The organism is Sphingomonas molluscorum (assembly GCF_039522995.1).
Lineage (GTDB): Bacteria > Pseudomonadota > Alphaproteobacteria > Sphingomonadales > Sphingomonadaceae > Sphingomonas > Sphingomonas molluscorum.
In genome coordinates this window covers 167,877-224,921 of the sequence record NZ_BAAAEL010000010.1, presented here as the reverse complement: position 1 = coordinate 224,921, position 57,045 = coordinate 167,877, and the positions used below count along the sequence as shown (strand labels likewise).

Genomic DNA, 57,045 nt, shown 5'->3' with positions numbered 1-57,045 from the left:
GAAGCGCTGGTTTCTCGCGCGTATTTCCACGGGCTCGCAGGATGACCGGCGAAGACCTTCGCCTGATCGGCGCGGCGCTGGGCGGCATTCTGCTCGCGGTGCTGATGATCGTGCGCGGCCGCCTCCACCCCTTCATTGGTCTGCTCTGCGGCGCGTTCACCGTCGGTCTGCTCGCAGGCCTTCCCCTGCCGGAAACCGCCAAGGCGGTGCAGAAGGGCGTCGGCGACATCATCGGCGGCACCGGCCTGGTCGTGGCGCTCGGCCTGTCGCTCGGCGCGATGCTGCATTTGTCGGGCGCCGCCGCCACGCTGGCGAAGGGGGCGCTACAACTCACGGGCGCCCGAGCCGCGCCCTGGGCTACTCTGGGCATCGCGATCGTCATCGGCCTGCCGCTGTTCTTCGAGACGGGCCTGGTGCTGTTGCTGCCGATCGTGGTCGCGGCAGCCGAAACGATGGCGGGCGACGATCCTGCCGAACGGGATGCGGCCAAGCTGCGCCTCATCATGCCGGCGCTCGCAGGCCTGGGCGTCGTCCACGCGCTGGTGCCCCCGCATCCCGGTCCGCTGCTGGCCGTCGAAGCGCTGGGCGCCGACCTCGGCCGCACGATGCTCTACGGCATCGTGATCGCGATCCCGACGGCCATCGTGGCAGGGCCGATGCTGGCAAAGGTCACCGCACGCGGCGTGCGGCTGGAGGCGCCGGTTCTTACCGATCACCGGCTGGACATCGCGACACCCGGGCGCGGGAGCGCACTGCTCATCGTGCTTCTTCCCGTCGTTCTGATCGCCGCGGGCGAGATCGGGCAGATGCTGCCCGGGCTGCGCGGCAACACGGCGCTTGCCGCCGCGAGCAACCCGGTCGTGGCGTTGCTGGTCGCCAACCTGCTCGCGCTGCCGCTGCTGTTCGGAAGGCGCCTCCGCGAGGCGGCGATCCAGGACGCGGTCTGGTTCGAAACCATGGGTGCTGCCGGTGCGATCCTGCTCGCGATCGGTGCGGGCGGCGCGCTCAAGCAGGTGCTGGTGACGGCCGGTCTGTCGGACCTGCTCGCGCGGGTCGTGCTGATGTATGCCATTTCGCCGCTGCTGCTCGGCTGGCTGATCGCGGTCGGCATCCGCCTGGCCGCCGGCTCGGCGACCGTGGCGACGATCACTGCGGTGGGCATCATGCCGGGTGTGGTCGCCGGTTCCGGCGTCTCGCCCGAGCTGGTGGTGCTGGCGGTGGGCGCCGGATCGGTGTTCTTCAGCCATGTGAACGATCCGGGCTTCTGGCTGGTCAAGAGCTATGTCGGCACCAGCACCGCCGACACGTTCCGCACCTGGTCGCTGCTCGAAACGGCCATTTCGGTGGTCGGCCTCGTGCTGGTCCTGGCGCTCAGCTATGTCGTCTGACCGCGGACGAAGCCGGGCCGTGGAGCCGGTGGGGGACCTCCCGTGAGCGAGGGGCGTCTCGCGGATCGCGCCTATACGGAGATCGTCCGGATCATCAACGATCAGGGAATGGTGAGCGGGGACCGCCTACCCTCCGAGGCCCGGCTGGCCGATCTGTTCGGCATGTCGCGCACCATCGTGCGCGAGGCGCTCGCCCGCCTCGCCTCCGACGGCATCACCGAGGCACGCCGAGGCGCGGGCTCCTATGTGAAGCGGCGGCCGTCCGACCGGCTCGGCTCGCACATGCCGATGGACGCGCTGGCGGCAACGCTGGGCACCTACGAGGTACGCTTCGTGCTGGAGGCGGAGGCGGCACGGCTGGCGGCGCAGCGGCGTTCGCACCATCAACTCGAGGCGATCGAGCGGGCGCTGAGCGCGTTGCGCGCCGCGCTCCTCTCGAACGCGCCCGCGCATGACGAGGACTGGAACCTTCACCGCAGCATCGCCGAGGCCACCGGCAACGCGGCGTTCCCGCCGGTCTTCGATCACCTGCGGGAAGCGGTGATGCAGATCCTGCGTGCGGGCGTCGAGATCTCGCGCGCGCGCCCGCCCGAGGTGATCGGCGCGATGATGGACGAGCATGACGCGATCGTGGACGCGATCCGCGCCCGCGATGCCGATGGTGCGGCGCTGGCGATGCGCTGGCACCTGTCGCAGGGACGCAAGCGGCTGATGCCGTGATTGCCGCTCCCCTCAGCGGGACGCGGGCACGAGATCGAGCCAGGCACGGACCTCCGCGCACAGCCTCTCCGGCGTCCACGCCGCATCCAACGTCAGTGCGCGCTCGTCCGGCATGGGACGCTCCAGCGTCGCCAACTGGCTGTCGAGGAGGCTGGGCGGCATGTAATGGCCGTTCCGGCTCGCCATGCGCCGCGCGATCTCCTCGCGGGCCGTGTCGAGCAGGACGAAATACATCGGCACCGCCGACGCGGCGGCCAGCCGCTCGCGATAGGCGCGCTTGAGCGCCGAACAGGCGGCAACGGCGATCCCCTCAGCCGAGCTTGCCTCGCCGATCGCGCGCCCCAGCCGGTCGAGCCAAGGCCAGCGATCCGCATCGGTCAGGGGGTGGCCGGCCTGCATCTTGGCGACGCTCGCGGCCGAGTGAAAGGCGTCGCCCTCCAGGACGGGGCAGCCGAGCTCTGCACCGAGCCTTACCGACAGCGTGGTCTTGCCCGTGCCGCTCACCCCCATCACCACGATCGCGCGCGGTCGGTCGATCCCTTGCCGTTGTGCCTGCACGCCTGTGCCCTCAGCTTTGGCCGGCCGGCCGTGTTGCCCGGGCGGTATTGGGTCTGGCGAGTTGCTTGGCCATTGCGACCTTGGTCGAGGTCGCCACTCCTGGGAGGCCGAACTATCCAGGCGGGCACACTCGCGCAGCGATCAAGGGACGCATCGCCATGACAGCCAGCACCGCCCTCCGTCTGCTCCCGACGCTGCTGCTCGCCGGCACCGCCCTGCCGGCACTGGCGGCGCCCGGCTCGACCTCGGTCTACGCCAGCGCGCCGAACGATCCCCGCGCGGTGACCGTGTCGGCGCAGGGCGACGGCACCACCGACGATAGCGCCGCGATCCAGCAGGCGATCGATGCGGCCGCGGGCCAGGGCGGCGGTGGTCTCGTCTTCCTCCCCTCCGGTCGGTACCGGATCACCCGCACGCTGTATGTCTGGCCGGGCGTGCGCCTGTTCGGGGTCGGCAAGAAGCGCCCGGTCTTCGTGCTGGCACCCAACACGCCCGGCTTCCAGAGCGGCGTCGGCAACATGATCTTCTTCACCGGCAACCGCCCTCAACCGGACGGGTCAGGCCCGCGCGTGCCCGTGCCGCCGCCCACCAGCGTTCCGTTCAACCCCGGCATCGCCGACGCCAATTCCGGCACCTTCTACTCGGCCATGGCGAACGTCGACTTCGAGATCGGCAGCGGCAATCCGGCGGCGACCGCAGTCCGGTTCCACACCGCCCAGCACACCTATCTCAGCCACATCGACTTTCATCTCGGCTCCGCCCTCGCCGGCATCTACCAGGTCGGGAACCTGGGCCAGAACCTGCGCTTCTTCGGGGGCCGCTATGGCATCCTCACCGAGAAACCCTCGCCGGCCTGGCAATACACGCTGCTGGACTCGAGCTTCGAAGGACAGCGTGACGCCGCAATCCGCGAGCACGAGGCAGGCCTCACGCTGGTCAACACCAGCTTCCGCAACGTGCCAGTCGGGATCGAAATCGACCGCGGCTATGGCGACTGGCTGTGGGGCAAGGACGTCCGCTTCGAGAATGTCTCGCAAGCCGGCGTCATCATCAGCAACGAAGGCAATGCGTGCACGCAGGTCGGCTTTGACAATGCCGTGGCGACCGGCACGCCCGTCTTCGCGCGCTTCCGCGAGAGCGGCCAGACGGTGGCCGGCAAAGGCAGCCGCTACCGCGTGCGCGAGTTCACCCATGGGCTGACCGTGCCGGCGCTGGGCGCGACCGGCAGCTACGCGACGCGCATGGATGCCGCGCCGCTCTCGGGCACCCCGCGTCGCCGCGATCACGCGATCCGCCTGCTGCCACCGGTCGCCGACTGGGTGAACGTGCGGGACCTGGGGGTGCGCGGGGACAATGCGACCGACGACACCGCCGCGATCCAGCGCGCGATCGACAGCCACCGGGTGCTCTACTTTCCGGCGGGCTTCTATCGCGTCTCCGACACGCTGAAGCTGCGCCCCGACAGCGTCCTGATCGGGCTGCATCCCAGCATGACGCAGATCGTCCTGACCGAGGACAGTGCGCCCTTCCGAGGCGTCGGCAGCCCGCGCGCACTGATCGAGAGCGCGAAAGGCGGGGACGCGATCGTCTCCGGCCTCGGCCTGTTCACGGGCGGCACAAACCCGCGTGCGACCGCGCTGTTATGGCGCGCCGGCGAACGGTCTCTGGTGGACGACGTCAAGTTCCAGGGCGGTCACGGCACCTTCCTCGCCGACGGCAGCCGCTTCGATCCCTATAACGCCAACCACACGGCCGACCTCGACCCCAAGAAGCGCTGGGACGGCCAATATGCCAGCCTATGGGTCACCGACGGGGGCGGCGGCACCTTCAACGGGCTGTGGACGCCCAACACCTATGCCCAGGCGGGGCTCTACGTGTCGGACACCAGCACGCCGGGCTACGTCTATCAGATGTCGGCCGAGCATCACCGCCGCGCCGAGATCGTGCTCGACCGCGTCCGCAACTGGCAATTCCTGGCGCCGCAGACGGAGGAGGAGGCGGGCGAGAGCCGGGACGCGGTGGCGCTGGAGGTCCGCAACTCGCGCGACATCCTCTTTGCCAATCTGCACGCCTATCGCGTCACCCGCTCGCTCCAGCCCGCGCCCGCAGCCGTGACGCTGGAGGGTTCGAGCGGCATCCGCTTCCGCAACGTCCATGTGAACGCCGAGAGCGGCTTTGCCACCTGCGACGGCAACGGATGCGGGACCTACCTGCGCGCCAGCAAATATCCGTACGAGAACGCGATTGTCGACGTGACTCGCCGCGCCGCGGTGCGCGAACGCGAGTTTGCGGTGCTCGACGTGACCGAGGCGCCGGCGCCGGCAGCCAGCCCCTCGCTCGCGCCGGTACGCATGCTGGCGGACGGCTTCTACTCGCTAGGCGGTGGCGCCGTGGACCCGGCGGGCAAGCTCTATTTCGTCGACCGTCAGTTCCAGCGCATCCATGGCTGGTCGGAGAAGGAGGGACTGTCGATCGTCGCCGATGCGCCGCTCGATCCGGTCAATCTCGCGGTCGACCGCTCCGGCAAGCTGATGGTGCTGTCGTCCGCCGGCGCGGCCGCGACGGTGTACAGCATCGATCCCGCGGCTCCCCAGGCGCCGCGGATCATCGCGCCGACTCCTGCCTCCGCCGCCGCGGGCGCGCGTATCGCCCTGCCCGCGAGCTTCTGGAACAACGGCGAGTTCCGCGACCAATATGATCCTGCGACCGACCGCTTCACCACGCTGGCAGAGATGTTCGCGCGCGACATGGCACTGCCCAAGCCGCTGGAATATCGTTCCCCCGACGGAAGTATCGCGCTTCCTGCCTACCGCGTCTGGCAGCAGGGGCCGGCCGATCACCTGGGCTGGCGGTTCTCCGACACGCTCGACACCTATGGCTTCGTCCAGGGCACCGTGGGTTCCCGCGTCTATGTTGCGAACGGCTCCGAGGATCGTACCTACAGTGGCCTCCTGGGCGCGGGCGGCGCGGTGACCGACCTCAAGCCCTTTGCGCCGCGCGGCGGCGAAAGCGTGGCCGTGGGTCCGGACGGGCGCGTCTACGTCGCGAACGGCGAGATCTACGTCTACGGCCCCGACGGGCGCGAGCAAGGGCGCATCGACGTGCCGCAGCGCCCGCTCCAACTGCTGTTCGGCGGCCCGGACGGCGCCACGCTGTTCATCCTCGCCCATCATACGCTGTTCGCGGCGCGGCCCTGATCGGCCCCCTTCGACTTTGGTCGTAGATGCTGCGCCTGCCGGCATCGGATAGAATGCACACACACGGACACGACGCCACGCCGGACCACCGGCACGCGCCGGCACCAAGGAGGGGATGGATGATGGGCAAGATCCTTCGCGATCGTCGTCGCAAGACACGTGCGTATGATAACGTTACCAGCTTTGCGGTGCTTGCGGCCCTGCTCGCCGCCGCGCCTGCGCTGGCGCAGCAGCAGACGCCCCCCAACGAGCCTCAGGACCAGACCGACACCACCGCGACGCCTGCCGACCCGGGCATCACCGGCTCGACCGCGGCCCAGCCGGAGGCGTCGCCCACCGAGGTCGTCGTGACCGGCACCCGCATTACCACCGGCTTCAACGCGCCGACCCCCACGACGGTGATCGGGGAGGACCAGCTCCAGAAGAACGCCCAGCCCAACATCTTCAACGCGATCGCGCAGTTGCCGTCGCTGCAGGGCTCGACCGGCGCTTCCACGGGCACGTTCAGCACGTCGAGCGGCACCCAGGGCCTCAGCTCCTTCTCGCTGCGCGGCCTCGGCCCCATCCGCACGCTGACCCTACTCGACGGCCAGCGCGTCGTCGGCGCGAACGTGACGGGCGTTCCCGACATCAGCATGTTCCCGCAGCTGCTGGTCAAGCGCGTGGACGTCGTGACCGGCGGTGCCTCCGCCTCCTACGGCTCGGACGCGGTCGGCGGCGTGGTCAACTTCATCACCGACACCCGGTTCGAGGGCTTCAAGGCCAACGTCCAGGGCGGCATCACCAACTATGGCGATGACGAACAGGTGCTCGTGCAGGGAGCCTATGGCACCGCCCTGCTCGACGACCGCCTGCACCTGATCGTCAGCGGCGAGTTCGACCATGAGGGCGGCGTCGGCGCGGGCAACTTCGGCACGGACCTTGCGGGCGGCCGCAACTGGTACCGGGCGACGACGCTGCTCAACACGGGCGTCACCGACAACGGGCTCCCGCAGTTCAACTATCGCGACTATGCGCAACCCTATCAGTACGCTCTCTACGGCCTCATCAACAACGGGCCGCTGCAGGGGATCGCGTTCGACCAGAACGGTACGCCCTACAACTTCAACTATGGATCGGGCGGCACGCCGACGGGCACCGGCCGCGTCACCAACTGCTATCCGGGCAACAGCTTCTGCGTCGGCGGCGACCTCTCCGGTGCACCAGGATCAGGCGCGTCGCTGAAATCCGAACTCGAACGCCTGAACGGCTTCGGCCGCATCGGCTTCGACTTCGCCGAGGACAACGAGGTCTATCTCACCGTGAACGTGGCGCAGGTGAAGACCTCCAACCAGCCCAGCCCCGGCTACAATCGGCCCAACCTGACCGTGCAGTGCGCCAACGCATTCCTGCCGCAGCTGGTACGCGATCGTTGCGCGGCCGCGGGGATCACCCAGTTCAACTTCGGCACCAGCAACGGCAGCTTCCCCGACCCCCAAGTCCGCACCGATCGCCGGCAATACCGCTTCGTCGGCGGGCTGAAGGGCAAGTTCGACATCGGCGGCAGCGACTGGACCTATGATGCCTATTACGAACACGGCATCACCATGTCGGACATCGATGTCGACGACATCGTGCTGCAGAACCGCTATGTCGCCGCGACCAACGCGATCACGCTGAACGGGGCGGTCGTCTGCGCCGATCCTGCGGCACGGGCCGCAGGATGCCAGCCGATCAACATCTTCGGCGGCTTCGCCCCGTCCGCCGCAGCGCTTGCCTATATCACGCCCGAAAACGGTCCGTTCCAGCACACCAAGCTGACCCAGGATGTCGCGAGCCTCAACTTCTCCGGCGCGCCCGTCGAGCTGTGGGCCGGTCCATTGTCGGTCGCCCTCGGTGCCGAGTACCGGCGCGAATATTATCGCGTACGCGCCGACCCCTATGGCGCCGGCGTCATGGACGTGAGCCCGAACAGCCCGGAATATCCCGCGGATCCGCTGCTCAACGCGGACCAGGGAAGCAACTGGGCCGCCGGCAACTACAAGAACGGCAGCGGCAAGTACGACGTCTACGAAGGGTTCCTGGAGGTCAACCTGCCCCTGTTCGACAGCCCCTCGATCGGGCGTGCGAACCTGAATGCCGCCGGCCGCGGCACCCATTACAGCACGTCCGGCACCGTCTGGGCATGGAAGGTCGGCGGCACCTGGGACACGCCATTGGAAGGCCTGCGGCTCCGCGCCGTCACCTCGCGCGACGTTCGCGCTCCCAACCTGTCGGAGCTGTTCGCCGCGCCGACGGTCACCACGGTGCCGAACTTCACCGACCCGTTCCGCAACCGCGCGGTCCAGATCTTCCAGAACACCATCGGCAATCCCGACCTGAAACCGGAGATCGCCCGCAACACCGAAGTCGGCATCGTGCTCTCGCGCCCGTCGTGGCTGCCCGGCTTCAGCCTCTCGCTCGACTATTACAACATCAAGCTCGACGGGGTCGTCTCGACCCTCAGCCCGGACCAGATCGTCCGCTTCTGCTTCGAGGGGAACCAGGCCTTTTGCGGCGGCTTCGAGCTCAACAGCCCCGTTCAAGGCGGCAACTTCGTCAACGTCCAGCCCTTCAACCTCGCCTCCTGGAAGACGAGCGGCTTCGACATCGAGGCGAGCTACCAATGGACCCAGCCGCTCGGCCTGCCCGGCAGCTTCACCGTCCGGGCGCTCGGCACCCACGTGCGGGAATTCCTGGTCAGCGCGGGCATCGCTGGCGTCGCGACGGTCGATCAGGCCGGCGCCAACACCGGCGCCACGCCGGACTGGAAGTGGCTCGCCGTTCAGACCTACGAGAATGACCGCTTCAGCCTCATCCTCCAGGAGCGCTGGTTCTCGGATGGGGTATTCGGCAACCAGTATGTGGCCTGCATCTCGGACTGCCCGGTTTCCACCGGAAACAATCCGACCATCGACTACAACCGGATGAAGGGCGCCTTCTACCTGGACATCGGCGGCTCGTACAACGTGACCAAGGAGGTCACGACCTTCTTCAAGGTCGACAATGTGTTCGACCATGATCCGGCACCGTCGCCGCAGACCAACACCGGCCTCGACGTCAATCCCGCGCTCTATGACACGCTCGGCCGCATCTATCGTCTGGGCGTGCGGATGCGCTTCTGACCGCTTCCCCGGGGTTCCCCCGACCCCGCCACTGCAGACGGCAGCCTCAAGCGCTTCGGCCCTTGAAGCTGCCGTTTTTGTTAGTTCGCCAGGTAGCTGATCGTGGTGATGCGATGCAGCACCGCGACGGGGCCTGCGGGCGTCGTGTACGCGCCCTCGTCCTTGAGCGCCGCCGTCAGCAGATACCGCCCCTTCGCGCCAGCCGGCGCCGTCACTTCGCCCTTGGCATCGGTGACCAGCTTCTGCGTCGACTTGTCGGGTGCGATCAGCGTGACTTCATTCCCGGCAACCGGCTTGCCGTCGCGTACCAGGCGGAAGCGATCGGCGCCCGCCGTGGCAGGCACGAACTCGAACGGAAGGGCCGCGCGTGGCTCCGTCCGCCCGGCGCGGGCGTAATAGACCACCGACTCCTGCTTGCCCGGCTCGCCCCAGGGCGCGAACACCGTGTCGTCCCAGGCGCGCACGTCCCCTGCGGGGACGGCTGCTTCCAGATAGCCGGTCTTGCGCTCCAGCCGGGCATTCGGCGCCTTCAGCAACTTGGGCGCCTTCAGCTTGGCGAACTCCGGATCGCCGCCCGCGGGCATCGCCTCGGCGGGTTCCCCCAGATAGATGCGCGCGGGACCGTCGCCGTCGCGCTCGATCCAGACTTCATGCCCCTGAGCCGCCGTCGAGAGGCCCAGCAGCAGGGCGGCGAACAGCATCTTCTTCATGGCAGAGGGTCCTTTCGAGAAAGCGAGGGCGCTCACGGGTAGGTGAGCCGGATGGTCGCGAACACCGTGCGCGGGCTGCCGTAGTAGTTGCCGCGCCCGGTGGAGGAGATGCGCGAATAATAGCTGCGGTCGAGTAGGTTGTTCGCGTTGATCGAGAAGGAAAGCTGGTCGTTGACCTTGTAGCCGGCACGCAGGTCGAGCACGGCATAGGCCCCCTGGCGCACAACGGTGGAGATCGTCGGCTGTCCGTTCGCGCCGATGATCGACGGGGTTCCGCCGGACGTCTCGCTGAACCACGTCAGCCCGCCGCCCACGCTGGCGCCGGCCAGCGCGCCGTCCTGCGGGGCATAGTTGGTGAAAACCTTGATCATGTGCTTCGGAATGATCGGCGTCAGCGACAGCCCCTCGAACTGCGGCTGAGTGTCCTCCAGATACTCGGTCTTGGTATAGGTATAGCCGCCGTTGATCCGCCAGCCGGGCAGAATTTCGCCGGTCGCCTCCGCCTCGATCCCGCGTGCACGGACCTTGCCGACCTGCAGCACGATCGTCGGTTCGTCGGCGGGGTTGAACAGCCGGTTGCTCTGCGTGAGCTGATAGACCGCCGCCGAGAGCAGCAGGCGATTGTCCATCAGCGCCAGCTTGGTACCCAGCTCATACTGGTCGCCGATCAGCGGCTTGACCGGTTCGCGATCCGGACGCGTGCGGCCGGCCGGTGCCGACTGCGGCGTGAAGCTGTCCGCATAGCTGCCGTAGACGTTGAGGTTCGGGGTGACGTCCCACACGATGCCCGCATAGGGCGTGAACTGCGCATCCACGCCCGTGGAGCGCGGCGCCGCCGGAGTAGGCAGCAGGGTCTCCGTCGTCTGCTCCCACCAGGTGAGGCGGCCGCCGCCGACCAGCGTCAGCCCCTCGACCGGCTGTAGCCGCATCTGGCCGTAGAGGCCGTATTGCTCGACGAGCGTGCTGGTGCCGCCATAGGATTGCAGGACGCAATTGACCGGCGCGGGCGTGATCGGCGTGCTGGTGGCCGGGCAGGTCGCATTGCTCCCCTGCACCGGATAATAGGGCAGCGGGCCATAGGGGTTGAGCGGCGGCTCGGCTGGCGAGACCGGATCGAACACGTTGATGCGCGCATAGTTCGAAAGCCGCGTGAAATAGCTGTCATAATCCGACGCCTGATAGTCGGCGCCCAGGATCAGCGTCTGCTCGCGCCCGAACAGGGGGAAGCTGCCGACGCCGTTCATGTCGAACGACCGCGTCTTGGCGAAATTGTCGCCGCGATAGGCGATGTGGCTGGTGTTGCCGCCGTTCGCAGGCGTCACAGCCTGGTTGCCGATGTAGCTGTAGACGTCGATCCGGTCGACGTCGGTCATCAGGCCGGTCGCGCGCAGCGTCCAGCGATCGCTCACCCGATGCGTCAGCTCGGCATAGGCGGTCCAGGTCTCCGAGCGGAAGCGGTTCCAGTCGGCACCCAGATAGGTCGAGCGGTCGACATCGAGCAGGCGGCCCTCGCTGCCGTCGGCACCGCCGGCATAGCCCGGAAGGCCGGACTGGATCGCCGGCTTGAACCGGTCATAGCTGCCCCCGATCGTCAGGGTCGTCCGGTCGCCGATCTCGATCGCGGTGATGCCATAGAAGCCGAGCCGGTTGCGGTGGGCGACGTCGAAGAACTGGTCCTGGTCCTGCAGCATGCCGCCGACGCGCACCCCGGCGCGATCGCCGAGCGGGGCGGAAACGTCGAGCTCGAGCCGCAGATTGTCGTAGCTGCCATAGCCGGCCGAGGCCTGGACCTTGAACGCTTTCAGCGGCCGCTTGCGCACCAGGTTGATGCTGCCGGCCGGATTGCCCGATCCGCTGAACAGGCCGGCAGGCCCGCGCAGCACTTCCAGCCGGTCATAGGCGAACAGGTCCGGCACCACCCCCGGGAAGCCGAACGACAGCGTCGGCACGCCGTCGATCAGATAGTTGGTGATCGCAAAGCCGCGCGACATGAAGGACGGGTCCTCGCTGCCGATGCCGGTGACGGTGATGCCGTTGGTCGCGGTCATCGCGTCCTCCAGCGTGAACAGGTTCTGCGCCTCGATCTGTTCCCGGTCGATCAGCGTGACCGTGTTGGGCATGTCCTTGAGCGGGGTGACGGTCTTGCCGACTTCGCGGCCGTAGCTCTTGCCGACGACGACCACCTCGTCACTGCTAGCGTCCTCCGACCGCACCTGCGCGTCGTCGGCAACGGGCGCCGCATGTGCAGTGGCTACGCCCAGGCAGGCGATGGCGACGCTCGACAACAGGCTCTTCGGCAAACGCATTCGGATCCCCCTTTGATGTTGCGGGGCCTCTAGCCGAAGGCAAGTTGCGAGTCACTAGCAGTATCAACAGAACGAGGGCTAATTTCCCCCCCAAGGCTCGTTCGAGCAGTTGCGGCCAACCCGGCGGCGGCGCACAAAGCTCCGTTCCCGATCAGTAGCGGTAGCGGAGTTCCGCCTCCCCACCCGTCGCCACCGTCGGCGACCAGGTGCGAAGCCCGTCCGCTGCCACGGGAGCGTCCCCCTCGATCTTCAGATCCACGTCGGCAGTGCCGACCTGTATCGGTATCTCCAGCGCCACGGGGAACGGATTGGCATTGGTCACGCGGATCCGCGCCTCGCCGGGCTTCTCTATCAGCTGTTCGACCAGCACCTGCGTGCTGACGCCGGCCCCGATCCGGAAAGTTTCGCCCTCCGCCCGGTCGTCGAGCGCCCCCAACCCCAGCAGCAAGGTTTCGCCCCCCTGCCGCTCGGCATAGGCCGCCGTGCTCCCGGACGGCAGGGCCAGGCCGAGGCCGGCTTCCTTATGGTTGCGCATCACCAGCACCACGGCAGTGGGCATGGGCGAGAGCGTCGCACCGACGGGGATCGGGCGCCGGTAGCGCCGTTCGAAGGGCACGCCCGTACGCCCCAGCAGCGCGACCTGCTTCTGGGCACGGCCCTGAACCGTCACCGGTTCGGGCACGCGATAGAGTTTCAGGTCCCCCAAGTCCTCGGGTGGTGGTGGCGGCGGCGGGGGTGGCGGCGGAGGAGGCGGGGCCGCCACAGGCAGCGGGGCATACACTCTGGCCAGCGCGGCCGTGACCACGATCTCCTCCGCCGGCTCGAACGCCTCGCTCCGCAAGTCCGACGTGGTGGTGCCCAGCGGATAGCAGGTCAGCGACAAGGCTCCCGCTTCTGCGGGGAGCGCACGCACGTCTACCCGGTTCAGCCGACCGGCGACGGCGTTCACTTCGGCTTCGGCGAGCGCCCCGGGGTTGCCGTTCGCCAGGGTAAGCCACGCAAAGAGATCGAGCGTGCGGCCATCCGCCGCGACCGTGGCGACATAGCTCGCGCGCCAGTCGAAGCCGGAGGCCAGGTAACTCAGCCGGACCGTCACCGTGCGCGCCACGGGGGACACCGCGGCCACGCTCAGCACCGGCTTGTCCGTCAGCCCCGCGGGCGTACCGTCGAAGGAGAGCGCCTCCGGAAGCCCGGAGCAGCGTAGCGCCTCGATGCCTCCGGCGGTCTGGAGCACGACGCCCGGACGCGGCCCGGCAATCAGGGTTGCTTCCTCGCTTACGGTCCGCCCGGTCGCCCGGTTCGTGCGGGTGAGCGTCACCTGCCGGCCGAGCGTGCCGTCGACCAGCGAGGCGGGGGACAGCAGGCGGGCGTCGCGGTTTTTCTCCACGACACCTCCCGGAAGCCCCTCCACCACCGCGCTCACGGGGATGATGCCTTCGGCCACGCCTTCGAAACGGAGCGTCACCGGCCCGCGCGGCAGCTTCACCCGCCGCGTCTCCGTCACCAGCGCGAAGCCCCCCAGATAGCGCAGGTTGATTCCGCCCCGGCCGAAGGGTGCGCGATAGACGGTCAGCCCGACATGGTCGGGCGCGCGCGAGGTCACGACGCGCTCCTGCGCCGCTGCCGGTCGCGGCAGCGCAAGGGCTACGACCATCGCCGCCAGAAATGCCGATGCGCGCATCAGTAGCGCGTGTCGAACGTCGCGGTGACCACCGCCTCCCCATTGGCGGGCACGGGCACCTGCCACACGGCCGCGCCGGCATCCCGCCGCTCGCTCGGCCGGCTCTCCTCGAGGATGCGGGTGTCGGCCCAGCCCAGTCCAGCCTGAACCAGCTCCACCGTCACGGCGCGGGCGCGCGCATTGGTGAGGCGATAGCGCAGCTGGGTGCGCCAGCGATCCCCACTCAGGCGCGTGCGCGAAACCGTCGTCGGCTGCACCTTCACGTCGAACGCGTCGCCGGTGGGCAGCGCGATGGTCGAGCCCTGCGGGGTATGTTCGATCCGGTTCTCGCCGGTGAACTGCGGCTGGCCGCGCGCATCGCGGACATATACGCGAACCGTTCCTGCCGGCAGCGCATCGCCGAGTCCGGCAGCTCCGGAGTTGGCGAAGTAGAGAACGCTCTGCGCGCTGCGCGGCTCGTTCGCGGTTCCGAGCCAGGGATTTTCGAACCGATAGCCGGAGCGTGCGGCGACCCCCTTGCTGTCGAGGAAGCTGACCTGCTTGGTCTGCTTGTCCGCGATCGTCGTCCTTGCAGCCAGGGGATAGAGATAGAAGTCCCCAAGTTGCTCGCGCGCCGCCGATTCCGTGCCGGGCCGCACCTGTGTCCCGCGTCGCGGCCTAGGGGCATAGGTGTCCGGATTCTCGGCACTTCCGACATCGCCTGCGACGAGCAGCGTCTTCGCATTGTTGAAGGTCGTGCCGCTGGTGTTGCGCAGCGTCACCCAGCCCTGGACATCGACGGTGCCGCTCTTGTCGTCGAAGAGCGCAACATAATCGGCGCTCCAGCCGAGGCCGCGGCTGAGATAGGACAGTCGCGCCGGGCGGCTGCCCGCACGTTCGCTCGCCAGCGTGACGGAAAGCGTGGGCCGTGCGCGCAGGGACTCGGGCACCCGGTCGAACACCGCGCGCACCGGCAGGCCGTCGTCGCGCAACACCTCCACGCGACCGCCGATCTCCAGCACGACGCCGCCGTTCACCGCCAGCACCCGCGCCCGCTCGCGCGTCTCCACTCCGGTGGCAGGGTTGGTGCGGACCAGGGTGATCGTCTCGCCGACCGCCTTATCCATCAGGCTCGACGGGCTCAGCAGATCATAGTCGAAATTCTGCTCCACGATGGCGGCATCGGCGACGGAAAGCGAAACGGTCTCCGGCCGGATCTGCGCACTGACGTCGGGGAAGTCCTGCCGCACGCGCCGGCCGGGAAGATCCAAGACGCGCACATCCTGCACCAGCGCCACGTCGTTGTTGTAGATGGTGACGGAAACGTCGCCCTGCGCGCTTGCCGCACCGGGGGCGGCGGCGGGCGGCGGCAGGGCCTCCTGCGCGGCCACGCCTGCCGGCCACGCCGTCATCAAAACCAATAGCCCGAGTGCCCGCATGTCGCCCCTCCCGTTGTTCGGGCAACATGCTCGGCCGGGGCTTCGCAGGCAATGCGCCTTCGCAATCGCGCGTCAGCATCCCGGTTGATCGGTCACCTCGACGCTGGCGACGTCGACGAGCGCGCGCAGCTTCTCCAGGCTCACCTCGGCGGGCGGCGCCGCGCCTGCCAGCTCCAGACGGATCGCCATGCCGTCGTCCTCCATCGCCGCCGCCAGCGTCACGAACGGCAGTTCGTGGAGCGCAACGAGATTGACGACGCGCAGCAGCAGCGAGGTGGAGGCGGCGCCGGTGACCGTCACGCGCATCGCCCGTCCTCAGGCCGCGAGCATCGCCTTGTCGCAAGGCTGCCGTCCCTGGACGATCACCTCGCGCGCGAGCAATGCGGCCGCACGCGCGGGAGAAACCCGCTCCGCCTCCGCCAGGTCCAGCACCTCGCCCAGCCGCGTGGCGACGCCGTCGACGCGGGACGGCACCACCGCTTCGCTCCAGCCGAGATATTCGGCCGCCACGTTGATGATGCCACCGGCGTTGACGACATAGTCGGGTGCATAGAGCACGCCGCGCTTCGCCAGCAGTTCCCCCACCTCCGCCGACGCCAGCTGGTTGTTGGCAGCACCGCACACGACCTTCGCCTGCAAGCTGGTTGCGGTCGCAACGTTCAGCACACCGCCCAGCGCACAGGGTGCAAAGACATCCGCCCGAACACCGGAGATCGCGCGGGAGGACACCAGGACCGCTCCGAAACGGGTCGCCGCCCGCGCCGCCAGTTCCGATCGCGATTCCGCGATCACCAGCCGGGCACCGGCGGCGTGGAGCAGTTCGCACAGCGCCATGCCTACATGGCCGACGCCCTGCACCGCCACCGTCACCTCCGCCAGCGACTTGCCCAGTCGCCGTGCGATTGCCACCTCCATCGCCCGGAACACGCCGCGCGCGGTCCAGGGGGAAGGATCGCCGCCGGGCCGCTCGCCCTGCCGGGGCAGGCCGGCGACGTGGGCCGTCTGCCCTGCGACAACCGCCATGTCCTCGACGCTGGTGCCGGCATCCTCGGCCGTCACATAGCGCCCGTCGAGCGCTGCGACCGCGCGACCGAACGCCTCGAACAGCTGCGAGCGGCTGAACGGCGCCTCGGGGAGCATCAGCACGGCCTTGCCGCCTCCCAGCGGCAACCCGGCCAGCGCGTTCTTCATCGTCATGCCCGCGGCGAGCCGAAGTGCATCCTCGCTCGCGGTCGCCTCGTCGGCATAGTGCCACAACCGGCAGCCGCCTGCTGCAGGCCCCAGCACGGTGGAATGCAGGACGATGAAGCCCCGCAAGCCCGACTGCGGGTCGTCGAGACGGACAACGGCTTCGGGGGGCAGCAATTCATTCATGGCGGGACCCTCATCTGTGATGCAGCGAAGTGATACCTCGAGCCGGCAGGGCGAACTGATCTTTGTTGACCGCAGCCTTTGCTGTACGCGCAAGAACTGACCGCTCTTGTCCGCTCTGGAGGATGGATTGACCCAGCCGCTCGACGATGCCGAACGTCGTATCCTGCGCGTCCTTCAGGAGGACGCGAGCCTGCCCACCGCTGCAGTCGCAGAACGCGTGGGTCTCTCCCCCTCGCCGTGCTGGCGACGGATCGACCGGCTGGAGCGGGATGGCGTCATCCGCAAGCGCGTGGCGCTGCTCGATCGGCGCGCCATCGGGCTTAACGCGCACGTCTTCGCGCAGGTGAAGCTCAACGCCCATGGCCGCGCGCACCTGGACGAGTTCGCCGAGGCGATCCGCGCCTTTCCGGAAGTGCTGGAATGCTACGTGCTGATGGGGCCGGTCGACTTCCTGATGCGCGTCGTCGCCGAGGACATCGAAGCCTATGAACGCTTCTTCTTCGACAAGCTGTCGCGCGTCCCCGGCGTGCAGGAGGTCGTCTCCACGGTCGCCCTGTCGGAGATCAAGTCGACCACCGTCCTGCCGGTGTGACAGCATCAGCTTGCCCACTGAGGCGAGCCGCAGCACGCCATTGAACGCCCGCGATGCGGAACGCGCGGAAGCCGCACCCCAGCTGGGTCGGGAGCGAAGCGGAACCTCGCGCCCCGGAACCGATCACACTGGTAAGGCCGTCGTGTATTTGGTGGTGGCCAGCACGAAGTGCGACGAGCCACCGGCAACGGAGGGGTGGCCCAGCATCGTCTGCATCAGGAACTGGTTGTAGTCGACGACGTCCGCCACGACGACCCGGAGCAGATAGTCCCACTCGCCGGACATGGAGAAGCACTCCACCACCTCCGGCCGGCCCTGGACGAACTCCTCGAAGCTCTGCCGCGCCTCGGCCGCGTGGCTGCGCATGCGGATGTTGCACATCACGTTGACCCCCCGGCCCACGGCTTCCGGGTCGACGAGCCGGACGGTGCGCCCGAGGATGCCAGCCGCCTCCAGCGCCTTCGCCCGCCGCCAGCAGGAGGCCGGGGACGCCCCGACCTCCTCCGCAAGCTGGGCGTGACTGAGCGTCGCATCCTCCTGCAACAGCCGGACGATTCGACGATCGACCGCATCCATCGTGCGATCCTGTTTCATGTTCCCGCCGATCCTCGCGAATTCATTTCATCCGAGACGATAAAGCCGCCCCGAATGATGAGCAATCATCGGCGTTGGGTGAGATCGTGTCGGCATGAGCGAGGATCCGGGCACACCACCGGCGGGCGCCGCCAAGGACTGGACCATCCCCCAGCGGTGGGAATCCTACACGCCGGAAGACCACGCCACCTGGGACAGGTTGTTCGAGCGCCAGGCGCAGCTTCTTCCCGGGCGCGTCACACCGCTGTTTCTGCAGGGCCTGGACATTCTGCGCCTGTCGAAGCCCGGCATCCCCGACTTCGAAGAACTGTCGGAGCGGCTGATGAAGGCGACCGGCTGGCAGGTCGTGGCGGTTCCCGGGCTCGTCCCCGACAACGTCTTCTTCGATCATCTCGCGAACCGTCGGTTCGTTGCCGGCAACTTCATCCGGCGTCCTGACCAGCTCGATTATCTCCAGGAGCCCGACGTCTTCCACGACGTGTTCGGCCACGTCCCGCTGCTCACCCAGCCGGTCTTTGCCGATTACATGCAGGCCTATGGCCAGGGCGGCCAGCGCGCCGCCGCGGCGGGCATGATCGCGAAGCTGGCCCGGCTCTACTGGTACACGGTCGAGTTCGGACTGGTTCGGTCGGGTGATGCGCTCCAGCTCTATGGCGCCGGCATCGTCTCCTCCTACGGCGAGTCGCAGTTCGCGCTCGACGATCCCTCGCCCCACCGCATCCGGTTCGACCTCAAGCGGGTGATGCAGACCCGCTATCGCATTGACGACTATCAGCAGAGCTACTTCGTCATCGACAGCTTCGAGGACCTGCTCGACCAGACGCTGAACACCGATTTCGGACCGATCTATGCCGAACTGGCGGACGCCACCGACATCGAGACCGACGCGGTCCTGCCGTCCGACCACCTCTATAACCGGGGCACCCAGGCCTACGCGCAAGGGAAGCGCTCCGCATGAGCTGCCTTCCGCGGCGATGCCGCCCCTCCCCATCTTCCAACGCTCCGAAAGGCTTTGCATGACCACGCAGAACAATCCGCTCGGCCTCGATGGCTTCGAATTCTGCGAGTTCACCTCGCCCGATCCGGAACAGCTCGGCCAGCACTTCGAGCAGATGGGCTTCGTGCCGACCCACCGTCATCCGACCAAGCAGGTCACCCGCTACAAGCAAGGCCGCATCAACCTCCTGCTGAACGCCGAGCCGGAGGGTCAGGCTGCAGATTTCCGCGCCGCCCACGGCCCGTCGGCAAGCGGCATGGCCTTCCGGGTCGCCGATCCGCGGGCGGCCCGGGACCATGCCGTGGCCGAGGGCGCCGTGGCGGTCGACGCCGGGCGCGGCACGCTGGGCACCGACGCCTGTGCGATCGAGGGGATCGGCGGATCCTACCTCTATCTCGTAAAGAGCGGCGAGGATCTCTACGCCGGGTGGCAGGAAGTGCCGGGCTGGCAGGAGGCGGAGGCGCGCAACTCGGTCGGCCTCGACCTGCTCGACCACCTCACCCACAATGTCCGCCGCGGCGAGATGCGGACCTGGTCGAGCTTCTACGGCCGGCTGTTCGGGTTCGAGGAGCAGAAGTATTTCGACATCAAGGGGAAGGCGACAGGCCTGTTCAGCCAGGCGATGATCGCCCCCGACGGTGCCATCCGCATCCCCCTCAACGAGAGCCAGGACGAGAACAGCCAGATCGAGGAGTTCATCCGCGAGTATCAGGGCGAAGGCATCCAGCACCTCGCCCTCACGACCGAGAACATCTACGAGACGGTCGAGAAGCTGCGCGCGCGCGGCGTGCGGCTCCAGGACACGATCGAGACCTATTACGAGCTGGTCGACAAGCGCGTGCCCGGCCACGGCGAGGATCTGGAGCGGCTGCGCCGCAACCGCATCCTGATCGACGGATCGGTCGAGAACGGCGAAGGCATCCTGCTCCAGATCTTCACCGAGAACATGGTCGGACCGATCTTCTTCGAGATCATCCAGCGCAAGGGCAACCAGGGCTTCGGCAACGGCAACTTCCAGGCCTTGTTCGAATCGATCGAGCTCGACCAGATCCGCCGCGGAGTCATCAAGGTCGATGCCTGATCCCGGAACGGCAGGCTTGCGGAGCAACGCGGCATGACGATGCACACGCCCGCGGGGGCGCATACGGGCGCAGCCTATGTGCCCGGCTTCGGCAACCATGTCGCGACGGAGGCGGTTGCGGGTGCGCTGCCGATCGGCCGCAACAGTCCACAGCACGTGTCCTTCGGCCTCTATGCGGAGCAATTGTCCGGCACCGCCTTCACCGCCCCGCGCGCGGAGAACCGGCGTTCCTGGCTGTACCGGCTTCGCCCCGCCGCGCAGCACCCGGCGTTCGTGCGGTCGGCCGCGGCCCCGCGCCTGCGCTCGGGCCCGTTTGCGGAGGTGTCGCCGTCGCCCAACCGCATGCGCTGGGATCCGCTGCCCTGGCCGGACGTCGCGACCGACTGGCTCGACGGCCTCGTCACCTATGGCGGCAACGGCAGCCCCGATGCGCAGGCGGGGGTCGGCATCCATCTCTATGCCGCGACCGCCGACATGGCGCGCGCCTTCTTCTCGGCCGATGGCGAGCTGCTGATCGTGCCGCAGGAGGGCCGGCTGTCGATCACCACCGAGTTGGGCCATATCAACATCGCGCCGCTCCAGGTGGCGCTGATCCCGCGGGGCATACGCTTCCGGATTGCGCTGCCGGACGGGCGGGCGCGCGGCTATGTGCTGGAGAACTATGGCGCGCTGTTCCGCCTGCCCGATCTCGGGCCGATCGGTGCCAATGGCCTTGCCAATCCGCGGGACTTCGAGACGCCGGTCGCATCGTTCGAGGATGTCGATGCGCCCTGCACCGTCGTCCAGAAGTTCCAGGGCGGCCTGTGGGATGCGACGCTCGACCATTCGCCGTTCGACGTGGTCGCCTGGCACGGCAATCTCGCGCCTTGCCGCTACGACCTGACGCGCTTCAACACGATCAACACGGTCAGCTTCGACCATCCCGATCCGTCGATCTTCACCGTGCTGACCAGCCCCAGCGACACGCCGGGAACGGCCAATTGCGACTTCGTGATCTTTCCGCCCCGCTGGATGGTGGCCGAAGGAACGTTCCGCCCGCCCTGGTTCCACCGCAACGTGATGAGCGAGTTCATGGGGCTGGTGACCGGCGCCTATGATGCCAAGCAGGGCGGGTTCTCGCCGGGGGGCGCCAGCCTGCACAACCAGATGAACGGGCACGGGCCCGACCGCGCGAGCTATGACAAGGCAGTCGCCGCCGAGCTCGCGCCCCACCGTATCGAGGACACCATGGCCTTCATGTTCGAGACCCGCCACGTGGTCGCGCCGACCCGCTGGGCAACCGAGACCCCGACGATGCAGCTCGACTATGACGAAGTCTGGTCGGGTTTCACCAAGGCGGAGTTGCCGCGTTGAGCTGGAGCATCGACGAGACTCACGACCCCGCCCGGACGAGCTGGGTGCAGGGCGCGGATGACCACCCCGAGTTCCCGATCCAGAACCTGCCCCTCGGCATCTTCTCGACCGGCGGGGCGCCACGCGGCGGCATTGCCATCGGCGACCGGATCCTCGATCTCGCCGCACTCGCGGAGAGCGGGCTGCTGGAGGGCGAAGCGCAACAGGCTGCCGTCGCCGCCTCCGGCCCGACGCTGAATCCGTTGCTGGCGTTCGGCGCGGCGCCCCGGCGCGCACTCCGCCGGGCGGTGTCGGCGCTGCTCAGCGATCCGGCGCAGCAGGACGCCGTCTCGCGCTGCCTGTACCAAGCCGCGGCATGCACGCTGCACCTTCCGGCGGCAGTGGGCGACTACACCGACTTCTACGTCGGCATCCACCACGCGACCAACGTCGGCAAGGTATTCCGCCCCGACAATCCGCTGCTGCCCAACTATAAATTCGTGCCGATCGGCTATCACGGCCGCGCCTCCTCGGTGCGCGTGTCCGGCACGCCGCTGGTGCGCCCGTATGGCCAGCTCAAGGCGCCGGACGCCGACGTGCCCGTGCGCGCACCCACCCGCCGGCTCGACTTCGAGCTGGAGATGGGCGTGTGGATCGGCGCCGGCAACGGGCTGGGCGAAACCATCCCGATCGGAAGCGCGGCGGAGCATGTCGCCGGCTTGTCGCTGCTCAACGACTGGTCGGCACGCGACATCCAGGCCTGGGAATACCAGCCGCTCGGGCCCTTCCTGGCCAAGAACTTCCTGACCACGGTATCGCCCTGGATCGTCACCGCCGAGGCGCTCGCTCCCTTCCGCACGGCCCAGCCCGCGCGGCCGGCGGACGACCCCGCTCCCCTGCCCTATCTGCTCGACGCCGGGGATCAGGCGGAGGGGGCGCTTGCCATCACGCTCGAAGTGACCTTGGCTACCCAGGCGATGCGCGTGGCGGGCATGGCGCCCGCCCGGCTGAGCCGCAGTGCCGCCACCCACATGTACTGGACGATCGCCCAGATGGTCGCGCACCATGCCTCCAACGGCTGCGATCTTCGCCCCGGCGACCTGCTCGGCACCGGCACCATCTCCGCGCCGACGCGCGAAGGCTTGGGCAGCCTGCTCGAACTCACCCGCGCCGGTGCGGAGCCGATCGCGCTGCCGACGGGCGAGGTCCGCAGCTTTCTGGAGGACGGGGACGAACTCACGCTCGCCGGCCGTGCTGAGGCGCCCGGCTATCGCACGATCGGCTTCGGCCCGTGCACCGGCATCGTGATGCCCGCGATCGCCGCGTGATCCGCCTGCACGGCTACTGGCGGTCGAGCGCCGCCTATCGCGTCCGCATCGCGCTCAATCTGAAGGGCCTCGCCTACCACCATGTGCCCCATGACCTGCGCACCGGCGCCCAGCGCCACCAGAGCTATACCATGCTCAACCCGCAGGGACTGGTCCCCGCCCTGGAGACCAACCAGGGGGTCGTGACCCAAAGCCTCGCCATCCTCGAATGGCTGGAGGAGACGCACCCGGCGCCTGCCCTGCTCCCCGCGTCCGCGCGGGGCCGCGCAACCGTGCGCGCCATGGCCGGGCTGATCGCCTGCGACATCCACCCGCTCAACAACCTGCGGGTTCTGACCACCCTCCGCAGCGACTTGGGCGCCGACGAAGCGCAGGTCTCCGCCTGGATCGGGCGCTGGATCACGGAAGGGTTTGGCGCGCTTGAGACGCTGGTGGCACGGCACGGCGGCCGGTACGCCTTTGGCGACACGCCGTCGCTCGCCGACTGCTGCCTCGTACCCCAGGTCTATTCGGCAGAGCGCTTCGGCGTGGACCTCTCCCGCTTTCCCAGGATCCTCGACTGCACAGCAGCAGCCCGGGCGCTCGAGCCGGTCGCCGAGGCCCATCCCGATCGCCAGCCGGATGCCGATCCTGCATGAGCGATCTTCCGCGCCTTTCCGCCACTCCGCCCGGCATCGCCGTCTGTACTCTGGATCTCCTCGCAGATGGCACGGCCCGCAATATCGTCATCGAGACTCGGACCGGCCGCTTTCACGGCTTCCTGGTGCGTATCGGCGATCAGGTCCGCGGCTATGTCGATCGCTGCCCGCACGCCGGGCTGCCGCTCGCCCAGACGCTGGACGCCTACCTGACCCCCGACGGCCGCTTCATCACCTGCAGCTGGCACGGCGCGCTGTTCGAGCCGGAGACGGGCGCCTGCGTCGGCGGTCCCTGTGCCGGACAGCGCCTCACCTCCTGGCCGGTCACGGTGCGTGACGGGCGGATCGTCACCTGCTGACCGGAAGCCGGCCAGAACGGCGGACGTCCGGCTAGCGCGGGGTAACCGGCACCCCACAACGGGCGTGGTCACCCGCCTTGCATGCGGCGACGTCCGCCTGCCAGCGGCGGCGAGCGGCCTCGGCAGCCGCAACCTGATCCGCATAGTTGGTGAGCGCCTCGTCATGGAGGCGCTGTTGCTCGCGATACTGCGCCAGCCGTTCCTCCTGCGCCTGCCGGTCCGCGGCAATCCGCTGCGAGTCTGCCTCGGCCAGGACGCGCTGCGCCGCATTGGCTTCTCGCACCCGCGCCGCCTCTGCCTCCGCAGCCGCGCGCGCCTCCGCATCCTCGGCGGTCCCCGTTACCGTCTCGCCAGAGCGGGAGGCATCGGCGCGCTGCGCCTCTTCCATCGTGGGGAGGTCGAGCCTCAGCCCGCCGCGCGCGCTGTCCTGTTGAGGAACGGCGCTCCCTGCCGGCCATGCCTGCGCCGGCGACGATCCCACCATCCATATCGCCGCTACCGCAAGCGTGATCTTGTGCTTGGGGACCATCACCCCTCCTGATCGAAGTTCAACACGGCCTTAGAGCGCTCCTCCGCTTCCTGTCCACGCAAGGAGGTGATCTGGAACGCGCCTGAGGTCGCGATGGAGATTGTCCTTGCAGGCGCCGCCTGATCTACTGCTCGCCGGAGTTTCCCCGACCTGATTCCCGGAGTTTGCCAATGACCATCCGAAGCAGCGACGTCGAAGGCGTCGAACAGATCGTCCTGCCGCCGGTGCGCGATCTGGGGGATGGCTTCACCGTGCGCCGCGCGCTGCCGTCGGCGCATCGCCGCATGGTGGGTCCCTTCATCTTCTTCGACCAGATGGGTCCGGCGGCGTTTCGCGGCGGCGAAGGCCTCGACGTACGCCCGCACCCGCACATCGGCCTCGCCACCGTCACCTATCTGCTGGACGGGGAGATCCTGCACCGCGACAGCGTGGGCTCGGTGCAGCCGATCCGGCCGGGCGAGGTCAACTGGATGACGGCTGGCTCCGGCATCGTGCATTCGGAGCGCACCGGACCCGAGCAGCGCGCGGCCGAGAGCAGCCTGTTCGGCCTCCAGACCTGGCTGGCGCTGCCGACCCATGTGGAAGAGGCCGCCCCAGACTTCGCGCACTACAAGGCGCAGGAGATCCCCGTCGCCGAAGCCGACGGCGCGCGGCTGACGCTGATCGCCGGCACGTCCGACGGCATGGCGTCTCCGGTGAAGACCTTCTCCGACCTGGTCTACGCCGACATCCAGCTGGCGGCCGGCGCACGCTACCAGGTGAAGGCCGAGCATATCGAGCGCGCGATCTATGTCGTCGAAGGAAGCGTCGCAGTCTTGGGACAGACCGGCACCTTCGCCACCGGCGAACTCGTCCTGTTCAAGCCCGGCGCGGAGATCGTCGTGCAGGCACCCCAGGGTGCGCGCCTGATGTTGATCGGTGGCGAGCCCTTCCCCGAACGCCGCTACATCTTCTGGAACTTCGTCTCTTCGCGCGAGGAGCGGATCGAGCAGGCCAAGGCCGATTGGAAGGCGCAGCGGTTCGCGGCGGTGCCGGACGAGGACGAGTTCATCCCGCTTCCGGAGACGCCGGCCCCGGTGCGCTACCCATGATCGCCGTCTCCAGACCGCGCACCTAGGATTACGCCGCGTCTTTGGCCGGGCAATAGTCGCGCAGGAAGGCGGCGTGCGTCGGCAGCAGCGAGACCTGCTGGGCCACTCGCGCCTTCATGTCCGCCAGCACTTGGCGCAGGCGAGGCGCCCCCATGATCTCGGCCATGCGATGATGCTGGTGCGGCAGCAGCCGCTGGCCGATCATCACCTGCGCCCAGGAATCGACGCGGAACAGGTCGGCGCCATCCTGGTATGCGATGCCGCCATCGCGGAACAGCGCGATCCGATCGCGCAGCGACTCCGGAATCTCCATCGCCCGCATGTCGCGCCAGAACGGCGTGTCCTCGCGTTCGGTGAGGACATAGTGGAGGATGATGAAGTCGCGGATGCCGTCCAGCTCCGCCGCCGCCTGCGCGTTGAAGCGCCGCGCCGCCGCGGCGCAGTCACCCGCAAAGGGGAAGAGCTGGAGCAGCCGGGTGATCGCAATCATGACGAGGTGGATCGCGGTGGACTCGAGGGGTTCGACGAAGCCGCCGGCGAGCCCGAGTGCGACGCAATTGCCTCGCCATGCCTCGGCCCGCCGCCCGGCGCGGAAACGGATCAACCGCGGCTCGGCGACGATCTCGCCCTCGACCTCGCGGAGCAGTTGCGCGCGCGCTTCATCGTCCGAGAGGTGACGGCTGTCGTACACAAAGCCGTTGCCGACGCGATGCTGGAGGGGGATGCGCCACCGCCACCCAGCGCCATGGGCAATGGCGCGGGTATAGGGGCGGGCGGGCTCGACGGCGCGCGTCTGCACGGCGACGGCGCGGTCGGTCGGCAGCCAGTGCCCCCAATCCTCCAGCGGCGAGCCCAGCGTCTGCCCGATCAGCAGCGCCCGGAAGCCGGTGCAGTCCAGGAACAGGTCGCCCTCGATCCGCTGACCCGAATGCAGCACCAGGGCAGTGATGTCCGCGCCATCGCCCTGCTGCTCGACCCGCTCGATCATCCCTTCGATGCGGCGGACGCCCGCTTGCTCGGCAATGCCGCGCAAGTGACGCGCGTAGCGGCCGGCGTCGAGATGATAGGCGTAGCTGAGCTCCGGCAGCTTGGCGCCGATCCCGAAGCGCCCCGCATCCGCCGCCTGTAGCTCCAGGCAATATTCGCCGAAGTCTCCGCCGAAGCCCTCGTCGCGCGCCTGCAGCCAGAAATGGTGGAACGCGCCCATCCAGGTCGACTGACCGGTCTCGCCGAACGCGTGGATGTAGCGATCGCCCTTCTGCGCCCAGTCCTCGAACGCGATGCCGAGCTTGAAGGTGGCACCGGTCTCCGACATGAACCGCTGCTCGTCCAATCCGATCAACCGGTGAAAGGCCCGCGCGGTGGGGATGGTCGATTCGCCGACACCGATCGTCCCGATCTCCTCGGATTCGACCAGGGTGACGTCGAGCAACGCCCCCAGTTGCTGGGCAAGCGCCGCTGCGGCGAGCCAGCCGGAGGTGCCCCCGCCTGCGATCACCACCCGGCGGCGCTGCGGGACATCGGTCGGAGTCATGGTGTTCACCTGTTCAGACGCTGCATCACTTGCGCGCGCAGCCGGCGCGCGGTGCGGTCATCGAGAGGCGCGAGCGGGCCGCGCGCGTGCGGGGGCAGGTGCTCGCCTGCGCGGTCTGCGGGGCCGAAGACATAATAGTCGAACAAGGCGCGCCAGCTCTGCTTCTCGTGCTCGGGGCGGTCGCGCAGGCTGAGCAGCGCATGCAGCAACGTCGTCATGGGCGTATCGGCGAACGCGGGTGCCTCGTTCCACCAATAGTTCACCATGACGTTGAAGGGGTCGAGCGCCTCCACCTGGTGCCACCACAGCGCCGGATAGACGAGCACGTCCCCGGGCTCGAGCTCGGCCACCCGCGCCGTCGCCAGCGCCTGCCGGAATCCCGGGTAGCGGGCGTGATCGGGCGCACGGAAATCCACCATGCTGACGACCTGCCCTCCCGGGGTCGGCTCCAGCGGCCCGGGATAGAGGTTCGCGACCTGGTCCGGCGGGAACAGGGTGAAGCGCCGTCGGCCGACCAGGGGACAAGCGACGTTGTTCGACATGTCCCAGTGCGCCGCGGCCGTGGTCCGGTTCCCGATCCAGATGCTCGCAAGCGGCGCTTGCGCGCCCGGCAGCGCACCATCGGGCACCACGGGATTTTCTTCGCGGAACCCGGGAAGGTAGATGTCCAGGTCTGTCGAGCCGACATAGATGGAAGGCGCGTCCGGCTGTCCCATGCCGTCGCGGATCCGCTCCAGATAGTGGGCCAGAGGTGCGCGTCCGCCCGCGAAGTTCATCGCGCTCAGGTCTTCGTTGTAGAAGAAGCGGCCGCCGATGGCAGGATCGCCGACGAAGCCGACCACGCCGCGGCCCGCGTCGAAGCGCAGGAGATAGGCCATCGCCGCCTTGGCGCCCTCGCGCCCCGCGGCGACCAGCGGCAGATGCTGACCGGCACCCTTGAGCACGACCGGCTCCCCGGCATCGACCAGCGCCTGGTAGTTCACGTCGCCATGCGGCCCTTCGATCACTCGGACCGGGGGCAAAGCGCCAAGGGCAGTCACGGCAGGGGCAACCGACGGTTCTTGCGATCGATCAGCCGGGCGACATTCGCAAGCGAGGACACCGCCCAGAACGCCGCCTGCAGGAAGCCGCGTTGGTGCAGGCTATGCAGCGCCGGTCCCTCCAGGGCGCCCAGACGCTCCGCATCGATCGTGAGGAAGCCGTCGAACGTATAACGCTTGGTTTCGCTCAGCGTCACTTCCAGAGCGATCGGCTGGATCAGGCCGTGCGCCTCGAACGCCTCGAACATCGGGTCGGCGACCAGGACTCCCGCGTGGATCCGCCTGAGCACGCCCGTCATGGCGTCCAAATAGGGAGAGTTGCCGCCGTGGGGCAGGAAAACCGCCTGCGCGCCGCCGATCCGGGGATGGTCGAGATCGACGTGGATCATCGGTTCCGCCTCCGCGCCATCTTCCGAAGCCTGGAGTCCGATGGAAAAAGGCCCGCGCTGGTGCAGGGCCGGCACGTAGCGACCGTCCCAGACGCCATCACCGAGGAACAGGTTTTCGTCGCGGTCGAACCCGAGCAGCACCACCGACTGGAGCCGCCCGTCGTCGCCGCGACGAAACAGGATGGGGTATTCGCGCTGTGCCTCTTCCCATTCGGTCGGGAAGACCAGCGTCTGGTTCACCGCGTCGCCGAATTCGGGACCGTGGCCGATCGCGACCGTGAGATCCGCGTGATCGACATTGTTGAGGAGGACGATGTTCGTCACGTTGCGCCCTTTGCGGCTTGCAAGCGTTAGGCCGCAGCCGCGGCATCATGCGGGCGCCGGTGCTCGAGTGCAATCCGCCCAACGACGATGGGGCCGCCTCTGCAGGCGGCCCCATCTTCTTTAAGCTCCGCGCTTAGAAGCGGAAGCGGCCACCCAGCAGGAACCGGCGCTGGAGTTCCTGCGCGAACCAGAGCTGGCTCTTGCTGCGGGCATAGGTCCGCAGCGACTCCTCGGTCAGGTTGATGCCTTCAAACGAGACCGCGAAGTTGGGCGTGATGTCGTAGCTGATGTTGAGATCGAGCTGGCCGAACGGCTCGGTGAACTCCGGATTGCGCGAGCCCTGGCGGTTGATGCCCGACAGGAACTTGTCGCGCCAATTGTACGCCACCCGGGCCGACAGGCCGTTCTTGTCGTAGATCAGCGTCGCATTGAACGTGTCGGAAAGGCCGAGCAATGCGAACTGGTCCTGCGACGGGCTGGCACCGATGTTGAACCCGACGTCGCCACGCACCAGCGTATAGGCGGCGCCGATGCCGAAGCCGGTCGATCCGAAGAAATGCTGCCCTGCGATCTCAAGGCCGTAGATCTCCGCATCGCGGTTGTTGACCGGCTGGGTCACCTGGAACTGGTAGAGCACGTCGGTGCCGTTCGCCACGACGTCGCGCGCGCTGTTGATCTGCTTGACGAAGTCGTCGTTGAGCGATCCGGTCGTGGTGTTGTAGTTCGCCTGGAACGCGGCCGTGGCAGCGGCGACCGAGCCGGTCTGGTCGATCAGCGCCGTCAGCGCGAACAGGTTCACGTCGCTCTGGTCGGCACCCAAGGACTGCAGTGCTGCGCGTGCCTGGCCGGACCGGGTGCCTTCGGCGCCCGAGCTCGGATCGCGCAGGCCGAACAGTTCCGAGGTGAACTGCCCGTTGCCGATGAAGTTGCGCACGCGCTTGTCGAAGACGCCCAGCGAAACATAGCTGTCCGGCTTGTAATACCATTCGATCGACGCATCGAAGTTGTCGGATTCGAGCGGGATCAGCCGGGCATTGCCCGTGGAGCCGGTCGCGATACCGCCGTTGGCGATCGGGCGCGGCGGCCCGCCGACGCTGGTGGACGTGAAGAGGCTGCCATATTCCGGCCGCGCGATCGTCTTGCTGTACGAGACACGGCCGACCACGTCGGGCCGCAGCTCGACCTGGAAATCGATCGAGGGCAGGAAGTTGTCGTAGGAGCCGCCGTCCGTCAGGAAGCTGTTCTCGTTCGAGATCACGACGGTGAAGTCGTTGTCCGACACCCAGTTGATCGCCGCAGGCACTGCGACCAGCGAAGTCGACTTGGAGTTGGTGTGCTCATAGCGCAGACCGCCCACCAGCGTCGCCGGGCTGTTGCCGATGTCGCCCTTCCAGGTCACCTGCGCATAGAGCGACCAGATCTTCTCGCGGACGCGATTGTCCTCGTTGCTGGTCGTGCCGATCGCATTGCCCTGCCCGGCGTAATAGGGCGAGAGGATGGAATAGATGTTGGCCGCATCGCCGCGATAGGCGGTCTGCGAATCCGGGTCGTTGCCCGGATTGAACGCGTTGAACTTGCAGACCAGACAGAAGGTCTGGAGCGCGCCGGGCGCCAGCCGCTCGATGTCGCCGGGGCTGGTGATGCCCCAGTCGCCGAGCGTCTGCTGGGTTGCGACGCGGGTCTGCCGCATCCGCGTGTCGCGATAGTTGCCGCCGAAGTCGACGCGGCTGCCTCCCCCGAGGTCCCAGCCGAAGTCGGCACGCGCCTCCTTCACCGTCTGGGACTGTGACGACGCATAGGTGCGCCCCATCTGGGACCCCACGTCGTCCAGGGTGAGCGGGCCGTTCAGGGTCATGTCCTGGACGGGGATCTTGCCGCTGTAGTCGACCGAATGCTCCGTAACGACGTTGGCACCGATGCCGACCAGCGTAGAGCTGTTGCCGTTGGGATTGTCCGGGCGGCTCCACGCCTTGCTGTAGTGGCCGTCGAGGTTGAGCGAGAAGTTGTCGGCGATGTCCCACTTGCCGTTCAGGCCATAGTCCTGGATCCGGCTCTTTTGGCCACGGTTCTGCGCCTCGAACCCGACATCCTTGGCGCCGTTGATCGTCTCGTGGAGATAGGTCGCGGTGGCGACGGTCGGGTTTCCGTCGAACGCTACTTCATCGAACGGCCGGCTGAACCAGTTCGACATGTCGGACCGGATTTCCTTCTGGCTATTCTGCGCGAACAGCGCGTCCGCGGTCAGCGTCAGCGTCTCGACCGGCCTGAACTGGAACACCGCCTGGCCGTTGATGCGCTCGCGGCTGCCCTCGGCATAGTGGTAGCGGCTGTCGTTCGGAACGCCCACCAACTGGTCCGGATCGGAAGGTGCCCCGGTGATCTCGGTGCTGCCGTCCGCCTTGACGAACCCGCCGCTCAGGAAGGTGCTGTAGGGGATGATGTTCCAGTCGTTGGACGTCGCGCTGATCGAGGTGAAGTTGCGCTTCTGGTAGCTGCCGAACAGCGACACGCCGAAACGGTTGGTGGGGTCTGCCCAGCTGACGACGCCCGACAGTTCCGGCGTCACCTTCGAACCGCAGTCCAGGCAGCCGTCGGTGCTGGTGTCATAGAGCGCCTTGGCACCGACGCTGCCGGTGAGACCGCCTTCGCCGTCGAGCGGTCGGCGCGTGACGATGTTGATGGTCGCGCCGATGCCGCCGGTGGGGATCGAGGCGCGGCCGGTCTTGTAGACCTCCAGCGTCCGTACGCCTTCGGAGGCGAGGTTGGAGAAGTCGAACGAGCGGCTGGACCCTTGCGCGCTGTCCGAATTCTGGTCGCCACCGACCACCTGCACGTTCGCGGTGGCGAGCTGACGCCCGTTCAGGGTCACCAGATTGTAGCTCGGCCCGAAGCCGCGCACGGTGACCTGAGAGCCTTCACCGTTGGTGCGGTTGATCGACACGCCGGTGATCCGCTGAAGCGATTCGGCGAGGTTGGTGTCCGGGAACTTGCCGATGTCCTCGGCAGAGATCGCATCGACGATACCGGTCGAGTTGCGCTTGATGGCGATGGAGCGCTCAAGGCTGGCGCGGATGCCGGTGACGACGATGTCGCCTCCGGTCGTGTCCTGGTCGACCGACGCGGCCTCCGACGTGGGGGCCGCCTGCGGCGACGTCAGCTGGCCCGCGTCGCCCGCTGGATCTGCCGTCGTTCCCGGAGCCGTGGTCGGCTGTGCATTGGTCGCTTCCGCGCCGCTTTGCGTCTGCGCGAAGGCAGCGCCAGAAACCGTCAGACACGTGGCGAGCGCCACGCCGGAAGCCGAGCGCGCGAGCGCCGACGCAAGACCCTTGGCCTTCATCATCATCCCCTCCCTAGTCGCGGTCGCTGACCGCGTATGCTTTTCCGGTCGTACGCCGGCTATGTGACCGCTATCGTAACGCCAGTTCTTCGGTTTTAACAAGCGCTTTCAAGACCAGTTGCGGCAGTTTCTTAAACTTTGCTTTGTTGGCTTAATCATACGAATTATTTGTCGGACAGTTATAAGCAACGCGCGTGTGATGTGCGTAAGGATGGCCGGATCAGGCGTTGGCCGGACAGGCCACCATTCGCCGCAGCAGCCATTTGCGCGCCTCGGCGAACCACAGCACCGCGCTACCCATGGCCAGACACAGCAGCCAGTCGGCGCCGCTGAGCGGGGTGGTGCCGAATGCGGTGTTCAAAAGGGGCAGGTGGACGACCGCGACCTGCAACACCGCCGAGAAGATCACGGCACCCCACAGCCAGGGATTGGCGAACAGGTGGCGGAAGGCACTGGCCGTTTCCGAGCGGGCGCTGAAGCAGTTGAACAATTGGGCGAACACCAGGACCGTGAAGCCCGCCGTTCGTGCGCGATCGAGCGCATGGCTCCCCTCGAACAGCCCGCCGGGCAGGAACAGGTCGATGGTGAGGAGCGTGACGATCGCCATCACCAGGCCCGTTCCCACGACACCGCGCCACATGGCTGCGTCGATCGCGGGCTCTCCGGACCGGCGCGGCGGGCGCGTCATCACGTCGTCCGTCTCCGGATCGACGCCCATGGCGAGGGCGGGGCTCGAGTCAGTGATGAGGTTGATCCACAGGATCTGCGTTGCAAGCAGCGGCACGACCAGTGTCTTGCCATCGCCGGCCGCGTCCAATCCGATGATCCCGGCGCCGATCACGCCCAGGAAGACGGTAAGCACCTCGCCCATGTTCGAGGACAGGAGGTACCGCAGGAACTTGCGGATGTTGTCGAAGATCGCCCGCCCCTCGCGCACGGCGACGACGATCGTCGCGAAATTGTCGTCGGCCAGGATCATCTTGGCCGCTTCCTTGGTCACTTCGGTACCGGTAACGCCCATCGCGATGCCGATGTCGGCGGACTTGAGCGCGGGCGCATCGTTGACCCCATCGCCGGTCATCGCCACGACTTCCCCGTTCGCCTGAAGCGCGTCCACGATCCGCAGCTTGTGAACCGGGGCGACACGGGCATAGACCGAGGTCTCGCGCACGGCCTTGGCGAGAGCGGCCTCGTCCAGGGCCTCCAGATCGGCGCCCGTCAGGACGGGAGCATCCGCCGGTGCGATACCCAGCAGTGCGGCGATGCGGGCGGCGGTTCGGGGATGGTCGCCGGTGATCATCATCACCCGGATACCGGCGCGGTGCGCCTCGGCGATCGCGACCGCCGCCTCTTCGCGCGGCGGATCGATGATGCCGACGGTGCCGACGAAGATCAGATCGCGTTCCAACGCCGGGTCGAGGGACCGTTCCTCCCCGTTCGCCAGCGGACGATAGGCCACCGCCAGCGTGCGCAGCGCCTCGCCGGAGAGCCGCTCGACCTCATCCGCGGCGCGCGCGCGATGGCCTTCGTCGAACGGAAGCACCTCCATGCCGACGCGCACGCGGGTGCAGCGCTGCATCAGCACGTCGGGCGCGCCCTTGGCGACGAGCACCAGTTCGCCGCCATGCTCCACGTCGCGGGCGATCGTGGACATCATCTTGCGTTCGGACGTGAAGGGAAGCTCGGCGACCCGCTCGAAGCGCGTCTGGCGCCGCCGGTCCGCGCCCAGCTTCTTCTCGGCGACCAGGAAGGCGGCTTCGGTGGGATCGCCCTCGATCTCCCACAGGCCGTCCGGCGTCTGATGCAGGCCGGCGTTGCTCGCCAGGCTGCCGCCGCTCAGCACCACGACGAGCTCCGCCTTCAACGCGCCTGCGATCACGGCGTCGCCCGGCGCCGTGATGGCGCCCTCCGGGACATAGCCGACGCCTGCCACGCGGCTGTCGCCGGAGGCGGTGGCGATCCGCTGGATCGTCATCTGCGAACGGGTGAGCGTCCCGGTCTTGTCGGAGCAAATGACCGTGGCGGCGCCCAGCGTCTCCACCGACGAAAGCCGCTTCACCACCGCCCTGCGCGCTGCCATGCGCTGGACACCCAGCGCCAGCACCAACGACAGGATCGCCGGCAGCCCTTCGGGCACCGCCGCGACCGCGAGGGAAACCCCGAGGAGCAGCACCGCGACCACGCCGCTGAAAGTGGCGACGTCGGAAACGGCGAATACCGACGCGATCACGATCAAGGCGATGACGACTACGGCAAGGCCGAGCATGCGGCCGATGCGGGCGACCTCCTGCTCCAGGGGCGTCGTGCTCTCCTCGGTCGCGTCGAGCAGCGTGGCGATCGCCCCCATCTGCGTGTCCATTCCCGTGGCGGTGACGACCGCCCGCCCCGTCCCCTGCGCCACGGCGGTGCCCTTGAACACCATCGACGTGCGATCCGCGAGCGGCGCGGCCGCGGCGAGCGGGTCCGGGCTCTTTGATACCGGTTCGCTTTCTCCCGTCAGCGACGCTTCCTGAACGCGAAGCGCCGCAGCGGCGATCAGGCGCGCGTCCGCCCCGACGGAGTCGCCTTCCTCCAGCAGCAGGATGTCGCCGGGAACCAGTTCGATGCTCGGGATCCGATGGCGCTCGCCCGCCCGCAGCACCGACGACGTCACCTGCGTCATCCGCCCCAGGGCGGCGACGGCATCCGCGGCCTTGTTCTCCTGGACAAAGCCGAGGGCCGCGTTGACCAGCAGCACCGCCAGGATGACGATGGTGTCGACGGGCCAACCGCCCTCATGCTCGATCAACCAGGCGAGAAACGCCACCGCGCTGGCGCCGAGCAGCAGATAGACGAGCGGATCCCGGAACTGCGCGGCGATCCGGCGCCAGAGCGACGGGCCGGCAGTTGTGCGGAGCGCATTGGGGCCATGTTCGGCCAGGCGCCGGGCCGCTTCCCCGGCCGACAGGCCCGCCTCCGGATCCACGCCCAGCGATGCAGCCACGCCCTCTGCCGGCTGCGTCGAGGGATCGGCGGTCGAGGCTGACTCGGTCCTGCTCATGCGCCTGGATTAGCCTCTCTCCACGCCGGCTTCGATCCCCCTCCGAGGGGCGCGGCGCTGCGCCGGGACGGGAATAGGGCGTGATCGCGTCCGCTTTGCGGGTTTTGGCCGATGTTGATGCCCCCGCGCATGCGCAACCTAGACGCGGCAAGCAGAAAGGGAAGTTCGATGCGTGTTCTGAGTACGGCGACCATCTTTCTCGTCGCGGCTGGGTTTGCCGCTCCGGCGTCTGCCCAAGAAGATGGGAGTTTCACGGGCCCCAGGGTCGAGGCGATCGCGGGCTGGGACAATTTTAGCGCCGGGCACGGCGAATCCGATTCCGAGGACGACTTCGTGTTCGGCGGTGCGATCGGCTACGACTACCAGATGCAGAACATCGTCGTCGGTGCCGAGCTGGAACTCACCGGCGCCGGCACCTCGTCGACGGTCAGGAGCTATATGACTCCGTCCGATCTCTTTCGCGTGGAAGCGGATCGCGACATCTATATCGGCGCCCGGCTCGGCTACGCCTTTACCCCGCAATTCCTCGGCTATGTGAAGGCAGGCTACACCAACCTGCGCATCGAGAGCACCTACATCCCGAGCGTGCCGGGCCGGAACACCATCGACGATGCGGCGGACAGCGACGGCTTCCGGGCCGGGCTGGGCCTGGAGTACCGCTTCTCGCAAGGCTTCTATGGCAAGGGCGAATATCGCTATTCGAACTATGGGGACGTCCGGGGCTACGACCTCGACGTCGACCGGAACCAGATCGTCGTCGGCCTCGGCTACCGCTTCTGAACGGCGCTGCCGAAGGGGATCGACAGCGACACCGCGCCATAGAGCGTATCCCCCGTCGACGGAGCATTGGGCGCTTCCTTGAGGAAGCGCCCTTTCTTTAGCCAGGCCGCATTCAGCTCGAGCTGCGCCCGGTGAGGCAGCAGCCACCAGCGGACCCGCCCCTCCACCTGGTGCCCGGCGAAGCGCCCCGATCCGCCGGAGGCGTCGCGCACCGCCGTGGTGGAAAAGCTGTCCGTGCGGGAATCAAGCCACATCGCCCGATAGGCGAGGAAGCCGTCGAGGCGCTGGTTCGGCGTTACCTCCAGGCGGACCGACGGCGTCAAAATGTTCGCCCGCCCGACCGCACCATAGATCGCGCCTGGCCCCAGGTCCGACCGCCGGGCCCCGAACAGCGTGTCGAACCGGCCGTAGCGCCCGCCCAATCCGTCGCCGCTCGCCTGATCATAGGCCAGGGATAGCCGTGCATGAGGGGCGCCCGGGAAGCGATAGCCGGCGGCCGCGTGCACGAACCAGGCGGAGACCGGCAACTCGGCGGCATCGGCGGCCGTGTCGGCGCGGATCGAGCCGAACTGGTACACTGCCTCCAGTTCGAAATCGGCGCCGTCCCGGCCCGGTGCATCGGCCAGCCGCAGGTCCAGGCTGTGCAGCTTGCGATTCCGGGTGGGCCTGTCCGGCGTGTCCCGCTCGTTCAGCCCGAAATAGCCAATGTCCAGCGTGCCCGAGCCGATCGGAACCCCGGCCAGGTGCGTGCCCCAAAACTGCAGGTCAAACCCCTCATGATCCCATTGCACCCGGTTGGCGAGCACCGCATCCTGGTCGTCGGGGCGGTGCTGTTGCGGCAGCGTGTAGAACAGCGTCGCCGTGCCGCCACTCGCCGGAAGAGTCGCGACCAGGCCTGTGAAGGCACTTGCCGTGTTCCGGTAATCATGCGCCGCGACGAGCCGCCGAGATCCGACGTCGAATTTGACGCGGCCGATCCGGACGAGGCCTTCGCTGCCCACCGTCAGCCCGGCATAGGCCTGGATCCATTCGAACGCGTTCACGTCGTTCGCGCTCACTTCGCCGCCCCGTTTTCCGAAATAGCCGCGACTGTCCTGGAGTTCGACGCCGGCGCGCAGCCGGTCCTGGGCATAGGCGAGGAGCACCGTGGTCCGGATGCTGAGCAGCGAGTCCGTATCCGGAAATCCGGCATGGGCCTGGCCGCGCAACGCTTCGTAGCGCACGCGCATCGATCCGGTCAGGGAAAGCGGATGGTGCGGTGCCGGCTCGGGAGCGCTGGTTTCGGCCTCCTGCGCGTGTGCGGCAGGCGCGCCGGTCCACGCCAGCGGCAAACACGAGAGCAGTAAGGCCAGCCGCACCGTCCGGCCTATGTCCAGGCTCCGGCGGAACGTCGCGCCGGGACCGGAACGCACCCGCTGCCCGCCACCGACCCGACCCAAGGACACCGCGCCGCCTCCTCCACGGGCCGGAGAATGGGGCGTGGTCGCCGGGTCTCGCGATCGGCGATTCCCCGGACCCGTGCGCAAACGCGCTCCGTAGAACCACCCTGAGGCAGACCGGGGGGAGTTCCCCCCGCCCCGTCTCGGGGATGCCCCGATGCTGGCGGCTCAGGAAGGTCGATACCGATTAGGGGTCCGCAAGAGGGGTGAGTGTCATGCCGCGTGATCCTTTGCACCAGAATAGCTGCCTGTTCCTGATCGCGGCTGCGGTGCTCCCGCTAGGAGCAGTGCCCGCGATGGCCGACGAAAACGGCGCAAGTCTCTATCTGCTGGGATCGGGCGGGCCAGGCGCGGCGGTCTCGCCGCCGCTGCCGGGCGTGTACCTGGACAACATCGTCATGGTCTATGACGCCAGCTCGCATGCCAGCCGCGACCTCACCATCGGTGGCAACGTCGTGGCGGACGTCGATTCGACGGTGGCCGCCAACTTCACGACGCTGCTCTGGGTCCCGAGCACGAACGTGCTCGGCGGCACCCTGACGGTCGGCGGCACGCTGCCGGTCGGCGCGCCGATGATCGATGCCTCCGCCGTGATCACCGGGCCACAGGGGCGCCAGTTGGGCGTCCGCACCCATGATTCCGCGCTGATGGTCGGAGATCCGATCGCCACGGCCATGATGGGCTGGAAAAGCGGCAACATGCATTACGCCGTCAGCGGCATGCTCAACGTCCCGGTGGGGCATTACCGGGTGGGCAGGCTCGCCAACATCGCCTTCCACCGCTGGGCCGGAGACGTTTCCGTCGCCGCGACGTGGCTCGACCCGAAGACCGGCTGGGACGTCAGCGGCAAGGTTGGCTTCACCTTCAACGGTCACAACGAAGACACCGACTATAATTCGGGCAACGACTTCCACGCGGAGCTGGCAGCGGAGAAGAAGCTCTCCTCGAAGTTCTCGCTGGGCGCCCAGGGCTATTACTTCCAGCAGGTGAGCGATGACACCGGCGCGGGCGCGAAACTGGGCGCCTATCGGGGACGCGTGCTCGCGGCGGGTGGGACTCTGGCGTATGACACCGTGCTCGGACGCAGCCCCGCGACGATCCGGCTGCAGGTCCTGCAGGAGTTCGATGCCAAGAACCGCGTCGAAGGCACGAACTTCATGCTGAGCCTCAGCCTGCCGTTGCACATGAAGATGCCCGCAAAGGAGTGAGCGGCACCCGCGTCAGGGGCGCCGCACGCAGCGGAAGCCGACATGCGACGTGGACGTGTCGATCGGATGCGCATGGCGCGCCGCCGGCCGATAGCGTCGGCAATAGTTGGGCGCACACAGGTGCGACCCGCCCTTCAGCACCTTGCGGGCGATCCGGGCGGCATCGCCGGGATCGGCGCTGGCCTTGACCTTGTCTTGCAAGGACGCGCCGCAGCAACTTCCGCGCATGGCGCCCGGCGTGCTCCACCAGTCGGCCGTCCACTCCCAGACGTTGCCGATCATATCCACCAGGCCATAGCCGTTGGCCGGGAAGCTGCCCACCGGCGAGGTCCGCTCCCATCCGTCCAGCGCGAGGTTGCGGTGCGGGAACTCGCCCTGCCAGGTGTTGGCCATGTGGGCGCCGTCCACCAGCAGCGCATCGCCCCAGGCGAACTCGGCGCCTTCGAGGCCGCCGCGCGCGGCATACTCCCACTCGACTTCGTTCGGCAGGGACAATCCCGCCCAGGCGGCATAGGCCTCCACATCCGCAAGTGCGACGTGAACCACCGGATGGTCCTCCAGCCCCTCGATCGTGCTGTCGGGGCCCGTCGGGTGCCGCCAATCCGCGCCGGGGACGAAGCTCCACCATTGCGACGAAGGACCGCGCGGGTCGATCGCGCCCGCAGGCGGTGCGAACACGAGCGACGCAGCCACCAGCATCTCGGGAAGCGCGCCGGGATAGTCCGCCGCATCCGGCGGCGTTTCCGCCATCGTGCGATGTCCCGTCGCAGCAACGAAGGCGGCGAACTGCCGGTTCGTCACCGGCGCGCGGTCGATCCAGAAGCCGCTCACCGACGCGCGCCGGCTGGGGCGCTCCTCGGGATAATGACGGTCCGAACCCATGGTGAACGCACCCCCGCCGATCCAGACCATGTCCGGGTGGGAGTTGCCGCGACCATCTGCTTCGAAACGCGTCTCGGTCATGCGCCGAATACCTCGATGTGGAACACGATGCCCGTGATCGCGAGAACGCCGATCGCGAGCAGCAGGATGCTGGTGATGAGCGTGAGGGAGACCGGATAGTCCATCTCTCCGTGCACGAGCCCTGCCTCCTTCAGTTCCGCCCGGACGTGGCGCAACTGGAAGGCGAACTGCAGGTGTCGGGAAATGCCGCCGACCAGCAGCAGGATGCCGAGGACGATCAAGGCTGCGCCGAAATTCCGGGGCGCTGCCGAACTGCGGATCGTGCCCATGTCGTGCAGTTTGTCGAACGTCTGGTACAGCGTGAAACCAAAGCCGATCAGCGAAAGCGACGTCCGCTGCACCGACATCAGCGTCCGATCCGCGCTCATCCGGGTGCGCTGGATCGACATGCCGGTCCGGCGCATCGACATCTCGGTACGTTCGCCGGACAGATCGGTACGGTGCTCCGAAAGATCGGTGCGGTGCTGGGAAAGGCTGGTCCGAAACTCCGAGAGGTCGGTGCGGTGTTCCGACATGCGGCTGCGGAGTTCGGAAAGCTCGCTGCGGAAGCGGGAAAGCTCGACCGATGCCGCACCGGTTTCCTGGCCAGCGGTGTCCGGAACGGGCGGTAGCGGCGGTAGGGCCATCGGCGCCGGGCGCTGGAGATCAGAATCTTCGGCCATCGCGTTCCCCATTGCTGTCACGGCAAGAATTGCCGAGCGACCGCGGCAAGCCCATCGGGACAACTCCCGAGCGGCGCGAGCGCCAGAACCCCGGCTTGAGGACGATCGCTCCGGCTTGTGCCCTGCCCTGCCAGCGGGTTGATCCCGATGGCTGGCCTGCGGGTCCATGGCGACCATGGCCCATCAGCCAGGGAGGCCGCCATGACCCTTTTCAGCGCAATCGGTGCCGTACTCCTCATGGGGGACCCGACGTCCGCCAATCCCGAGGATCCGCCCGTGGAGCAGGGTGCGCCGGCACCGGCACCGGCAGCGCAGGGTCTGGGAACGCCTGGGAGTGATGCCAATCTGGCGCAACAGGTTGCGAACCCGGTGGCGGAACTGATCAGCGTGCCGCTGCAGAGCAATCTCGATTGCTGCTTCGGCCCCGCCGACGCGAACCGCTATACGCTCAACATCCAGCCGGTCATCCCCGTCCGGTTGAACTCGGAACTGAGCCTGATCACGCGCACGATCCTGCCGTTCATCGCGCAGGAACGAACCGTCTCGGACGGGCGCGGCACCAACGGTTTCGGCGACATCACGCAGAGCTTTTTCTTCAAGCCCCAGATCAACGGCATCACGATCGCCGCCGGCCCGGCTGTCGTCTGGCCGATCGGGAACAAGGAATTCGGCAGCGGCAAATGGTCGGCAGGCCCAACCGCGCTCGTGGTCAAACAGACGCCCAAGGGGACCACGCTCGGCATGCTCGCCAACCATCTCTGGTCCTATGCGGGCAAGGATGACCGGCCGGGCGTCAGCGCCACCTTGCTGCAGCCGTTTCTGACTCAGACGTTCCACAACGGCATGAGCATCGGTGCGAATACCGAAGCGAGCTACAACTGGAAGCAGAAGCAGTGGACCGTGCCGATCGACATCACGCTGGGCCAGCTGATCCGCATCGGCCGGCAGCCCATGCAGATCTCGATGAGCGGCAAATATTATGCCGAGCGGCCGAGCGGCGGGCCCGACTGGGGACTGCGGCTGACCCTGACCTTCCTGTTCCCCGAATGATGGCGTCAGCGACTCGCCGCTGACCTCCTCGACTCGCTGATCGCGGCGTGCCGGCGCAGAGCGCGTCGTCCCTTCTCAACAACTGCTCAAGACCGAGTCCCTGCGGCTTCGCAGCGGGCCGCTGCGAGGCTGCGCGCACCGCCGGTCGCGCGCAAACCGCCGCCCCGGGACTCGACCGATGCTGGTCCGCGGGAAAGCCCTGATCCCGCCCGGTCCCAAGACTCGGCACCCTTCCGACGCAACGGCAAGAAGGAGTCCGATCATGCCCAAAGGCAAACCAAATATCCTTGTGATCTGGGGCGACGACATCGGCATCAGCAATCTGAGCTGCTACAGTCACGGGCTGATGGGCTATCAGACGCCCAACATCGACCGGCTCGCCCGAGAGGGCATGATGTTCACGGACAGCTATGGCGAGCAGAGCTGCACGGCCGGGCGTTCGTCCTTCATCACCGGGCAGAGCGTGCTGCGCACCGGCCTCTCCAAGGTCGGCATCCCCGCGGCGCCGATCGGCATGAACGAAAAGACGGCGACCATCGCCGCGCTCCTCAAGGAGCAGGGCTATGCCACCGGCCAGTTCGGCAAGAACCACCTGGGCGACCTCAACCACATGCTGCCCACGAACCATGGCTTCGACGAGTTCTTCGGCAACCTCTACCACCTCAACGCCGAGGAAGAGCCGGAGATGACGGATTATCCGAAGGATCCGCGCTTCCACGAGGCGTTCGCCCCGCGCGGCGTCATCCATAGCTGGGCCACCGATACCGACGATGGTACCGAGCACGAGCGCTGGGGCCGCGTCGGCAAGCAGCGGATCGAGGACACCGGCCCGCTCACCAAGAAGCGGATGGAAACGGTCGACGACGAGTTCGCCGCGGCTGCCAAGGATTTCATGAAGCGGGCCGCCAACGACGACCAGCCGTTCTTCCTGTGGCTCAACACCACCCACATGCACCTGTTCACCCACCCCAAGCCCGAGAGCAAGGGACAGGCGGGCCGCTGGCAATCCGACTATCATGACACCATGGTCGATCACGACAAGCTGATCGGCGAGGTGCTCGCCTTCCTCGACGAGCTCGGCATCGCGGACGACACGTTCGTGCAATATTCGACCGACAACGGACCGCATCGCAACACCTGGCCGGATGGTGGCATGACGCCGTTCCGCAGCGAAAAGAACACCAACTGGGAAGGCGCCTTCCGCGTGCCCTTGCTCGTGCGGTGGCCGGGCAAGATCGCGCCCGGATCGATCGCCAACGGCATCATCCAGCATCACGACTGGCTTCCCACGTTTCTCGAGATGGCCGGCGCCCCGGACGTCGTTGAGAAGCTTAAGAGCGGCTATGACGCGATCGGGCGCACCTACAAGAACCACATCGATGGCATGAGCCTGCTCGGCTATATCACCGGGGAGGAGGAGAAGAGTCCACGCGAGTTCTTCTTCTACATCAGCGACGATGGCGATATTCTTGGAATGCGCTACGACAATTGGAAAATCGTGTTCATGGAGCAGCGTGTTGCCGGCACGATGCGGGTGTGGGCCGAGCCTTTCACGCGGCTGCGGCTGCCGAAGGTCTTCAACCTGCGCACCGACCCGTACGAATATGCCGACATAACGTCGAACACCTATTACCACTGGTTCCTGCACAACGACTATTTCATCTTCATCGCACAGCTCGCTGCGAAGAAGTTCGCGGAAACGTTCCGAGAGTTCCCGCCCGTGCAGCGGCCGAACAGCTTCACGATTGACGATGCGATCGCAAAGATGGCCGACGCGAACGCCGGCGCCAGCTGACGCGGCGCATCATCACGCGGGCTCCGCTTCCTCTCCGGCGGAGCCCGCACCCGCCGCACCGCTCACGGACGGGCGGCATTCCGAACCGAAAACCGGAGGTTGCGATGGCGCCTTTCCACCGAACCGCCGGGCGTCGGGCGGCGCGTGCCGCCGTCCTCGCCGGCACGTTGCTTCTCTTGTCGAGCGGCGCTGTCTCACAGGACGCGCCGCCGTCGATACCGCCGTCGCTGCAAGGCGCCCATGCGACCCCGCAGGGCTATCTTGCGCCCTCGGAACTTCCCGACAGCCTGGCGCTGCTGCCGCCCCCGCCGCCCCCTAACTCCCCGGGCTTTGCCCGGGACGAAGCGGTCAGCAAGGCCATGTCCTTGCCCCCGGGAAGCAGCCGCTGGACGCAGGCGGCGCAGGACGCGGACCTGACCTTCGGGCATCTGACACAAACCTTCGACTGCGCGGCGGGATTCGCGCCCGATCCCAAGCGGACCCCGGTGCTCTACCGGCTGCTCCAGAAGTCGATGATCGACATCGGCTTGTCGACCTACAAGGCCAAGAACCACTACCGCCGGACGCGGCCGTTCGTCGCCCATGCGGGCGCGACGTGCTTCCCCAAGGATGAGGCGGCGCTGCGCACCGACGGCTCCTACCCTTCCGGACACAGCGCGATCGGCTGGGGCTGGGCACTGATCTTCACCGAGATCATGCCGCACCAGGCCGACGCCATTCTCGCCCGTGGCCGCGACTTCGGCGAAAGCCGCCTGGTCTGCAACGCCCACTGGGAAAGCGACGTGGAGGCAGGACGGACGATCGCGGCCGCCACGGTGGCGCGACTCCACGGCGATCCTGGCTTCCGCCGCGACATCCTCGCCGCGCAGGCCGAGGCGACACGCGCGCCTCCGCCCCCGGCCGGTACTTGCCCCGCCGCGTCCTAGAGGCGCCGCCCGGCCAAGTCCCGAAAGATTCAGCGGGTTTCCCCTGATTGGAGACCCACGGTGCCGGGACGATCCTTTGACGGTCAACAAGCGATGGAGATGCACCATGTATCGACAAGTGCGATGGAAACTCGGCTTGGCGGCAGCCGTTCTGATCGGCTCGCCGGCATATGCCCAGAGCGCGCCGCAAGCAGGTGCGGCCGGAACGGCCGCCACCACCGTCGATCCCGTGGCGATCCAGGCGCTTCGATCGATGGGGAATTATCTGAAGACCCTCAACTCGTTCGAATTGCGCAGCAAGGCGACGATCGAGACCAACATGGAGAACACCGATCTCAAGGTGAGCCTCGGTCTTGAGAACACCTATCGCGTGCAGCGTCCGAACGCGTTCTTCATCGAATTGCGCTCCGATCGTCAGTATCGTCAGTTCTACTATGACGGGCGCAAGTTCACGGTGAACGTCCCCCGCCAAGGCTTTTACTCCGTCGTCGACGCACCGCCGACCATCGGGGACCTGATCGATGCCATCTACGACGACTATGGCATCGCCCTGCCGCTCTCCGACATCTTCTACTGGGCGGATGCCGGTACACCCACCGAGGATGTGCGCTCGGCGGTGCGTGTCGGCTATGCCAAGATCGGCGGCGTCGACACCGACCAGTTCGCATATCGCGGGGACGAGCTCGACTTTCAGCTGTGGATCGCGCGGGGATCACGGCCGCTGCCGATGAAGATCGCGATCATCAACCGCGAAGATCCGATCCACCCGTCCTTCACGGCGGAGCTGACCTGGAACACCAACACCCGGTTCGCACCGTCGACCTTCGCGTTCAAGCCTCCCAGCGGCGCCAGCAGCATCCAGATGGCGCGTCTCGACAGCCAGGAGAAGTAGCATGCGGCAATCCACGTTCCTGATAAGCGCCTGCACCGCCTTCGCGCTGGTGGCAGGATCGATCGAGGCGGAGGCACAGCGCCGCTTCGGCGGCGGCGGCTTCCACATGCGGGGCGGGAGCATGCATGCGCGGGTACCCACCAACTTCCGCGGGCCCGGCAGCGGCAGTATCCATACAGGGACCCCGCCGCGCCCGGCCGGCGGTGGCGCACATCTTGCTGGCGGGCCGCCACCGGGGCCGCCTCCAGGTCCAGCTCCTGGGCCGCATCCCGGACCGGGCCCGCATCCGGGGCCTGGCCCGGGTCCGCATCCCGGACCGGGGCCCGGGCCCGGACCGCATCCGGGGCCGGGACCCGGACCAGCCCCTCATCCCGGGCCTGGACCTGGTCCGCACCCTGGCCCTCCGCCACCGCCACCGCCACCGCGACCACTGCCGCCCCCTCCGCCGCCACCACCCCCCGGATGGGGCTGGGGCTGGGGCTGGGATGACGACCCCTTCTGGGATGTTGCTGCCGGCGCGGTGATCGCGGGCACGACGGCGGCGGTGGTTTCCGCCGCCACGCAGCCCGACGTAGTGGTGGTCGATACATCCAAGGCGCCCGGCACGGTCGTATATGCGCTGCCGCCCAACTGTCCCAAGGTCATCCGCAGCAACGTCACCTACTTCTCGTGCAACAACATCTGGTACAAGCCGCAGTATCTGTCCTCGGGCGTCTCCTACGTGATCGTCACCGCCCCCTGAGGTGCCTCCTGGGGCCCGCATCCCTGCGGGCCCCTTTTTTCCGGCTCAACGGCGCTGAGGACGCGCGGCGTCCATTTCGGCACGGGTGACATACCCGTCGCGATTGGCGTCGACCCGGTCGAAGCCCGGTGCCGGCGCCTTTTTCAATTCCGCTCGCGTGACCTTGCCGTCGCCGTTGCGATCCGCCTCTCCGAGCAGCGTGTCCAGCCGCGCAGAGGCCTGCGGGTTCCCTGCCGCGCGCGGGAAGTCGGATCGGGTCACCACACCGTCGCGATCATGATCGAGTTGGTCGAAACGCTGCGATCGCGCTGCCACATACTCTGCGCGGCTGACGCGCCCGTCCTTGTTGGTGTCCATCTTGGCGAACATCGCCGCGGGGTCGGGGCGCGGCGGCGGGTTCTGTGCGAGCGCCGGCATCGCGGATGCGGCAACCACGACGACGAACAGGCTGCGGTGTGACCGGATATGCGGGGTCATGGGAGATTCTCCATCTACGCTGTGCAAAACGCACGCTCGTGGCTTGTCACCTGCGTCGCCGCCTTCGCACCGGGAGATGGCGCAGATTGGTTGCCCACCGCTCCCTAGTTCGCGGATGCGAGCGCATCCGGTGCGCGGTCCGGACTTCCCGCCCGAGCTTCACGGTAGAACCCCCGATCCAGATCGCCCGTTCGGCGGCCCAATCTCGTCATGTCTCCGCTCCCCGCGCAGCTGCATTCCTTTGCCAGGCGCTGCTCATCCCGGTGGAGACAAAAAAAGGGGGAGGCTGGGCTGGTTCGGGATCACTTCCGGACCAGCCCACCCTTCGCGGCGGCAGGGCCCAGGCTCGTGCGGCATGCCGCACTCGGTAGTTTGGCCTCGATCGCGGAGAGGGCGTGGGCATGTGGAAGGATGGGATCGCTCCACAGGTACTTCGGCCGTGATCGCCCTCGACGACACCGCCTGGGTTTCCTTGGTGATTCCGCCGACGCCGGTTCAGGAGGTTGCAGCGGCGCCGGAAGGCGGTCCGACCCCGCCAGACGCGGAGCAATCGGTTCTTCCCGCCGCGCCCGCGAGCGATGCCCCGGCTCCGCCTCCGGAGCCCGTCTCCAAGGGGCTTCGCCTTCCCTTCGGACGGGATCGCGCCCTCGCGCGGGGATATGAACTGCCGCGCACCGCGGGTCTGAGCATCCTCCTGGTGGGCAATCACCAGAAGCTGGACGCCGGCGATCTGGCGGTGGCGATCGGGACGCCGGCTGGCGTGGCCGGCCGGACGCTGACGCCCGTTCCCTTCGTCACCACCGATCAGATCAAGGCGCATAATCATGTCGTCGAGTTCAAGGCCGACGTGTGGCTGTTTCCATACCTCAACCTGTTCGCGAGCATCGGCCGGGCGAACGGGGGAATGGACATTGCCGTCAACATCGACCTGACCGGGCTGTTGCCGCCGGTCTTGTGCCGGCCGCCGGCGGACTGCAGCCGCGACCTGCGCTTTCACGCCGAGATCGACAACACCACCCTCACCTTCGGCGGAATGGTCAGCTATGGCGCCGAGGACTGGTTCGCCGCACTGCTGGCGTCCCGCACGTTGAGCATGTCCAGCCGCGATCGTTCGGACATCACCAGCACCGATGCCGGATTGCGGGTCGGCCCCCGGCTGAAGCTCCCCTCCAATTCGCGGCTGGCACTCTATGGGGGCGTCAACTACGTCGACCTCGACACCACGGTCGAGGGTAGCCTCTCCGGCGAGGTGCGGGATCCCGCCGGCGCCCCGCTCACGCTGCGGTATCGCACAAGCTTGCACAACCCGTGGAAGTGGTCGGCGCTGGTCGGCGCCAATTTCGAATTCGCCAGGCGCTGGAATCTCCAGGCGGAGCAGGTGTTCGGCAAGGGCGGCGATCGCACGGTCGTGTCCGCCAGCGTTCGCTTCTGAACGCTTCTCGATCAGAATGCCTCGGCAACGCCCAGGTACAGGCCCGGCCCGTGCCAGCCTACTGCGACATCGAGGCGCAGGTTGACGTCGTTCTTTCGAAACGGCTGGTAGCGTACGCCAAGTCCGGCGCTGGGCAGCAGCGTGCTGTCATCGAGCACATGGCCAAGGGAGGGGGCGATCCCGCCCACGCCAAAGAAGGCGACTCCACCGAACCGTCCTCCCAGGTGCTGGCGAACCTCTGCCTGCGCGGCCCAGCTCGCCCGGTCGCGGTAGCGCCCGCTCTCGTACCCGCGCAGATCGGCACCCGAGCCGAAATCGCAGAGATTGTTGAAGGGCACGTGACCGGTGACCGCGCAGGTCGCCACCCGCGACGCGAGCACGGTCGTCTTCCGCATGGGCACATACCAGTTGCCCAGGACCTGCAACCGCGTGTGGCCGAAGCTGTTGCCGAGAAACCCCGCCCCCACGAGCCAGGTCGCCGCGGCATAGGTCCCGGAATGCGGTTGCAGCGCGCTGTCGCGCGTGTCGTAGCTCACCGTCGGGCCGATCATCGAGAGGGTGCTGTCGAGCTCCTCCTCCGGAGGTGCGGCGACCTGGTCGACGTCGCCCCTGGGGTTCTTCCAGCGCGAGTCGGCGAAGCGCCAGCGCAGGCCGACATGGGTATGCGGCAGGACCCGGATCTGCGCCTGCAGCTGGAACTGCAGGTCGCGATTGTCGTAGATCCGTCGCTGCCCTGCCTCCCCGGCGGCACCGCCGATGCCGTAATAATATGCCCGCGCGTCCGTATAGGCCGCCAGCGCCCGGATCCGGATCCGGTCCTGGCCCAGCGACATGCTGTGGAAGAAGGCCAACCCCTTGGCGCCTTTGTCGGTGTAGAGCGCGCCCGCGCCGGTCACCCACTGCTGCGGCTCGTGCTTCGGATTTTGGAACATGACGGCGCCGACCGCGAGCCCGGTTCCCGTCGAGGGCCGCGACAGCGGCAGCGGCACGATCAGCAGGTCGCGATGCGGATGCGCAGCCTTTTTATCCTGTTCGTCGGCATCCTCCTGCGAGGAAGAGCTCGGCGGCTGATCCTGGCTGGCCTGCGCGGCCGGCGCCTCCTGTCCGGCCGAGGCGACCACGGGCCAGATGGCGGCCAGACAGACCGTGACGCAGCGGCCGAAGATGGAAAGCTCTGCACGCATCGGCGGACTCCCGGAAATCAGGGCAGTTCCAGCTTAGATGCGGGGGCGGCGCGCCCCATCGGGGCATGTCGGTAGACGCCGCAGCGTATCGCGCGGAACGCGACCGGATCGGGCGTACGGTGCCGCAGACTTCCACGGGTATTCCCCGATGGCACCCGTTCCGGTGCTGGAGACAAATGGAAGGCATCAGCGACCCTCAAACGACAGAGGACGTGATGCACCGCTTCTCCCTCGCCTTGGCAATGCTGTCGCTTCCGACGCTCGCGACCGCGCAGACGCGTGACCATGCTCCGGTCGCGCTCGGGTCTGCGGATGAACTGCAGCACGACAAGCCGAGAAGCGAATCCTGGACCTATGTGAAGCCACAGGCGGGCTTCACGCGCTATCGCAGCATCCTGATCGACCCCACCGCGATATACACGGGCAGTGACGCGCAGTTCGACGGGGTCTCGATGGCCGACCGTCAGAAATATGCCGCGCTGATGACCGGCGTCCTCAAGGCAGATCTCGCCTCGACATTGGCGGTCGTCACCAAGCCGGGCCCCGGCGTGTTGCGGGTACGGCTGACGCTGGTGGGCATGGAGAAGACCAAGGGTGGGTTCGCCACCGTCACGCGTGTCACTCCGGTGGGTCTGCTCACGAGTTCGGTGCAGAGCCTGGCGGGCAAGAAGGGCACGATGAGCGGCTCCATCCTGTTTGCGGTCGAGATCAAGGATTCGCGGACCGGCGACCTGCTGGCGGCCGCGGTTCGGCGCCGGGCACCCGACGCGCTCGACATCGGCTCTACCCTTTCGACCGAGAGCACGGTGAAGGCAGTCGCGAGGGACCTCGCGAGTCATCTCGCCGCTCGACTTGGACCCGCGATGCGGGGCGCCCCGCCGCGCTGACACCCGGGGCGGAAGCGGCGCGGAGATCGCGCATGCGCTAGGCCGGCGCTATGGCCGCAGTTGCGGCAGGGCGATGTCCTATCCCTCTGCCGGCCGCACGGCGTCGATGTCGCGTTCTAGAAAGAAGCCGAGCCCGGTGCGGATGGCCGCGATCGCGGCGAGTTGCCCGATCTGATCCCAACTCGGGGCGATCGCCGTGTCGACGAGGTCGGCGGCGAGCGCGAACTCCAGCGCGAGCATCAGCCAGCGCGCAAAGCCCATCCAGATGCCGCGCCGGTTTCCCGTCGGGTGCACGCCCGTCGTCACGTATCGCAGCGTCCCGTAGATCGCCACTCCTGCGCCGGCACAGACGGAAACGATCACCAGCGCGTCGAGCAGCAGCGAAACGCCCGCTGCAAAGGCGTGAAACCAAGCTTCCATTTGCGTCTCCCGGCCCAATGATGGGATGCAGGGCCACGCGGGCGGAATCGGGATTTCTATTGGGGTGGCTGCGGTGCCGATGGGGAGCGGGCCGCGTCCGTCGCTGCGATTAAAGGCAAAAGGGCGCTGCCGCTCGTCTCAGGGGTTTCCCTGATAACCTCCCGGCGGCTAAGTGCTCAGTATGTGGTGAAAAACTGTTCGACTGGCTTCCGGCGGATGGGCTCCCGGAGGCTCAAAAAACAGGGGAACGGACGATGACCAGCGAGTGGCCTCGAAAGAGGAGGGGCGGCAATGCGGCTTCAACCCCTGCCAAGTTAGGGGAGAGCCCCGATCTGCTTGCCTTTCGGACGCTCCCGATCTTGAAAGATTCGGCACTCGAGCAGCCGCCCTTCCGCAATCCGCCCGTTGCGCTTGCCGACCTCAATTGGCGCCTGCTGACCGGCGATCCCGGCACGTCCCCGCACGATCCGTGTGCGCGCCTGTTCGGGCACGTCGCCCCGGGCGACGATCTCCTCGCACGCATGAGGGTTTTGGCGGAGCGCGATCCCGCACAGTTCGCTCCGCTGCTCGGGGCGATGCGCGCCGTGGCTGCCGGGGAGCGCGCGGAGTCGATCCACCTTTACACTGCACCGGACGGGGGCGAGGAACGGCAGCAATTGTGCCTCGGCAGGCTGGAAATCGCCGGGGTGCCGTACCTCAAGCTGATATGGCTGCCGGCGACCGAGATATTCGCGCTTCGCAAGGAACGCCAGCGGCTGGGCCGCTTGCTGATGCGCAGCCAGGCCGACCTCATCCGGGCGCAGGAGCAGGAGCGCCAACGCGTCGCGCGCGACTTGCACGACAACGCGGCCCAATATCTGGCCGCGTTGAGCCTATCCATCGCGCGTCTGCAGTCGATCAACAAGGATCCCGCCGTCGCGGCGGTGGCTGCCGAACTGAGTGAGTTCCTGGCGAACTATCATCGCGTGGTTCGCGGAATGACCTACGCGCTCCACCCGCCGGATCTTCAGCAGCACGGCTTGAATGCGGCAGTGCATGGATTGTGCGACGGCCTGACACGCCGCAGCAACCTCGCGGTCGCGCTGCAGATCTATGGGCTGGACAGACGCCGGGGAACTGCCGTCGAGAGCGCCGTCTTCCGGCTCGTCCAGGAGGCGCTGAGCAACGTGCAGGCGCACGCCGGAGCGGGTCGCGTACGCGTGCGGCTCGTCGGTCGTGAGTGCTGCCTGCTCGCGGTCGTCCAGGACGATGGCAAAGGGCTCCCCTCGGATTGGCAGGATCGCCCGTCGATCGGGGTGGGTATTCCCGGCATGGCCCGCCGGATCACGGAGTTGGGCGGCACGATCCGCATCCGTGCAAGGCGCTCTGGCACCGGTACCATCGTAGCTGCTGTGATACCGCGCAGCGGCGCGCAGGATTTCGTCTTTGCGGCGGGGAGCTTCCCGGCATGAAGCGCAGTGAAGAACCGGCAGGTCGTCAGGCTTGAATGATGTCGTTGCGCACCGCGAAACGGACCAACTCGGCAGTGGTGCGCAGCTTCAGTTTCTGCATCGCAGACGCGCGATGCGTCTCGACCGTCTTCACGCTGATATCCAGGATGAACCCGATCTCCTTGTTGATCTTGCCTTCGGCGATCAACTGGACCACTTCGCGCTCCCGATGGGTCAGCGTGGCCTGGGTAGCTGGCGATGACTTCAGAAATCGTTCGAGGAGCGTTTCCGAAACCACATCCGAGAAATACGGTCGCCGGACCGAGAGTGCGTCGACCGCGGCCAGCAGATGTTTCTCCGTATCGGACTTGAGGACATATCCGCGTGCACCAGCTCGCAACGCGTCCAGTGCCAGATCCTCACGATCATGCATGGTGTAGACCATGATCTCGATACGGGGAAGTTCCCGCTTCAAGGCGACGGTGAGATCAAGACCATTTAGTTCCGGGATCGAAAAATCGACGATTGCAATGTCCGGCTTGACTGCTCGTGCATCTTCCAGAGCTGCCCGCCCTGTCGGAGACTCGGCGACGACACAAAGGTTAGGCCTCGTCTCCAACAGATTCCTGACGCCCCGACGCACCGCGTAATGATCATCTGCGATCAGGACTCACCGAACCGGACTGCTCATCGCCAAAAGATCCTTCCATGTTAGAATGGAATCGGTTGTTCAGGCCATTCTCGATCTTTTTCTATTTGTATTTTCCGTTTCTATTTGCGCGAAGTCAATCAGAATTAAGTAATAATAATGGTGTAACGAGCATTAACCCGTTCTGCAGTTTATACGATATCCGTGCGCGTTTCTTTTTGTTGCTGAAGTGGGCGAAGACCGCGCGCGGAGTTGCCGGGGAGCCCCTGAACTCGGCTTCGGATAGGCGCTGACGAGCGATGACTCGTTGCAGGGCGTGGCGGCAGATCGCTGTCCCTATCTGCCGCCACGCCGCGGTACGCGGCACGCACCCTGGGGGGCAGGTGCGCTTACGCACATTGCGGGCGGGGGATCTGCGTTCGCAAGGATCCTGGTCCGCCCGCTAGGATACAATGGCCGACGAACGCGCCCACGCCGATCGGCACTTACCCCTAGAACGTCAGTCGGCTGCTCCGGAGGAGGCCTCGCGTGAGATTGCGCCGGGCGCGCTCCGTCGGAGCCAGGCTTGGTACAAGGCGACGATCACCGCGCTGTTCAAGAGAAACAGCAGGATCGCGACCGTCGTCTGCGTCCTGCCGCCGCTCGCTTGGCTGATCGCGATCGCCATGCCGGGGTGGCGGATCGCCGCGGTGATACCCAGCGTAGCGCGTCCCGTGCGATCCGGACCGCCGAGCCAATATCCGGCAAGCAACGCGCCGAAGGCCGTGCACGCGAAGGCGATGATCGTGCCATCGCCCAGCAGCTCCAGGAATTCGCGCCCCTCTGCCCACAGCAGCAGCAGCACGAACAAGAGCAGGATCAGGTTCGACAGGATCTTCAGCACCCGGGCTGCGCGTCGGGCGAGCGCCGGCAGCAGCGCTGCGAACGCCAGCCCAAGGACGATCGGCAGCAGGCCCGACACCACCACGATGCGCGCGATCAGTGCGACCGGGGCGTTCGCATGATGCGCGAAGAACGGGTTGATGATCACGACCGTCAAGGGGACCAGGAAGATCGCCAGCGCGATCAGCACCGCGTACAGCGCCAGCACGTCCGATCGGTCCGCGCCGGACTTGAGGGCGTTGCCCGGCACCAGCGGGGCGAGCGGCGAGACCGACATCAGGATCAGGCCGGCCGCGACCGGCGGATCGAGTGCCATGATCTTCACCAGGATGAAGGCCAGCAACGGCACCACGACGTTCACGGCGATGATGGCGCGCAACAGACGCGCCGGCTGGCGCAAATGCGCAAGCACGGATCGCCAGTCGCTCTCCATCGCCACCGCCGCGATCATCAGAAACAGACTGGCCTGCACCAGCAACCCGATCATCTGCTTAGGCTCCATGTGGGTCTTCCTCCTCAGCCGTGGCCGCTGGCACGGGCGTGCCGGCGATCAGAACGCCTCGCCGATACCGAAATAGACTGCGTGGCCGTCGATCCCGGCCGCGAAGTCCAGGCGCAGGTTGACGTTGTTGCTCTTCGACGCCTGGTAGCGGAGGCCCGCGCCCACTGAGGGGAGGACCTTGCTGTCGCCAATCTGGTCCGCACTCGGCGCCACGCCGCCGACCCCGCCGAACGCCACCGCGCCGAACTTGCCGAACAGCTTCTGGCGAAACTCGCCCTGAAATGCCCAGGTGAAGCGGTCGCGATAGCGCCCGGCCTCATAGCCGCGCAGGTCGCCGCTCTGGCCGTACATGCACAGGTCGTAGAAGGGCACGCGCTTGGACACGCTGCAGGTCGACCCGCGGAAGGCCGCGACCGTCGTCTTGGTGACGGGTGCGTAGAAGTTCGCGCCGACTTGCAGCTTGTCGTGCGAGAAGTCGCTGCCCAGGAACTTGCTGCCGAACGTCCAGAACGCCGTCACGTAACTGCCGCGGCTGGGATTGAGCGAACTGTTGCGGCTGTCATAGGTCAGCGACGGCCCGAGCATCGCCAGCGTGCTCTTGAGCTCCAGCGGCGGCAGGTTCAGGTCCGGATAGTTGGGGTGCGGGATCTCGGCGGTCGAATCGACGTTCAGATATTCGAGCCGCACCCCGCCGTAGAGGTGGTTGGCGAGGCGGACCTGCGCCTGGGCAAGGCCGCCCAGACCCTTGTCCTCCAGGTCGACGTGCACGCCCCGGGCGCCCGCATCGGCGCCGATGCCATAGAATTTCAGCTTCGCGTCGGCATAGCCCGCGAACACCAGGAAGCGGAAGCGATCGTGATCCAGCGACATGCTGTGGAACGCGCCAGCCCCCTTGGTGCCGGTGCTGGTCGCCATGACCCCGACGCCGGAAATCCAGGGCTGCGGCGCGTCGTTGGGATTGTAGAACACCACCCCCGTCAGCATGGCACCGGTCCCGAGCGCCGGGTTCGTGAGCGGGATCGGGACGACCAGCAGGTCCGCCTTTTTCGATTTCGGCTCTGGCTCCTCGGTCGCAGATCTTGCGCGCGGAAGGGTTTCCAGCTCGTCCCGAACCTCGGCGATGGGCTGCTGCTGCGCAAAAGCGCCGGGCGCACCGAATGCTGCCGATGCCACGACGGTCGCCAGGGAGAGCGCCCAGGTGCGGCACCCAGCATGTACGCGCCCACGTCGATTTCGCATCGCTTCCTCCTGAGCCTCGCGCCCAGACCTTAGGGAAGCCCTGTACCGCGGCCATCAGGATCACCCCGCAGGTCGCGGACGGAACGTATCCGACGTCAGGCGAGAAGGCGGGTCAGGGCACGGACCACTTCCGCCGCGCGCATCGGCTTGCGGCAAACGGGAACCTTGCGGTGCGCATGGGGGAGCGCCGGCAGATCGAGCCCGGTGACGAACAGGATGGGCACTTTCCGCTTTGCCAGCGCATCGGCGACCGAAAAACTCTGGCTGCCGTTCAGATCGATGTCGAGGATCGCTGCGTCCGGGTAATTGCGCTTGAGGAGAAGCGCCAGGGCTTCCTCCACATGGGAGGCCGGCCCCAGCACGCGGCCGCCGGCCTGCTCGATCGCCGCGCACAAATCCTCTGCGATGAAGTAACTATCTTCCAGAACAAGGACCATCCGGCCGCCAAGGACGTCTCTGATCATGATCAGGATCGCGCTTGCGGGCCGGCGTCGAGCGGCAGGTGGATGGTGCAATGGACACCGTCGGGTTTGAATTCGTACCGGGTCTTCGCCCCGAACTGGAACGGAAGCGCCCGCTCGATCAGTTCGCGCCCATAGCCGCCTCCGCCCGCCGACGGCGGGGCGATGGAGACGGGGCACGTCTCCTGCCATTCGAGCCTCACGCGTTCGCGCGCGCCGCTCCCCTGCACATCCCAGCCGATCGAAACCTGCCCCTCGTGACGCAATGCGCCGTATTTCAGTGCGTTGGTCGCGAGTTCGTGGAGCACGAGCGCGAGGACCTGTGCGGACGCGGCCGGCAGTTGCACGTCGACGGTTGCCGACACGCATATGCGTTCGCGCGACCTGTCTGGTTCCGGATAGCCGATCGCCCGAAGTTCGGCCTCCACCAGTTCCCCGAGCGTGATCGGAGCCTGGGTCTCGCCGCGCGTGAGCAGATCTTGCACGCGGGCAAGCGCCGCCAACCGCTCGTCGAAGGCTTCGATGAAGTCGTCCGACGAGCAGGTCTCGGCCATGGTGCGGCTGGCGAGCGTGCGGATCACCGCCATCAGATTGCGCGCGCGGTGTTGCAGTTCGAGAACCACGACTCTCAGGCGGCCGAGTTCGTTCTTGAGCGCCTCGCTTTGCAGCGACGCAACGGGCCGGCGCCTCGCGCGGCGCGTGCGAATCGTGGGTCGGCCCGTCGATTTCATTGTTTCCCCGTGGCTTGCTGGCGCCACTCTGCGGTCCGGGTCGGGCTGCCGATATCCCGGCTTTCCACTAGCGCCGGATGGAGAATGTACGGGTTCGGCGGCCCGAATCGGGTGCCGGCATTCCGAGCCCGCCGTGCTGCTGTGGCGGCATCCTCGGAGCCGGTATCGAAGGCGCCCCGGCCAACCCGTCATTTTCTCTGACGGTTGCGCGGGAATGCACTAGCTTCTGGGCATGGTCAGCACCCCTTCCATCCCCTTCCCCGGCCGCGTCGCGGAACGCCCGGCCGTCGATGCGGAAACCTTCACAAAGGAGGTGCTGCAGGAGTACCGGCCCGTGATCTTGCGGGGGCAGGTGCGGCACTGGGCCGCGGTCCAGGCGGGCGCGCACGGCGATCGCGCGATGGCCGAGTATCTCGCGGGCTTCGGCGGCGGCCGGCCCCTGGAGGTGATGATCGGCGCGCCGGAGATTGCAGGGCGGTTTTTCTACAACGACGACCTGTCGGGCTTCAACTTTCAGCGCCAGCAGGTGACGCTCGGCCAGTTGCTCGGCGAACTCCTTCGCTTTGCCGAACAAGGCGTGGCCGATCCGCACGCGCTCTATGCCAATGCCGCGACCGCACCGGAGCATCTACCCGGCTGGGATGCCGCGAACGCGCCCGGCCTCCCCACCGGAAACGCGCCGGCGCGGCTTTGGATCGGCAACGCCACCCAGGTGGCGACACACTATGACCAGTCGAACAACGTCGCCTGCGTCGTCCACGGCCGCCGCCGCTTCACCCTGTTCCCGCCCGATCAGATCGCCAATCTCTACATCGGCCCGCTGGACCACACGATGGCAGGGCCGCCGTCGAGCATGGTCGATCCCGACGCACCGGATCTCGCGCGCTACCCGCGGTTCAAGGAGGCGATGGCGCATGCACAGGTCGCCGAGCTGGAGCCCGGCGACGCGATCTTCATCCCCGCGATCTGGTGGCATCATGTTCGCGCGCTCGACCGCCTCAACGTGCTGGTGAACTACTGGTGGATCGCGGGGGCGACGGCCTCCCCTTTCGGAGCGCTGATCCACGCCCTGATGAGCATCCGCGACCTGCCGGCAGCCGAAAAGGCGGCGTGGCGATCCTGGTTCGACCATTATGTCTTCGGGCCCGAAGCGGGCGGAGCTGCGGAGCACCTGCCCGCGTCCGCGCGCGGCATCCTGTCGGCGGCGAGCCCGGCGCGCACCGAGCGGCTGCGCGCGTTTTTGATCCGAATGCTCGGTGGCCGGGTCTGAGCGGCTCCGCATCCGGGAGGTCAGGAGCGCGAGAAACTGTCCAGCAGCGTTGCCCGCATCCGCGCAGCAGTGACGGTGTCCGGGAGACCGAGTACGCCCTTGACCTCTTCGGGCAAGTGCGCCGCCGGCTCGCCGTTGCGGCGGAAGACTAGGTGGTCGAACACGGTCCGATACACTTCCCGCTGGTCCTCCGGCAGCGATCCGATCGCGACCAGCGCGTGGAGCAGCGCGTCATAGGGGTTGCCCATGCCGGCCGGCGCCGGGTTCCACCAATAGTTGACGAAGGCGTTGACGGGATCGAGCGATTCGACCGCATGCCACCAG

The 57,045-nt window shown here is 67.4% G+C and carries 49 protein-coding genes (1 of these 49 cut by a window edge); 23 read left to right on the top strand and 26 right to left on the bottom strand.

The annotated features are described in order from the left end of the window. Nucleotides 1–41: 41 nt before the first annotated feature. Both ABDZ92_RS11470 and ABDZ92_RS11465 read left to right on the top strand, forming a co-directional pair. Nucleotides 42–1,388, top strand: a complete 1,347-nt coding sequence (locus ABDZ92_RS11470) for a GntP family permease (protein ID WP_125959375.1) — start codon at nt 42–44, stop codon at nt 1,386–1,388. 42 nt (nt 1,389–1,430) lie between these two features. Next, on the top strand, nt 1,431–2,108 hold the full coding sequence (locus ABDZ92_RS11465; protein ID WP_125959376.1) for a FadR/GntR family transcriptional regulator: 678 nt from the start codon (nt 1,431–1,433) through the stop codon (nt 2,106–2,108). Nucleotides 2,109–2,120: 12 nt separating this feature from the next. Here the strand turns inward: ABDZ92_RS11465 and ABDZ92_RS11460 are convergent, their stop codons facing one another. Beyond that, nucleotides 2,121–2,618 carry a gluconokinase gene (locus tag ABDZ92_RS11460; protein WP_125959504.1) on the bottom strand — a complete coding sequence of 166 codons (498 nt, stop codon included), beginning with the start codon at nt 2,616–2,618 and terminating at the stop codon, nt 2,121–2,123. Nucleotides 2,619–2,824: 206 nt separating this feature from the next. On the opposite strand from ABDZ92_RS11460, the gene ABDZ92_RS11455 reads away from it, so the two are divergent. Together ABDZ92_RS11455 and ABDZ92_RS11450 are read left to right on the top strand one after the other, a co-directional pair. Further along, nucleotides 2,825–5,863: a glycosyl hydrolase family 28-related protein gene (locus tag ABDZ92_RS11455; RefSeq protein ID WP_125959377.1), complete on the top strand. Its 3,039-nt coding sequence runs from the start codon at nt 2,825–2,827 to the stop codon at nt 5,861–5,863. A 119-nt stretch (nt 5,864–5,982) separates the two neighbouring features. Further along, a complete protein-coding gene (locus ABDZ92_RS11450; protein WP_241211724.1) occupies nt 5,983–9,006 on the top strand; it encodes a TonB-dependent receptor plug domain-containing protein in 3,024 nt (1,007 codons plus the stop codon). 80 nt (nt 9,007–9,086) lie between these two features. Here ABDZ92_RS11450 and ABDZ92_RS11445 read toward each other — a convergent pair whose 3' ends face one another. The 6 genes from ABDZ92_RS11445 to ABDZ92_RS11420 all read right to left on the bottom strand — a co-directional run bounded on the left by ABDZ92_RS11445 (nt 9,087) and on the right by ABDZ92_RS11420 (nt 16,495). Next, nucleotides 9,087–9,716, bottom strand: a complete 630-nt coding sequence (locus ABDZ92_RS11445) for a DUF4198 domain-containing protein (RefSeq protein WP_125959378.1) — start codon at nt 9,714–9,716, stop codon at nt 9,087–9,089. Nucleotides 9,717–9,748: 32 nt separating this feature from the next. Then, on the bottom strand, nt 9,749–12,022 hold the full coding sequence (locus tag ABDZ92_RS11440) for a TonB-dependent siderophore receptor (RefSeq protein WP_125959379.1): 2,274 nt from the start codon (nt 12,020–12,022) through the stop codon (nt 9,749–9,751). A 151-nt stretch (nt 12,023–12,173) separates the two neighbouring features. Then, on the bottom strand, nt 12,174–13,703 hold the full coding sequence (locus tag ABDZ92_RS11435; protein WP_125959380.1) for a DUF4139 domain-containing protein: 1,530 nt from the start codon (nt 13,701–13,703) through the stop codon (nt 12,174–12,176). Beyond that, nucleotides 13,703–15,121, bottom strand: a complete 1,419-nt coding sequence (locus ABDZ92_RS11430; RefSeq protein ID WP_125959381.1) for a DUF4139 domain-containing protein — start codon at nt 15,119–15,121, stop codon at nt 13,703–13,705. Before ABDZ92_RS11430 ends, ABDZ92_RS11435 begins: the two co-directional genes overlap by 1 nt. Before the next feature lie 72 nt (nt 15,122–15,193). After that, nucleotides 15,194–15,427, bottom strand: coding sequence for a hypothetical protein (locus tag ABDZ92_RS11425; protein WP_125959382.1), 234 nt, complete (start codon nt 15,425–15,427; stop codon nt 15,194–15,196). Nucleotides 15,428–15,436: 9 nt separating this feature from the next. Continuing rightward, on the bottom strand, nt 15,437–16,495 hold the full coding sequence (locus ABDZ92_RS11420; RefSeq protein WP_125959383.1) for a Glu/Leu/Phe/Val family dehydrogenase: 1,059 nt from the start codon (nt 16,493–16,495) through the stop codon (nt 15,437–15,439). Nucleotides 16,496–16,622: 127 nt separating this feature from the next. On the opposite strand from ABDZ92_RS11420, the gene ABDZ92_RS11415 reads away from it, so the two are divergent. Then, nucleotides 16,623–17,087 carry an Lrp/AsnC family transcriptional regulator gene (locus ABDZ92_RS11415; RefSeq protein ID WP_125959384.1) on the top strand — a complete coding sequence of 155 codons (465 nt, stop codon included), beginning with the start codon at nt 16,623–16,625 and terminating at the stop codon, nt 17,085–17,087. A 123-nt stretch (nt 17,088–17,210) separates the two neighbouring features. On the opposite strand, the gene ABDZ92_RS11410 is transcribed toward ABDZ92_RS11415, so the two are convergent. Further along, complete coding sequence (locus ABDZ92_RS11410; protein WP_125959385.1) at nt 17,211–17,681, bottom strand: Lrp/AsnC family transcriptional regulator; 471 nt, start codon at nt 17,679–17,681, stop codon at nt 17,211–17,213. Nucleotides 17,682–17,775: 94 nt separating this feature from the next. On the opposite strand from ABDZ92_RS11410, the gene phhA reads away from it, so the two are divergent. The 6 genes from phhA to ABDZ92_RS11380 are packed head-to-tail and all read left to right on the top strand — an operon-like array spanning nt 17,776 to nt 23,416. Beyond that, nucleotides 17,776–18,639 (top strand): phenylalanine 4-monooxygenase, encoded by an 864-nt coding sequence (gene phhA, locus ABDZ92_RS11405; protein ID WP_125959386.1) that lies wholly within the window; start codon nt 17,776–17,778, stop codon nt 18,637–18,639. A 58-nt stretch (nt 18,640–18,697) separates the two neighbouring features. Further along, nucleotides 18,698–19,759 carry a 4-hydroxyphenylpyruvate dioxygenase gene (gene hppD / locus ABDZ92_RS11400; RefSeq protein WP_125959387.1) on the top strand — a complete coding sequence of 354 codons (1,062 nt, stop codon included), beginning with the start codon at nt 18,698–18,700 and terminating at the stop codon, nt 19,757–19,759. A gap of 33 nt (nt 19,760–19,792) precedes the next feature. Continuing rightward, entirely contained in the window at nt 19,793–21,112 is a 1,320-nt protein-coding gene (hmgA, locus tag ABDZ92_RS11395) for a homogentisate 1,2-dioxygenase (RefSeq protein ID WP_125959388.1), read from the top strand. Beyond that, a complete protein-coding gene (fahA, locus tag ABDZ92_RS11390; RefSeq protein WP_125959389.1) occupies nt 21,109–22,419 on the top strand; it encodes a fumarylacetoacetase in 1,311 nt (436 codons plus the stop codon). The genes hmgA and fahA overlap by 4 nt, the downstream gene beginning before the upstream one ends. Further along, entirely contained in the window at nt 22,383–23,057 is a 675-nt protein-coding gene (gene maiA / locus ABDZ92_RS11385; RefSeq protein ID WP_241211726.1) for a maleylacetoacetate isomerase, read from the top strand. The genes fahA and maiA overlap by 37 nt, the downstream gene beginning before the upstream one ends. Beyond that, on the top strand, nt 23,054–23,416 hold the full coding sequence (locus ABDZ92_RS11380; protein WP_125959390.1) for a Rieske (2Fe-2S) protein: 363 nt from the start codon (nt 23,054–23,056) through the stop codon (nt 23,414–23,416). The genes maiA and ABDZ92_RS11380 overlap by 4 nt, the downstream gene beginning before the upstream one ends. 31 nt (nt 23,417–23,447) lie before the next feature. Here ABDZ92_RS11380 and ABDZ92_RS11375 read toward each other — a convergent pair whose 3' ends face one another. Then, entirely contained in the window at nt 23,448–23,945 is a 498-nt protein-coding gene (locus ABDZ92_RS11375; RefSeq protein WP_125959391.1) for a hypothetical protein, read from the bottom strand. A gap of 170 nt (nt 23,946–24,115) precedes the next feature. Here ABDZ92_RS11375 and ABDZ92_RS11370 point away from each other — a divergent pair, with 170 nt between their 5' ends. Then, on the top strand, nt 24,116–25,036 hold the full coding sequence (locus tag ABDZ92_RS11370; protein ID WP_125959392.1) for a pirin family protein: 921 nt from the start codon (nt 24,116–24,118) through the stop codon (nt 25,034–25,036). Between the two features lie 28 nt (nt 25,037–25,064). Here ABDZ92_RS11370 and ABDZ92_RS11365 read toward each other — a convergent pair whose 3' ends face one another. From ABDZ92_RS11365 to ABDZ92_RS11345, 5 genes are all read right to left on the bottom strand, one after another. After that, nucleotides 25,065–26,570 carry a tryptophan halogenase family protein gene (locus ABDZ92_RS11365; RefSeq protein WP_125959393.1) on the bottom strand — a complete coding sequence of 502 codons (1,506 nt, stop codon included), beginning with the start codon at nt 26,568–26,570 and terminating at the stop codon, nt 25,065–25,067. Nucleotides 26,571–26,575: 5 nt separating this feature from the next. After that, nucleotides 26,576–27,577 carry a cupin-like domain-containing protein gene (locus ABDZ92_RS11360; protein WP_241211727.1) on the bottom strand — a complete coding sequence of 334 codons (1,002 nt, stop codon included), beginning with the start codon at nt 27,575–27,577 and terminating at the stop codon, nt 26,576–26,578. A gap of 29 nt (nt 27,578–27,606) precedes the next feature. Further along, nucleotides 27,607–28,323: a SapC family protein gene (locus ABDZ92_RS11355; protein WP_125959395.1), complete on the bottom strand. Its 717-nt coding sequence runs from the start codon at nt 28,321–28,323 to the stop codon at nt 27,607–27,609. Between the two features lie 133 nt (nt 28,324–28,456). Further along, on the bottom strand, nt 28,457–31,660 hold the full coding sequence (locus tag ABDZ92_RS11350) for a TonB-dependent receptor (RefSeq protein WP_125959507.1): 3,204 nt from the start codon (nt 31,658–31,660) through the stop codon (nt 28,457–28,459). Nucleotides 31,661–31,880: 220 nt separating this feature from the next. After that, nucleotides 31,881–34,700: a cation-translocating P-type ATPase gene (locus ABDZ92_RS11345; RefSeq protein ID WP_125959396.1), complete on the bottom strand. Its 2,820-nt coding sequence runs from the start codon at nt 34,698–34,700 to the stop codon at nt 31,881–31,883. A 168-nt stretch (nt 34,701–34,868) separates the two neighbouring features. Here ABDZ92_RS11345 and ABDZ92_RS11340 point away from each other — a divergent pair, with 168 nt between their 5' ends. After that, entirely contained in the window at nt 34,869–35,480 is a 612-nt protein-coding gene (locus ABDZ92_RS11340; protein WP_164521183.1) for an outer membrane protein, read from the top strand. On the opposite strand, the gene ABDZ92_RS11335 is transcribed toward ABDZ92_RS11340, so the two are convergent. Then, the gene (locus tag ABDZ92_RS11335; protein ID WP_343762881.1) at nt 35,468–36,838 is read right to left on the bottom strand and encodes an alginate export family protein; all 1,371 of its coding nucleotides are present in this window, start codon (nt 36,836–36,838) and stop codon (nt 35,468–35,470) included. The two genes, ABDZ92_RS11340 and ABDZ92_RS11335, sit on opposite strands and share 13 nt — an antisense overlap. Nucleotides 36,839–37,134: 296 nt before the next feature. Here ABDZ92_RS11335 and ABDZ92_RS11330 point away from each other — a divergent pair, with 296 nt between their 5' ends. Continuing rightward, nucleotides 37,135–38,127 (top strand): SphA family protein, encoded by a 993-nt coding sequence (locus ABDZ92_RS11330; protein ID WP_125959398.1) that lies wholly within the window; start codon nt 37,135–37,137, stop codon nt 38,125–38,127. 12 nt (nt 38,128–38,139) lie between these two features. On the opposite strand, the gene ABDZ92_RS11325 is transcribed toward ABDZ92_RS11330, so the two are convergent. After that, complete coding sequence (locus ABDZ92_RS11325) at nt 38,140–39,039, bottom strand: formylglycine-generating enzyme family protein (RefSeq protein WP_206432135.1); 900 nt, start codon at nt 39,037–39,039, stop codon at nt 38,140–38,142. 47 nt (nt 39,040–39,086) lie between these two features. Beyond that, the gene (locus ABDZ92_RS11320) at nt 39,087–39,929 is read right to left on the bottom strand and encodes a DUF202 domain-containing protein (protein WP_241211729.1); all 843 of its coding nucleotides are present in this window, start codon (nt 39,927–39,929) and stop codon (nt 39,087–39,089) included. A gap of 24 nt (nt 39,930–39,953) precedes the next feature. Between ABDZ92_RS11320 and ABDZ92_RS11315 the strand changes: the two genes are divergently transcribed. The 5 genes from ABDZ92_RS11315 to ABDZ92_RS11295 all read left to right on the top strand — a co-directional run bounded on the left by ABDZ92_RS11315 (nt 39,954) and on the right by ABDZ92_RS11295 (nt 45,157). Further along, nucleotides 39,954–40,802, top strand: coding sequence for a transporter (locus ABDZ92_RS11315; RefSeq protein ID WP_164521184.1), 849 nt, complete (start codon nt 39,954–39,956; stop codon nt 40,800–40,802). A gap of 262 nt (nt 40,803–41,064) precedes the next feature. Continuing rightward, nucleotides 41,065–42,597, top strand: coding sequence for an arylsulfatase (locus ABDZ92_RS11310; RefSeq protein WP_125959401.1), 1,533 nt, complete (start codon nt 41,065–41,067; stop codon nt 42,595–42,597). A gap of 104 nt (nt 42,598–42,701) precedes the next feature. Further along, entirely contained in the window at nt 42,702–43,523 is an 822-nt protein-coding gene (locus ABDZ92_RS11305) for an acid phosphatase (RefSeq protein WP_125959402.1), read from the top strand. A gap of 136 nt (nt 43,524–43,659) precedes the next feature. Further along, the gene (locus ABDZ92_RS11300; protein WP_164521185.1) at nt 43,660–44,415 is read left to right on the top strand and encodes a DUF2092 domain-containing protein; all 756 of its coding nucleotides are present in this window, start codon (nt 43,660–43,662) and stop codon (nt 44,413–44,415) included. A gap of 520 nt (nt 44,416–44,935) precedes the next feature. Further along, on the top strand, nt 44,936–45,157 hold the full coding sequence (locus tag ABDZ92_RS11295; protein WP_272695167.1) for a hypothetical protein: 222 nt from the start codon (nt 44,936–44,938) through the stop codon (nt 45,155–45,157). A gap of 45 nt (nt 45,158–45,202) precedes the next feature. Here the strand turns inward: ABDZ92_RS11295 and ABDZ92_RS11290 are convergent, their stop codons facing one another. Next, nucleotides 45,203–45,634, bottom strand: coding sequence for an EF-hand domain-containing protein (locus ABDZ92_RS11290; protein WP_125959405.1), 432 nt, complete (start codon nt 45,632–45,634; stop codon nt 45,203–45,205). A gap of 439 nt (nt 45,635–46,073) precedes the next feature. On the opposite strand from ABDZ92_RS11290, the gene ABDZ92_RS11285 reads away from it, so the two are divergent. Then, on the top strand, nt 46,074–47,066 hold the full coding sequence (locus ABDZ92_RS11285) for a porin family protein (protein WP_125959406.1): 993 nt from the start codon (nt 46,074–46,076) through the stop codon (nt 47,064–47,066). Nucleotides 47,067–47,077: 11 nt separating this feature from the next. Here the strand turns inward: ABDZ92_RS11285 and ABDZ92_RS11280 are convergent, their stop codons facing one another. Continuing rightward, a complete protein-coding gene (locus tag ABDZ92_RS11280) occupies nt 47,078–48,250 on the bottom strand; it encodes a BamA/TamA family outer membrane protein (RefSeq protein ID WP_125959407.1) in 1,173 nt (390 codons plus the stop codon). A 215-nt stretch (nt 48,251–48,465) separates the two neighbouring features. Between ABDZ92_RS11280 and ABDZ92_RS11275 the strand changes: the two genes are divergently transcribed. Next, nucleotides 48,466–49,137, top strand: coding sequence for a DUF3313 family protein (locus ABDZ92_RS11275; RefSeq protein ID WP_164521186.1), 672 nt, complete (start codon nt 48,466–48,468; stop codon nt 49,135–49,137). A gap of 78 nt (nt 49,138–49,215) precedes the next feature. On the opposite strand, the gene ABDZ92_RS11270 is transcribed toward ABDZ92_RS11275, so the two are convergent. Further along, nucleotides 49,216–49,557, bottom strand: a complete 342-nt coding sequence (locus ABDZ92_RS11270; protein ID WP_125959409.1) for a DUF1622 domain-containing protein — start codon at nt 49,555–49,557, stop codon at nt 49,216–49,218. Between the two features lie 254 nt (nt 49,558–49,811). Between ABDZ92_RS11270 and ABDZ92_RS11265 the strand changes: the two genes are divergently transcribed. Further along, nucleotides 49,812–51,008: a sensor histidine kinase gene (locus ABDZ92_RS11265; protein ID WP_125959410.1), complete on the top strand. Its 1,197-nt coding sequence runs from the start codon at nt 49,812–49,814 to the stop codon at nt 51,006–51,008. A gap of 25 nt (nt 51,009–51,033) precedes the next feature. Here ABDZ92_RS11265 and ABDZ92_RS11260 read toward each other — a convergent pair whose 3' ends face one another. The 5 genes from ABDZ92_RS11260 to ABDZ92_RS11240 all read right to left on the bottom strand — a co-directional run bounded on the left by ABDZ92_RS11260 (nt 51,034) and on the right by ABDZ92_RS11240 (nt 55,451). Next, the gene (locus ABDZ92_RS11260) at nt 51,034–51,651 is read right to left on the bottom strand and encodes a response regulator (RefSeq protein WP_272695189.1); all 618 of its coding nucleotides are present in this window, start codon (nt 51,649–51,651) and stop codon (nt 51,034–51,036) included. A 484-nt stretch (nt 51,652–52,135) separates the two neighbouring features. Next, nucleotides 52,136–53,020 (bottom strand): hypothetical protein, encoded by an 885-nt coding sequence (locus tag ABDZ92_RS11255; protein WP_125959411.1) that lies wholly within the window; start codon nt 53,018–53,020, stop codon nt 52,136–52,138. A gap of 48 nt (nt 53,021–53,068) precedes the next feature. Next, the gene (locus ABDZ92_RS11250; RefSeq protein ID WP_125959412.1) at nt 53,069–54,259 is read right to left on the bottom strand and encodes a BamA/TamA family outer membrane protein; all 1,191 of its coding nucleotides are present in this window, start codon (nt 54,257–54,259) and stop codon (nt 53,069–53,071) included. Between the two features lie 95 nt (nt 54,260–54,354). Next, nucleotides 54,355–54,723 carry a response regulator gene (locus ABDZ92_RS11245; RefSeq protein ID WP_125959413.1) on the bottom strand — a complete coding sequence of 123 codons (369 nt, stop codon included), beginning with the start codon at nt 54,721–54,723 and terminating at the stop codon, nt 54,355–54,357. 2 nt (nt 54,724–54,725) lie between these two features. Continuing rightward, on the bottom strand, nt 54,726–55,451 hold the full coding sequence (locus ABDZ92_RS11240) for a sensor histidine kinase (protein WP_164521187.1): 726 nt from the start codon (nt 55,449–55,451) through the stop codon (nt 54,726–54,728). Between the two features lie 232 nt (nt 55,452–55,683). On the opposite strand from ABDZ92_RS11240, the gene ABDZ92_RS11235 reads away from it, so the two are divergent. Next, entirely contained in the window at nt 55,684–56,721 is a 1,038-nt protein-coding gene (locus tag ABDZ92_RS11235; protein ID WP_125959415.1) for a cupin-like domain-containing protein, read from the top strand. Between the two features lie 20 nt (nt 56,722–56,741). Here ABDZ92_RS11235 and ABDZ92_RS11230 read toward each other — a convergent pair whose 3' ends face one another. Beyond that, nucleotides 56,742–57,045 carry the final stretch of a cupin-like domain-containing protein gene (locus ABDZ92_RS11230; protein WP_125959416.1) on the bottom strand. The gene runs 707 nt beyond the window's last position, so only the last 304 of its 1,011 coding nucleotides appear in the window; its start codon lies off the right edge, out of view; the stop codon is at nt 56,742–56,744.

Bases quoted from the DNA above. Each gene is read 5' to 3' on its own strand.
- ABDZ92_RS11340 (WP_164521183.1), top strand. From the start codon at position 34,869: ATGCGTGTTCTGAGTACGGCGACCATCTTTCTCGTCGCGGCTGGGTTT.
- ABDZ92_RS11310 (WP_125959401.1), top strand. From the start codon at position 41,065: ATGCCCAAAGGCAAACCAAATATCCTTGTGATCTGGGGCGACGACATC.
- ABDZ92_RS11345 (WP_125959396.1), bottom strand. From the start codon at position 34,700: ATGAGCAGGACCGAGTCAGCCTCGACCGCCGATCCCTCGACGCAGCCG.
- ABDZ92_RS11265 (WP_125959410.1), top strand. From the start codon at position 49,812: ATGACCAGCGAGTGGCCTCGAAAGAGGAGGGGCGGCAATGCGGCTTCA.
- ABDZ92_RS11430 (WP_125959381.1), bottom strand. From the start codon at position 15,121: ATGCGGGCACTCGGGCTATTGGTTTTGATGACGGCGTGGCCGGCAGGC.
- ABDZ92_RS11320 (WP_241211729.1), bottom strand. From the start codon at position 39,929: ATGGTCGCCATGGACCCGCAGGCCAGCCATCGGGATCAACCCGCTGGC.
- ABDZ92_RS11255 (WP_125959411.1), bottom strand. From the start codon at position 53,020: ATGGAGCCTAAGCAGATGATCGGGTTGCTGGTGCAGGCCAGTCTGTTT.
- ABDZ92_RS11450 (WP_241211724.1), top strand. From the start codon at position 5,983: ATGATGGGCAAGATCCTTCGCGATCGTCGTCGCAAGACACGTGCGTAT.
- ABDZ92_RS11420 (WP_125959383.1), bottom strand. From the start codon at position 16,495: ATGAATGAATTGCTGCCCCCCGAAGCCGTTGTCCGTCTCGACGACCCG.
- ABDZ92_RS11275 (WP_164521186.1), top strand. From the start codon at position 48,466: ATGCACCGCTTCTCCCTCGCCTTGGCAATGCTGTCGCTTCCGACGCTC.
- ABDZ92_RS11375 (WP_125959391.1), bottom strand. From the start codon at position 23,945: ATGGTCCCCAAGCACAAGATCACGCTTGCGGTAGCGGCGATATGGATG.
- ABDZ92_RS11240 (WP_164521187.1), bottom strand. From the start codon at position 55,451: ATGAAATCGACGGGCCGACCCACGATTCGCACGCGCCGCGCGAGGCGC.
- ABDZ92_RS11440 (WP_125959379.1), bottom strand. From the start codon at position 12,022: ATGCGTTTGCCGAAGAGCCTGTTGTCGAGCGTCGCCATCGCCTGCCTG.
- ABDZ92_RS11435 (WP_125959380.1), bottom strand. From the start codon at position 13,703: ATGCGCGCATCGGCATTTCTGGCGGCGATGGTCGTAGCCCTTGCGCTG.
- ABDZ92_RS11280 (WP_125959407.1), bottom strand. From the start codon at position 48,250: ATGCGTGCAGAGCTTTCCATCTTCGGCCGCTGCGTCACGGTCTGTCTG.
- ABDZ92_RS11305 (WP_125959402.1), top strand. From the start codon at position 42,702: ATGGCGCCTTTCCACCGAACCGCCGGGCGTCGGGCGGCGCGTGCCGCC.
- ABDZ92_RS11425 (WP_125959382.1), bottom strand. From the start codon at position 15,427: ATGCGCGTGACGGTCACCGGCGCCGCCTCCACCTCGCTGCTGCTGCGC.
- ABDZ92_RS11315 (WP_164521184.1), top strand. From the start codon at position 39,954: ATGACCCTTTTCAGCGCAATCGGTGCCGTACTCCTCATGGGGGACCCG.
- hmgA (WP_125959388.1), top strand. From the start codon at position 19,793: ATGACGATGCACACGCCCGCGGGGGCGCATACGGGCGCAGCCTATGTG.
- ABDZ92_RS11455 (WP_125959377.1), top strand. From the start codon at position 2,825: ATGACAGCCAGCACCGCCCTCCGTCTGCTCCCGACGCTGCTGCTCGCC.
- ABDZ92_RS11250 (WP_125959412.1), bottom strand. From the start codon at position 54,259: ATGCGAAATCGACGTGGGCGCGTACATGCTGGGTGCCGCACCTGGGCG.
- ABDZ92_RS11370 (WP_125959392.1), top strand. From the start codon at position 24,116: ATGACCATCCGAAGCAGCGACGTCGAAGGCGTCGAACAGATCGTCCTG.
- hppD (WP_125959387.1), top strand. From the start codon at position 18,698: ATGACCACGCAGAACAATCCGCTCGGCCTCGATGGCTTCGAATTCTGC.
- ABDZ92_RS11270 (WP_125959409.1), bottom strand. From the start codon at position 49,557: ATGGAAGCTTGGTTTCACGCCTTTGCAGCGGGCGTTTCGCTGCTGCTC.
- ABDZ92_RS11325 (WP_206432135.1), bottom strand. From the start codon at position 39,039: ATGGTCTGGATCGGCGGGGGTGCGTTCACCATGGGTTCGGACCGTCAT.
- ABDZ92_RS11350 (WP_125959507.1), bottom strand. From the start codon at position 31,660: ATGAAGGCCAAGGGTCTTGCGTCGGCGCTCGCGCGCTCGGCTTCCGGC.
- ABDZ92_RS11410 (WP_125959385.1), bottom strand. From the start codon at position 17,681: ATGAAACAGGATCGCACGATGGATGCGGTCGATCGTCGAATCGTCCGG.
- ABDZ92_RS11470 (WP_125959375.1), top strand. From the start codon at position 42: ATGACCGGCGAAGACCTTCGCCTGATCGGCGCGGCGCTGGGCGGCATT.
- ABDZ92_RS11380 (WP_125959390.1), top strand. From the start codon at position 23,054: ATGAGCGATCTTCCGCGCCTTTCCGCCACTCCGCCCGGCATCGCCGTC.
- ABDZ92_RS11365 (WP_125959393.1), bottom strand. From the start codon at position 26,570: ATGACTCCGACCGATGTCCCGCAGCGCCGCCGGGTGGTGATCGCAGGC.
- ABDZ92_RS11460 (WP_125959504.1), bottom strand. From the start codon at position 2,618: ATGGGGGTGAGCGGCACGGGCAAGACCACGCTGTCGGTAAGGCTCGGT.
- ABDZ92_RS11445 (WP_125959378.1), bottom strand. From the start codon at position 9,716: ATGAAGAAGATGCTGTTCGCCGCCCTGCTGCTGGGCCTCTCGACGGCG.
- ABDZ92_RS11245 (WP_125959413.1), bottom strand. From the start codon at position 54,723: ATGATCAGAGACGTCCTTGGCGGCCGGATGGTCCTTGTTCTGGAAGAT.
- ABDZ92_RS11235 (WP_125959415.1), top strand. From the start codon at position 55,684: ATGGTCAGCACCCCTTCCATCCCCTTCCCCGGCCGCGTCGCGGAACGC.
- ABDZ92_RS11290 (WP_125959405.1), bottom strand. From the start codon at position 45,634: ATGACCCCGCATATCCGGTCACACCGCAGCCTGTTCGTCGTCGTGGTT.
- ABDZ92_RS11330 (WP_125959398.1), top strand. From the start codon at position 37,135: ATGCCGCGTGATCCTTTGCACCAGAATAGCTGCCTGTTCCTGATCGCG.
- phhA (WP_125959386.1), top strand. From the start codon at position 17,776: ATGAGCGAGGATCCGGGCACACCACCGGCGGGCGCCGCCAAGGACTGG.